The organism is Paenibacillus sp. FSL W7-1279, from assembly GCF_037969845.1.
GTDB lineage: Bacteria > Bacillota > Bacilli > Paenibacillales > Paenibacillaceae > Paenibacillus_AQ.
Map to the genome: position 1 here is coordinate 5,649,068 of NZ_CP150215.1, position 57,671 is coordinate 5,706,738.

Genomic DNA, 57,671 nt, shown 5'->3' on the forward strand with positions numbered 1-57,671 from the left:
ATGTAAGGGTAGAGGAAAATGATCGGGCCGATCGTAATGACCGTAATGGCCATCTTCACGGTCTCCGCAGGCAGTGTAATGTTGCCTGATGCCCCTGATGGAATTCGTCCGGAGCTTATCGCATTGACGTTCGACAAGATGTTGTAGAGGAAATACTGGAGCGGAAATAAATCGCGATCATTAATAAAGATCAGAGCATGCCACCAATCATTCCAATATTGAAGCGCATACATTAAACCAACCGTCAACAGTGCGGTCTTGCTTAATGGAAGAGCGATTTTTACATAGATCGTAAAATAATTGGCGCCGTCCATCTCGGCCGCTTCATATAAAGATGGAGAGATGCTTGCAAAGTACGTTCGCATCAGAAACATGTTCCAGACGCTGAATATAGACGGCAGGATCAAGGCCAGAATGCTGTTCTTCAGTCCATAATAATTGACGCTGACCATGTACCACGGAATGAGGCCAGCCGAGAAAATAATCGTAAAATTGCTAATGAAGGCGAGTACGTTACGGTATTTCAGCTTTTTGATCGATAGGGAAAAGGCAATCATGCTGGTAATCAGCAGCGCCCCCATCGTCCCCACGGTCGTTACAAGCAGGGTCACGCCATAGGATTTGAGCAATTTCATTCCACTATTAACAAAGATATATTTATAGGTATCCAAGCTGGGGCTCAGTGGGATGATCGAATACCCGTTTCTCGCAACGGCCTGCTCCGAAGAAAAGGACACGCTTAACGTTAAAACAAGGGGATACAGACACACGAGCGCGAATAAGCCAATGAAACCGTAGGCAAAGGCTATCACCAATTGATCGCCAAGCAATCTATTCTTTTGTTTCATCAAAATAGACCCTCTCCGTCATTTATTTTCTTAGCCGATTGGTTTGCAGCCGTAATCAGGATCAATCCCATCAGTGACTGAAATAACCCGATTGCCGTAGAGTAAGAAAAGCCCAGCGTACGCATCGACTGGTAAACATAAGTATCGATAACCGTGACTTCTTCAGCCAGGACCGGGTTGTTGCCGACAATACCGTAAATCATCCCAAAGTCCCCGTAGAAGATTCGTCCGACGCTCAGCAAGCTCAAAACGATGATCGTCGGCTTCAGCATAGGCACGGTCAAGTAAAAAATCCGCTGCAATTTGTTGGCGCCATCCACCTTGGCCGCTTCGTATAAGCTTCCATCAAAATTGGACATCGCCGCCATATAGATAATGGAACTGTACCCGCTCCATTTCCAGACGCTCGACAGAATGATGATCCATTTCCAATACTTCGGCTCCGAGTACCATCTGATCGGCTCTGCTCCGAAGAACTCCAGAATATGATTGGCAACGCCCACATCGGTAGAGAAGATCCCGTACAGTATCGCCCCAACGACGACCCACGAGATGAAATAGGGAAAAAACATCATGCTCTGAGCGACCTTTTTGTAGGTTTTATGCCGGATTTCGTTGATCAGAATGGCTATGCTGACAGGAATGATAATGCCTAAGATGAGACCAAAAAAGTTGATGTACAGCGTGTTATAGGTAACCTTCCATCCCATGCTGTTTTCCGAGAAAAAGTATTTGAAATTGTCCAGACCCACAAATTCACTGCCGAAGATGCCGTCAACCACATTAAAATCGGTAAATGCCATCCATATGCCGGCAAACGGGATATAAGAGAACATGATCAGCACGATCAGAGCAGGCACGCACATCAGATACAGTATTCGGTTTTTCGTTATTTCATGTAGAAACCCCTTAACCACGGAACCCATTCCATCACTACCTTTGCAATGTGATTAAACGATTATGCCAAAATGCTCTGCTGCAGCCTCTCCTTAAGCTGATCCAGATCGATCACGGTACCAGTAATTCTCGCCTCTTCCGCGGCATAGGCCATGATATGGCTTTCGACGGACATGTCGATGGAGGATCTGCTGCTGAAGTCGGCATTTCCCAAATTCTCCAAAAAGTCGTTCATCAGACCGGTATCGCCGCCGTTATGTCCGCCGCTCACCGTTGCTGGCCGAATGACGGTTTGCTGAACGGGTTCTGCCATATTGGAGTTAAAGCGGGTGACTTCGATAATGTTCAAGTTATCGTCGCCTCGAATTTCCCCATGCTCGCACATGATTTTGAGCGTACGGTACATTTTGTTGGTGAATCCGCTTAAATTAAACGTTGCCGTTACTCCGTTCTTGAACTCGATCACGGTGACTTGATGGTCGCACACATCATTGTCAAGCCGATAAACACAGCGTCCGTAAGGACTCGTTGCGAGCGCTTGGAGCAGTCCCTCTTCGCTCTGATCCGCCGAAATGACGGTAGCGGGCCACTGGCCCCTTATAGGCAAATAGGCTTTTCTCGCATCGAATCGGCAGTTCGCTGCTACCTTACAGTCGAGGCATCGTTCCGCGCTTCCTGCCGGTGCATTCTCCGCCTTAAAATAAGTCAGGCTGCCATAGGAAGAGATCCGTTTCGCTTGACTGTCCACCAGCCAGGCCAAAATATCCATGTCATGGCAGGACTTCTGCATGATAATTGGACTGGCCAGGTCGCTTCTCCTCCAGTTGCCTCGTACAAAGGAGTGTGCCATATGGAAATTGCCGATGTTCTCGTTGTGCTGTATGGTCACGATCTTGCCGAGCTCTTGGCTATCGATGATTTTCTTGATTTCCGCAAAGAAGTTCGTATATCTGAGCACATGGCATACAATCACTTTCCGGCCTGTTTCATTGGCTTTTCGTTGTATTCTCAAGCTTTCTTCCGGACTTGGCGAAATGGGCTTTTCCAGCAAAATATCATAGCCAAGATCAAGCGCTCTCATCGTTTGCGCGTAATGATCGCGATCCATGGAAGAAACAATGACGGCATCGCAAATTTTGCCGAGCCGATAAAATTCATCTACGGATTCAAATTGTTTCTCCAAAGGAATCCGAAACTCGTCCGCTGCCGCCGTTCTTCTGCTGTCATCCGGTTCAACGACCGCAACGATGTCCTCGCTTGGGTATGCATGCCTTGCGTAGATCATGCCTCTTTGTCCTGCGCCGATTAATGCTAACTTCAAATCCATAACCTCCAGCAAACTCGTATTTGTCCTAACCATCTTGTTCGAAACATCTATTCCTGTTCCGGAATCACGGGATCTTCCAAGGGGTAATATCCTTCCGGATCATAGTCATCCCAAATATTCCCAAGCGGATCCTCATCGGATATTTCGACTTGGATCATGCCTGCCTCATAATATCCATCCTGCTGCGGGTTCTGTATATGCAGGGGGATATACGACCGGTCTTCGAAAAAGAGTGCTATACTCAGCGTATATTCTCCCGGTAACATATCCTTCAAGGGGACCATCTCATTATGGACAAGGTCCCCGGTTAACCAGGAATGCGTGGCGGCGTGCAGGGGATATTCATAGGAAACCTCCCCCTGCTGTAACTGCACCCATAACTGAAAATCCCGGTATATTCTCGAGCTGCCCTCGTTGACAAACCAGAAACGCAGCGGCAAGCTTCCACGACTATATACCGTTTTCGGATACGTCAGTCTGCGTAAAGTTAGATGATATCCAAGTCCTATATTCAGATTGGAGAGGGCGGCGTGCCAGCGATATGCCTCGCGTCTGGTATGAGGACCGCAAACGTTATCGGTCACATCAAGGACCACCTGGTAACGCTTCCATACCTTCTGCAGCCTATGTATGGCAAAAGCCTCACAGCATTCGATCCAATTCTCCTCACCGCACTTCACCAGCAGGCCAAATCCGCGGCCGCGGTCTCTTACATGTTGAATCAATCTGTCATTCTGCAGTTCGGCTAGCAGCGTCTGCTTCTCAAACGATTCCACATAAGCGTTCCATTCTTCCTTACTGTCAGCTAAGGTTGATATCAGAACGGCTGTTAAGCGTCTGTCGGAGTCGATATAACTCCCGACTTTTCGGACCAAGGCCGCAAAACAATCAGGTTCATAACCCTGAACCCAGATCGGCAATTCCGGTACCAGGACAAGAATGGGATTATGGGCCGTACGCAGTGCTTCTTTGATCGCTTCAAGCCTGTATTCACCTCGAACCGGCTCAAGCGCTCTCCAGAAAAAGGAGACGTATTCGAATGGACCCTGGCTTCCATCAAACTCCCGATTCAATAAGGGCTGCGGTCGGATTTTTACGGTTTTATACTTCTCGTAATTTTCAAGCGAGTATTTCCCCATCCTCTTCTCTCCCTTGCAAATGGCTGTCAACGGTGCGATGGAATTGCTCGATGTCTGCATCGGTTATGTACGGCCGGCTGCCAATCTTGTCGATATCCTCCCGCAATACAATCATGCTTAATGTGTTAAAACGGGCTCCCGTCTCCATATACGCCGCAGCTGCTTTTTGCAGGGAGGTTGTATATTCGCCTGGGTTTCGGACCGGGTCTGCCTTCCTGTCCCCAAAGGCTTCATAACGCAGCATGCCGTCCCCTTCCATGGTCGGATAATTATAGAATTGTCGTTGAACGAGGACAATATTGCTTCTTTCATGATCCAGGATAAGCGACAACCTGGTATCATAAAGCCAGCTTGAGCTCCAGAAGCCTTTGATGGGTAACTCCGGAAAGTACTGGTCATAGAATGCGGCAGCCATCTCCATGGAATTCTTCAACCTGTCCGGCGTGTACCCGGGGCCGGATGGAATGTGGAGCGCTAACAGCGTATCCCCTGTTTGAAGTACCGGCTCCCATTCCTTCTTCAGGATCGGCGTCGTTTCTCTTTCAACGAATCCCATGGGATTTATCCGATTAGCGATGACAAACTCGGCATTCTCGTGCCATTCTGAGGTGAAGTTTCCTTGAAGATCATATACATCATTGATTCCGTTCCGTTGTCCATCGCTGCGAAATTCTTCGCCTGCGTGCCGAAGGGCAATAACCTCCTGCGTGTTCACATGACGGAACATGGTGAAAGGATCCTCAAATCGGTAGGGGATAAAATAAAACCGGTCTAACAGAAAGATGGAGCAGGTATAAAAATTCATCACCCATGGAAAATCATGAACCTTGGCATCGCCGTGCTGCACCAGTTTTTCCAATTGAAGTTTCAGGGGCTGTTGAGGGATCTGCTCGTAGTAAGCTTTAGGTATGGAACGTGCCTCCAGTTTCTTCATGGAAGGAACAACGCAGGCCAGCAGCAAAAGAAAGGAGTATAATTCTCCATATTGCGCCATGCAACCTGGCGTCATATTCGTATAATGGGTCTCATCACAGCGATTGCGCAAAGTGCACATATCCTCTACTAAAAATTGGGTAAAATGAAATAGTACGTCATCCTTTTCTATCGCCTCAACCCCCTGAACGAGCCATTGGCGGGTAGGTTCAGGAATTTGATACTGCTCAAAGATTCCGGACAAGAACTCCCGCGGGATGAGATGGGGCTTGCCATCCGGTTTATATCGATCATATTTAGCTTCCAACCCTTCTGGCAGGTAATCAAAGTTGCAGATTGCGATACACTCGTTAAACTTCAACAGACTCTCCATTTCCTTGTCTCCCCCGTTCAACTGTTAACTTGCCCATCGGGTAATAACCGTCCTTGTTCCCCTCGATGGCCAGCTGGATATTCCCGATTTCCTTAACCCCGGTTTCGATGCCAATCTCCAAATCATATTCGCCTTCGGACATATTACCAGGTAAACCGAAACCCTCTTCCCACACAATATCTTCGTCCGGCAGCCACTCCCTAATATCCTCTCTGCTGCGCAGCGTATAGGTTTGATCTTGGCCAGTAAGCCTCACAACCAGCGGATAAGGATTATAAATCGGCGCTACTCCTACATTAGCCCACAATGCACTGATTTTTAGCTGACCGCCTGCCTTCACCAACGAATCGTACGTGAGCTTTCTCAATTCAAAGCGGTATCCCATCTTGTTCAGCCAAGCCTTGACCTTCTCTTTCCACGGTTCGGGGACTACCGTTCCTTTATTGTTAAAGGATGAAATATGCCACTTCAGCGTTTCTTGAATGATATAATCCATATCCCAGCCCTGAAGATACCAATCATTCATGTGCCAGCATGCTTCAAATAGAACCGGAGCCTTCTCCCAGGCATCGCCCATCTTGAAATTCTGAATATTCTGGGGATAGAAATCCGTCATATGTGACCACTCATTTCCATGAAAGCCGCCCATATCACCCAAGCAATCGACGCGAAAGCCCACTTTGGCTTTGCGCTCCTTCATGATGCTGATCGACAAGGCATCATGCAGCAATGCTTGGAGAGGGGTTATTTTAAACCCATCCAGGTAGGCATCTGTAATGCGTTTAATGGCCTCCGGCTTTAAAAACTCCGTTCCGCCGCCTTCTCCCCAGGCCCCTACAATCGTCAAATCAACCGAGCTTATGACCGGATGTCCGTCAAACCGTGCGGCAAACGCTTTGATAAAGTCAGACCAATACAACACATAGGGTGTTGTCTCAGGATCTACTCTCCAGAACGGAAAGTCCGGCTCCTCCGGATGTTCCGCACGATACCAGGCGGGTATATCATCCTCTTCGCTTAACGCGTATGGGGAACAGCGAACCACGGCCGTACAGCCTATCGATTTGGCGTAGTCCAGCCTCTCCTCAAGAACTTCCCACCTGTACTCTCCTTGGCGAACTTCCAGGTCCCGCCAGCGCACGCTGCAGAAATACACTTTGCTGTCGGGATGATTGTACGTTCTGCTGTCTTCCGTGAACTTATATTTCTTGTGCTCTTCCCCTCGATTGTCGCAGATCCGACCCAGGTCTCCCATTAACCCTGGTGCTGCCGTAAAACCTATGCCCGGGTTGTTTAGGATGTCTTCTAACATCATGGGGTAAACCGTTACTGCTTTGTTCATGTTTTAATCCGCCCCCCGCCGCCTGCTAAACAAACTCTCTTGTTTTGTTACGTTAATATAACGTAACAAATCGACGTGATACTTGTAACGTTTCGTGATTTCATGTTATATCACCCCTGCGTATCCTTGCAATAATAATTTTGGTTTTTTTTAAAATTTGTAGTAACACAGCACGGCAGAAACATGTTATGATTGATTTTAATCATGAATATAGATACACTTGAATAACGTAACGATACTACGCAACAAATAACGCAACAAGACATTTATCAAGTCCATCATTGTTTACCATGTAACATTCCTATAAACTCTAAATGGTGACTATTCGTAACTAAAAAGGAGAATGTGTTTATTTATGAGTACCATTCGGGATGTTGCTAAATTAGCAAATGTATCTACCGCCACCGTATCCAGAGTGTTAAACAATGATACGAAATATAAAATTACGGACGAAACCCGGGAGCGGGTGTGGCAGGCTGTTACGCAGCTCAACTATAAAATCACTTCAAGTCCCAAGCGGAAAGTTGTAACCACGGAACATTCCGACAGCAAGTCGCACATCAAAATCGGGTGTGTATTAAGCGTTACAAAAGATAAATACAACGATCCTTATTTCATGTCGATTTTATCCGGCGTGGAAGAGCGATTGCTGAGCGCGGGATATAGCATTTCCTTTATTCGGACTGGAATTGAACTGAATGACAGCAAGATTTTATTCCATACATTCAGCGAACCGATTACCGGCCTGATTCTTATGGAATCCTTGAACGGCGAAACCTATGAGTATATACGCAAGCAGGTTCCTTATATCGTGGGGATTGATACCGAACGCGGGGATATCGATAATGTGGGCTATGATCATTACAATGTCGCTTCGATGGCCGTCAACCATCTCATTGACAAAGGTCACACCCGGATTGGATATATCGGGGGAAGCGGATTAACGAATAACTTGAAAGACAGCCGCCGTTATCGAGGCTACTACGCCAGCATGCATGCTGCCGGAATGTCGGTGAATCCCGATTGGGTTATTGATTGCATGTGGGATGAAGCGGTCTGCATTGAAAAAGTGAATCATTTATGCAAAACCAAAAATTGCCCGACCGCCTTCTTTGCAGGCAGCGATCTAATGGCTATGGCCGCCCTCAACGGCTTGTATAACAACGGCGTTTCCGTTCCTGATGAAGTAGCCGTCATAGGCTTATCCAATATTGAGGTATCCAAATATTCCAATCCCCCCCTATCAACGATCGACGTACCGACAAAAGAAATTGGCATGGTTGCCGTCGACAACCTGATCGACCGAATAAACGGAAATCAACTGCTGCCTAAGAAAGTGATTTTGCCTACCCGTTTGGTCGTACGAAGTTCTACTTAATGACTGCAACAAAGACGAGATGAATATGTTCTTTGCCCCATAGACCCACTGCACAAGAAGCACCCGACACGGTGCTCTTTTTTTCATGGTGGATGCGGGAACTTCAATTGGAAAGGGGGTGAACGCTTCAGATTCGGTAGAATGATTTCTACCGTTAATATAGAAGTTTGGACTTGCAGGCTTTATGACATCCATCATTTTGTGAGGAGGTTTGACATGAAAGCATGGGGTATCAAAATGAAGTTGACGCTTACTGTTTTTACGATGACGGCCATTCTTATTGCCTTATTCCCTTCTCCCCTCTTTATTTCGACCGCGGAAGCAGCCTCCATCGTTATCGATGGTAATCCGAGCGACTGGGATGGGATTCCGGTTATTTCCACGAATTCGGGAACCGCTGGCGTCCTAAAAGCTTCCCACGATGACAGCAATCTGTATCTGCTTGTTGAAGGCACCGGCCTTAGCACCACCATGGGGAGCTTCTGGCTGAATACGGACAAGAATACTTCGACCGGATATCAAGCCTTCGGATGGGGGGCGTCCGGTATTGAATGGCTCCTCGAGAATCAATCGCTATACCGCTATGCAGGAAATGGCAGCAGTTGGAATTGGGATTGGTCTTCCACCCTCCCTTCTTCTCAATACGTACGCACCTCATCTACTATTGAAGCTGCCCTCCCTCTCGCCACGCTTGGACTTGCAACAGGCAGCAGCGTGAACATTGGTTATCTGGATAACAACTCGGATATAAACCGACTGCCAGCGCAGAACCAGCCGCTTCCCGTTTATACGATTCATGAGGGAAATCCCGGAGAAGAATGGATCGAATTTTACCCGAGCGAGCTGGATGATCCACTCAACAACCCGTTTAAGGGCTGGGCTCCTTCAGCGAAATCAACCCATTACCCTCAGGATCACCGTCTCGTATATGCCGGTGTCACCTGGAAGGAGTTAGAGCCAACCAAAGGCAACTATGATTTCAATGCGATTGAAGCGTCCAACCATTTCGACTATTGGCAAAGCCGCGGAGTCAAGGTAGTCCTTCGCATTATTCTGGATAGTCCTTCCGGCGTGCCTCACCGGGACATTCCTGACTGGCTATATCATGACATGGTAAGTCTGGGACAATCTCCAGGCAAGGCCTACCAGGATGCAACCGGAGGCATGGGAGCCGGCAACAACACGGGCTTCTCCCCCAATTACAGTTCCGAGTATCTGATCGCCAGACATAAGCTTGCCATTGAGGCGATTGCGGAGCATTACGACACAGCTGACAGCCCGATTGCTTTTGTACAAATCGGTTCGCTTGGCCACTGGGCGGAATTCCACACCTGGCCTTACATCGGACCGAACGGGGAGAGCAACTATACGGGCGCATTTCCTCCGAACGAAATATCCAATCAATACATTCAGCATTATATCGATGCATTTGCCGATCAGGAGGATCATACGCAGCTATTGATCAGACGAAGCGTGGAATTGGCCAAGAATAATAACAAGGGTCTGGTTCTTGGAATGTATAATGATATGTTCGGCGATCAGCCGAGCTTCGATTCCGAATGGGGATGGTATACCGGCACGCAGAACGGTTATTGGGATGATATCGGCCAGCAGCAGCCAAACCATGCCAACTTCTGGGACACGCGCGTCTCTGGCGGTGAATTTTACGGCGGCGCGTATGGCATGAATGCTGCACTTACAACTGGCAGCGGCTTCAATGAGACGCTGCGGCAGACCGAGCTCAGCAAACCGAGCTGGCTGGGACCGAATGCTCCGGCTTCCTTGGCGCTGGGCAATCCTTTGCAGGGCAATATGGATAGGCTGAAGAAACGAATGGGCTATCACTTTGTGGTGAAGAAGGCGGCATATCCGCAAGTGAATACCGGAGACGCATTAGATGTATCCATAGCTGTGGAAAATAAGGGGGTTCAGCACTTCCCGTTCAACTGGCCTGTTGAAATCCAGCTGCGCAGCGGCGGGAACATCGTGGCGCGTCAAACGACAACCGCAGACGTAACAACCTGGAGAACCGGCTTGCATACGGTCTCAGGCTCTATCTCCACCAACACGCTGGCAAACGGAACCTATGAGCTGACAATCGCCATTCTTGATCCGTCTACAAACCAACCTGGGGTTGATTTTGCTAATACGGAACGTCTATCAGACGGAGCTTATAAGATCGGTACATGGACAAAATAACGAAATCGGCAGACTGATATCCGAAACTATGAAAACAGCTATCGGGAATATCCCGATAGCTGTTGCTCGTCTCAGATTCCAATAAAACCACCCTCTGGCTGCGTGCTCCACAGTTTAGGTAACCATGTTCTTGATATGACTTCACTTCACACTCAAGCCTTTTGATGGTAAAATCCCCCTTGTTTTCCCTATGCTTCATTCCGGCCCATGCTATAATGGACTCACTATTTAAGCATGCGGAACAGGGGCGACTATTTCATGAATTCTCCTAAAACAGTACTGATCATTGAAGATGAGCAGGATATCTCTCGCATCGTGAACGACTATTTGCGTGTTCAGGGATTCAGCACATTCATCACGGAAAATGCCGGCGACGGATTGCAGGAAGTCCGCAACCGGCAGCCGGATTTTATCATTCTCGATCTGACATTGCCTGATGCTGACGGAATTGAAGTATGCCGCAAGCTCCGCACGTTGACGGCTGCGCCCATTCTTATTTTAAGCGCCCGCAGCAGCGATACGGACAAAGTGCTTGCCCTTGGTTTCGGCGCCGATGATTATATGACCAAGCCTTTCTCGCTCAGTGAACTGGTCGCCCGCGTTCAGGCACATTTGCGCAGAATTGCAGACCCGAAATTCCCGTCAGCCCTACAGCAGCGAGTGCAATTCGGCACCCTTTCGATTGATAAAAATGCCCGCAGGGTCATGGTCGGACAGCAGGAAATTTCGTTATCCGCCAAAGAATTTGATCTGCTTTACTTCCTGGCGTCTAACCCGAATCAAGTGTTTACCAAGTCGCAGCTGCTGGATCAGGTCTGGGGGTATTCAGCTTATGTCGAGGATAATACCATCACGGTCTACATTCGGCGGCTCCGCGAGAAGCTGGAGAGGGCCGAGATCAACTCCTCCTATATCAAAACGGTTTGGGGCGTCGGTTATAAATTCAACCCCGATGAGACGGTGTAGCCCCCATGTACTGGAAATCGTGGCAAACAAGAAGGCTCTGGGCAGCCTGCCTATCTATCATGGTTATTTTGCTATCCGTCGTTTGGCTCGTTTGGCCCTCAAACCAGCCCGATTCGTCATCCATTGTCAACCCTATTCGCGTGCTGACAAATACGGTTGTCCATAACCTGGAGAATGGGCATGCCGACTTGCTGCTGACCGATGCTCCGATTCGGGGGCAATTAACCAGCTGGAGTCAAGAGACAGGGATCGGCCTCAAGGTTGTTTTTCCTGACGGAACGATGATCTATGACAGCGATGATTCATCCGTGCGCCATATTCATCCCCGCTTTGAACTCGACTACACGCTGCGTATTTCTGACAGCGAACCGTCTTATTATCATCTCGCTTTTCCGCTGCTGGACGCCGGCAGCAAAAGCTTTGTGGGCTACGCTCAGTTTGCTGTGCCTGCATCTGTCGTAGCCTCAGCCTTCCCCTCCTCAGACTTGCCGCTATATGTGCCATGGGCGCTGCTATCTCTGGCCCTATTGACGCTGCTTTATTTATTCTTCTCCATCGGACGCCGGGTGCAGCATGATTGGGTTGAGCCTGTCGCCGGGCTCAAGCCTTATGCCGAAGCCATATTGAAAGGCAACTACGAGCAGCGTGCCGAATGGACCAGCGATAACGAGGTCGGGGAGCTCTATGCCGTATTTGATCTCATGCGTGAAGAGATTCGTAATTTGCATATGCAGCAAGCCGCGCACAGCCAGTCGCACAAAGAGCTGATTTCCAATCTGTCTCATGACTTAAAAACTCCGCTGGCAACGATCAAAGCCTATATCGATGCAATTCGGGAAGGCATATGCCCGGATCTGCCGAGTGTGATGGCATACCTTGAGGTGGTGCATGCGAATACGAGCAAGATGACCGTGCTTGTAGACGATTTGCTGCTGCACGCCCTGCGTGATCTGGAGCAGATTGCCGTACATCCGATTGAGCAATACAGCGCTCCAACGCTGGAGCCGATCTTGCGGGCGATGGCCCATTATATCCGTACGATGGGCGTACGCTGCCAAGAACCCTCTGCTATTCCCAACGTGCTTGTCGTTATCGATGCCATACGGATCGAGCAAGTTCTGTCCAATCTCGTCACGAACGCACTGAAGCATACGGAGCCCGGGGATACGATTCGACTCGCTGTTGAAGAACACTCGGAAACATCCTGCCTGCAGATCATCGTCTCCGATACAGGGAGCGGAATTTCCCCGCAGGATATGCCTTTTATTTTTGATCGGTACTACCAAGGCAGCGTTTTACAACGAACAGCCAGCCAACCGACCGAGCGCCACGGGGTCGGACTTGGGTTGTCGATATGCAAGTATATTATGGAAGCGCATGGCGGCACGATCTCTTTTCACAGCCAGCAGCAGCAGGGAACGACTTTCTACTTGACTCTGCCCCTCAGCTGACCCCTGTCATAATTTATTTATAATTTAATAACAAATGTGCAAGAATCGTTCTCTATAATTTGGTGGCATGGGAAGATAAGAGAGGAGATCAAAATATGCCTTCAAGCAAAACCATCATGCTGCAAGCTGCAAATTTATGTAAAACATACACCACTGGCAAGGAGCAGTACCATGCCATTCGGAATGTCGATCTTTCGATTTACGCAGGAGATTTCACGGTCATCATGGGCGACTCGGGGTCGGGAAAGTCCACCTTGCTGTATTTGCTCAGCGGACTTGATGAAGTGACAACCGGAGAAGTCTATCTGCAGGGACAGCGCTTTGATCAATTTTCAGCCAAGGAGCTTGCACGCTTTCGGGCGAATCGGATCGGTTTTATCTATCAAAACAGCAACCTTGTACCCGATCTGTCGCTGTTCGATAACATTGCCCTCCCTGGATATATCGCAAATCAGGATAAGGAACAAGTACGGCAACGGGCAAATGACTTGATGGTCAATCTCTCCCTTGATAAACAGAGCAGCCGGCTGCCTTCCCAAGTATCCGGAGGGCAGCAGCAGCGGGCGGCAATCGCCAGGGCGCTCATCAATAACCCGGACATCATTTTTGCTGATGAACCTACCGGCAGTCTGAACTACGAACAAGGCGTTACGGTGCTTGATATATTGAGCCGGATGCATGCGGACGGTCAATCGATTGTCATGGTCACCCACGACATGAAGGCAGCCTGCCGGGGCAATCGCCTTATCTACATTAGCGACGGCAAGATCGGTGGCACGCTGGATATGGGACCCTACAGTCCGGAACAGGCCTCCGAGCGGGAAGCGATGATCTTCGCTTATGTCACCGGGAGGAGGTAGTCTGGGATGCGAGCCATATTGACACTCTGCTGGGGCAACCTACGCAAAAGAAAAATGCAAAACACGCTGATCGCATTGCTTATTGCCCTATCCGCTCTACTCGTCAGCACCGCATTCACGGTCTTGATGAATACGGAGAATGTATTCAATGATCGCCATGCGGCTGCTCATGGTGCGCACGAAGTCATAAATATGACCCGTGGGCTGCATGACGAACAGTTGGTAGCCGACTGGTGGTCCAGCCAAGAAGGCGTAAACGCGTCCAGCTTAATCCCTTACAAGCCATGGACCGGACTGGTCTTTAACGGGAAAGAATTGCCCAATCTTTATCTGTATATGATCAATACCCCGCCGATGCCGCATGGGGTCAACAATCCTCTTCCCGGTACAGGCCCTGAGCATCTGACGGTTCCGGAAGTCGGCGAAATCTGGATACCCACCTCGCTTGCCTACAAATACAACATGCATATCGGCGATGAATTGGTGTTCACCTCAGGGTCTGCACCGGCACAATTCACGATCGGTGCGATTGTCATTGACATATCCCATGGCGGTCCTTTCTCGACCACTGCCCGCATCTGGATGAACGAAGCCGACTATCGGTCAACCATGGGTAGCTTGTCCACTCAGGAGCAATACATGTTGTCGCTTCGCTATTCGTATCCTGAACAAAGCGAGGAATACTGGCAGCGCTTTGAGCAGGCGCTCGGGTCGCCGTTTTTAGAGGAACGCGTTTCGTTTGCCGAATTGTCGGCCTTTTATTTCATCATGAACAAGGTGATCGGCTTTGTGATGAGTTTCCTCGGACTGGTCATGATCCTCGTCGCCTTGCTCACGATCGGCTTTACGATCACGGACACAATCCTTGCCAATTACCGCACGATCGGCATTCTCAAATCGATTGGCATGACCTCCGAACGCATCATCGGCACCTACCTGCTGCAGTACGGTTTAATGACGATTGTCGCCTTGGTCCCGGCACTGATTGCAAGCCGCTTCCTTTCAGATGTCATCATCCGGAATTCCCTGTCTTTCCTCAAATCCGACACAGCTCCTGTTCCCGTTCAAGCGGCAGACGTTGCGATCTGGACTGGCTGCGGCCTGCTGCTCATCATCCTTCTATGCGTCCTTGTTTATGCTTCCAAGACACGCCATATCGAGCCCATTCAAGCGATCCGTTATGGCATGTCGGAGTCTTCACATAGTCGTATCCATCGGCATGGTGCCCGCAAAAGACTGCTGGATCGATGGTCCGTACCCACGGTCATCGGCTGGAAGCATGTGAGCGGCAACAAAAAAAGCGCAGCGCTAATCTTTCTGTTGATGAGCATCACGGTGGCTGTGCTCGTCTTTGGCGCCATGCTGGTAACCAGCGTCTATCGAATCAGTGAAACGTCGGCTCAGTGGGGTTATGACGATGCGGATATCGCGATTATGGTTATCCATGCGGAAGGTATAGATCGGGCGGAAATGCAATCTTATATCCAAAGCGACCCTCGGGTTCACAGTCTGAACTGGTCCGGATCATCCACCGGCGTCATCGCCATGGCCGAAGAGGATGACAATCCTCAACAGACATTCAGCCTCCCTTTGACGGTCGTGGAAGGCAGCATGAACGAGATCGGATTTGCCTCGCTTGCAGGCCGTAATCCCGTACTCCCTAATGAAATTTCCATCGGGATCAATATTGCCCGTAAATTGCAAAAAGGCATCGGCGACATAGTCACGATCTACATTGAAGGAGAACCGCATCCATTGCTGATCACCGGCACCTTTCAGTCCATTTCCAATATGTCGAACGTCGCCAGGGTCACATCGGATCTTGTCGAGCACTTGAATCCGGACGCCGGGTTTATTCAACTTAAGGACAATGCGGACAGCGATGCGTTTGTGCAGCAGTTGAACGAACGTTACAGCCCTTCCATTCAAGCGCTGAAGCAGGAAGTGCTGCTCGATTCCGTATTCAAAGAAGCTGCGGCGGTTTTGCTCATTCCGATGAGTATGCTGGCCCTTCTGTTCATGGCTGTCACTTCTCTTATTGTTTATACAACCTGCCGGCTGCATATTCGTAAGGAAACGAAAACATATGGCATTTATGCCTCGCTCGGCCTGACCGCTACCGACATTCGTCGTGCCTTGACAAGCGGCATTGCCGGACTGGCTGCGCTCGGTGCGCTGGCTGGCATCGCTTGCGGCGTCTACGCATTGCCGGCCGTGCTGCGCGGTCTGCTCTCTACCTATGGGATTGTCAAGCTGCCGCTCATCATGGAATGGCCGCTGGTCATTGGGCTGACGCTGATCGCGCTTGCTATCGCCGTCAGCGGCTGCTGGCTGGCTTCGCGAATCCTCCGCCGCACCTCCCTTCGTGTGCTGGTCATGGATTCATGAAGACGCTCCATGAACAGAAGATGACCTCCGAATGTCGGAGGTCATCTTTTTACTTCTTGCCTTAATAAATCTTCTTATTTTAATTCACATCGTATTTGCTCTTTCCACTTGATAATATTTGCGATGGCATTTGTTTCACCGCCTAAATAGATATCTTCTATGGTCATTGACCAAAATTTAGATTTGCGATTTCTTTCGTTATGCGGAAGAGGGTTTGTTATTTTAGCTACCTTGGTTACTCTCTCTCGATTTTTCTTGAGTATATAGGCGGTATCCCAATCATGATCATAAGCATTCGTAAATAAATCAACCAGCAATCGGTAACCTTCCTCTGTATAGTTGGAAGGATGCTGCAGCATATAACATGAAACAAGCCAAAAATGCAAAGCATATAACGCTGGATCACGATGTTCCCACACAAGGGGAAAACCGAATAATTCATAGCAGGAAAACCCATCGATCTCCTTAGCTCCACACTCCATACATCTTCCAGACTCCATTACGGTGTGATGATCAGCCATTTTATAATCCCCCTATCCTAAATGCTACTTTCCCCAAGATTAATAGATTGACGTTGCGTAAAGTCAACTCTTTGTATTCAATTCCCCTGCCTGAATCTTATGTCGCCAGTAAAACAGAGGGCGTGATCCTTATTCCCCCTACACTTGAAATCCAAATAGAAACACATGAGGCACAGAAGGTATCTTCTGTGCCTCATGATTCAAGTATGCTTTTTGATATATTCCTCTTGTTTTTTTAATTCCATGTAACGAATAATCAGCTTATCCAACGACTGTGAAATGGCGACAACATCTTGATGCACCAATTCGAAACTGCTGGCCACTCGCTCAAGTTCTCTTCGGAGAAGTTCGAGTTTTTTCGATACTTGTTTGAGTTCACTCTCGATAGAAATCACCTTGTTCACCCACCCCCGTCGTAACAAGTGATTGATGACAGTTGCTGTTAACGCGAATCAGCCTAACGGAGGTATCCCTCGTATTCGGCAACTGGCTGGCATCGAGGACATTAGCCCCTGTGGCTTTGTGTCGCAGTCTCATACTTATAAGTATAAAATTCGACTCAACCAAAAAAAATACCCAGAATTGGGTAATCTTTACCTAAGTACTTCAATAAATTCAGCTTCTAAAGTTGTTCCATGGATAATAAATTACTTTCTGCGTAACACGTTCCGTATTCTCGATCTCCTATTCATCGCGCAGCAGAATTCGGTAGCTCTTAGTGAACCATTATGATAACCACAACAACTAAATAGACAGCGGCTCCCCAAGTAGGTTTACTTGGGGAGCCGCCGGTTGTTAGTCTATCCTCTTCTTTTTCTTAGCAGTAGCAAACCTGCAAGCAAGAGGATACACCCCGCTAACATGTAGCTGTACATATTCGTAGCCGTATTCGGCAATTTATTTCCGTTAGGCTCGTTCGTTGCCTGATCTCCGGATTGAGCCGGATCTCGTGGAGTCGAATCCGATACGCCTAATGTTGAATCGTCATGATCTTCCGGTGTTTGTGCACCAGTATTCGAATCCCCGTCGGAGTCTCCATTCGAGTCTTCATTTGAGTTCCCGTTAGAATCTTCGTCAGAGTCTTCGTTCGAGTTTCCGTTCGGGTCTTCATTCGAATCCCCGTCGGAATCACCCGTTCCACCCGGGTTCGTCGTATTTCCACCGTTGTTCTCGTTGTCCGTCACTTCAATGACATTGGATGGTTTCTCCGGAGTTGTCACGTTATCACCTGTGACTTCACCGATGTTTACGATCGCTTTACCGGCTTGTCCCGCCTTGACGGTTGCCTTGAACTCAATCGTATGCCATTCGGTATCCGTAATCCGTCCAAAGTTACCGCTCACTTTGCCGTTAACAACCTGGCCTTTGTCGCCATCAGCGTTATCGGTGACGGAGACGCCGTCCACCTTCAGGCTGCCTGCTACATACGCAAGCCCTTCCGGCAGGAGGTCAGCAATCACAAGGTTCGATACGTAGCTGCCCGAAACGGTATTGCGTGCGGAGATCGTATACTCCAGCGTATCGCCGACCGTGATGCTGCCGCCATTGAGATCCCGCGACGTCTTCCGTGATTCGATGACTGGAGAAGACGGAGTTGGTGGTGTTACAGGCGGTGTGACCGGTGGATTTGGATCTACCGGTGGATTGACGGGTGGATCGACTGGCGGATCAACCGGTGGGTCCACCGGCGGCGTGTCGCCTTCCTCAACCACAATCTCATCCGTTGGGCGGCTCGGCTGATCGATGTTGTCCCCGGTAATTTCACCGGTGTTACGAATCGATTCTCCGGCGTTCGCTACGATCTTCGCCTGGAACTCCAGCGTATGCCATTTCGTATCCCATACATCCCCGACGTTACCGACAACCTGACCTGAAGCATAATGGCCTTTGTCGCTGTCCTGGTCATCGGTGACCGAAACACCGTCGACCTTCAAGCTGCCCGGAATATATTCCAGACCGGCCGGCAGCGTATCCGATATGACGAGGTTGGACATATACGTATCGTCCAGCACCGTTCTTGTCCGGATCGTATAGGTAACGGTATCCCCGACTTCGAATGTTTGCTTGCCCGCTTCAAGATTCATTGCGGACTTCTCGGATACGATCACTGGATCGCGCGGATAGATCTTGACTTCTTCTTCCGGCTCACTAGGCTCGTCGAAATTATCGCCGGTGACAGCGGCAATATTCCGAATATCCTTGCCGGCTTGTCCGGATTGGATGATTGCATGGAACTGAAGCTCATGCCAATCCTCATCCCAGATATCGCCGAATCCTCCGTACACGGAGCGGGTTACCACATGGCCTTCATCGTCGCCTTCATCATCGGTGACGGATTGGCCATCCACGGTCAAGGTGCCCGGCACGTATTCCAGTCCTGCCGGGAGTGTATCCGTAATTTTCAAATTCGAGATATACGCATCCTGTGTCACCGTTCTTGCCCGAATGGTGTAGACAACCGTATCCCCGACTTCGAAATGGGTTTTGCCCGCATTCAGGTTTTCTGCAATTTTCTCCGATTCCACAACCGGATGACGCGGATAAACCTGAACTTCTTCCTCGGACTCGCTCGGTGTGCTCACATTCTCGCCACCGGCTACAGCGGTATTTCGAATATTTTTGCCAGCTTGTCCAGGCTCAATAATCGCTTCGAACTCCAGCGTATGCCACTCGGTGTCCGTAATATCCCCGAACAGGCCGATAACTTGCCCATCGGTATACATACCTCTGTCTTGATCGCTTGCGTCATCCGTGACGGCAGCGCCGTCTACCTTCAGGCTGCCCGGTACATATTGCAGTCCTGCCGGCAGATCGTCCGAGATAACCAAGCTGCTGACAAAGCTCTTTTCGATCGTATTCCGTGCCTGAATCGTGTACCGCAACGTATCGCCTGGTTCAGGGTTACCAGGGTCCGTGTTTCCGGCAGCCTTCGTTTGAAGGACGGCATTTTTGCTGGACTCCAGAACAGGAGGTTTGAAACGGACCGTCGTGGTGGTTTCGTTCGATTCCTTCTCTTCCGTGTCGCCTGTTAGTAAGTTGTTATAGCTGATTTGTGCTTTGTTCTTAATTTGCTGATTGGCGGCGCTTGCTAGAACCTTGACTTTAAATTGCACGGTAACGCCGTCAGCCAATTGGCTCGTATTGGCCAAGTCGCCTAACTGAATGCTGACCTGGCTGCCGTCAAAGCGACCTTCGTCGGTGTCGTCGGCATCCGTCAGGTCTTTGGTGGTCGAGCCCAGGATCAATTTCATGGAGCCAGGGACATATTCCGTTCCTTGCGGAATCAGATCCGTCACGCTTGCATCGGCGGCGATGTCTCCGCCTTCATTCTTGATCTGAATCTCGTAGGTTACTTCATCGCCGGCACTCACTTCTTGTGGAGATGCGGTCTTGTTAGCTGTCACACAAGGCGACGTACCAAGGAAAATATCATCGATGAAGTTTCCAGCTCCAATGTTTCCACTTGCTGTACTCACCGCCTCAAAGCCGAAGCGAGTGACCGTTTGTCCTGCTGGGACCGTATACGTGCCTGTATAGGTTCCCCATGCTTTGTTACCGTCCGTCATTTGTTCTTGAACTTTGGTGTCGTACGGGTTAGCCGTTGCTGCTCCAATACGAAGCTGCATCGTGTCAACCCCTTGCCGTCCCATATGGGATAGGCGCCAATAGATGGTCTGTCCAGGGGTTGTCTTCACATCCTGGTAAAGCATCCCGTTTTCATAAGCATTTAGTTCCGCCCATTTCCCGCCGTCCGGGGGAGCTGGCCAGTTCTTTACAACCGCAGGATTATTTCGCTCCCAGTCCCATAGTTCAATGACTGGATAACCGTTAGCATCATCCGTGGTCTTCCATCCAGGTACTTCGGATTCATAATAGTAGAGTCCGGACGTATTAACAGCAGTTCCCCGGACAGCGCCTTGCTCAAAACTGCCATTGATCATTGCAACTGGCCTAGCGCAAGCATCAATGACTTCTCTTTCGAGAATACCACTCGACACTTCATTAGAATCGATCGTTTCCTCTTTGCCTGCCAGTAAGTTCTTATAATCAACAGTCGCTTGATTGGTGACCGTCTGGCCGACATGGCTGGATAATGCTTTCACTCTGAATTGAACTGTGATGCCGTCAGGCAAGTCATTGGTATTCTGCAAATTTCCGAGCCTAACGATCACCTTGCTGCCGTCAAAGTGTCCTGCATCTGTATCATCTGCATCGGTTAGATCAATGGTATTGGTCCCGCTCACCATTCTCATGGAGCCTGGAACATATTCCGTGCCCGCAGGAATGACGTCTTCAAAGACGGTATTTGCGGCAACGTCTCCGCCTTCATTTTTAACTGTGACTTCGTAAGTAAGTTCATCGCCTTCAAAAACTTCTCCAGCAGGAGAAACGGATTTCTCTGCGATAACACATGGTTCAGTTCCCAGGAAGATGTTGTCCAGGTAATTACCGAAAGCCAAGGCTCCAGTAGATGTACTAATTGCTTTAAATCCAAAACGTGTTACTGTTTGACCTGCAGGAACCGTATAACTCCCGGAATAAGTTTCCCATGCAGTCCCAGTTGAAATTCTCTTTATTTCTGGCGTGGTATTGAATGGATCGTTCGTAACCGGTCCAATATTAACACTCATCGTGTCCACGCCACTATATCCTCTGTGATCTAAGCGCCAATAGATTGTCTGCCCTGGTACAGTTGGTAAATCTTGATACAGCATACTATTTGTATCCGCATTTAATTCTGCAAATCTACTCGTAAGATTGTCCTGATTCGGAGTGTTTGAAGGTATCGTGCTTGGTCGGGCAGGGTCCATGATTTGAATGATCCCTCTTGGTGTACGGTTAGTATCCGTCGTATTCCACCCTGGAACCGTGTCTGCATAGTAGTAACCGCCTCCGGCTACCGAGTTATCAAAAGTACCAGGTCCCTCCGGCTTTTCAAATTCACCATTAATCAATGCCACTGGTGATGAACAAGCATTTGGAGGATTAAGTGGATACACGTCAATCGCATTCTTCGGCTCATCAGGCATATCTAGATTGTCGCCCGTAACAGTTGCTACATTTTCGATGCTCTTACCGGCTTGACCCGAAGTGACCTTCACTTGAAAAGTGATACGATGCCACTCAGTGTCGGTTACATCGCCAATCGTTCCGGTTACTGTAGAATCGACAAACTCGCCTTGATCATTATCTCGATCATCACTGACCGGTTGCCCCTCCACTGTCAGTGTACCCGGAACATATTCCAAGCCTTCCGGAATCGTATCCGAGATAACCATGTTTCGAATCAGACTTTCGGAGATCGTATTTCGACTCTGAATCGTGTATAGCAGCGTATCTCCCACTTCAGGCTGGTCCGCAACGGTGTTTCCATCCGCTTTTTCTTGAATCTTCGCCGATTTCTGCGATTCAAGTTGAGGAGGATTTGGATCGAAATTAGGAATGACACGCGAAGCGGCATCGTAAGTAATCTCAATATTTGTAGAGCTCAGGAATCGATAGCTAAGTGTTTCTGGATCAAGTTCGTATACGAGCGTGTTGGTGTTTCCAGCGCCCACATACATTTTCCCGTTCGGCAGGAAGCTAAGAGCCCGCGGTCCAGGATCGATGGATTGGCCGTCTGCACTTACCATAGGAACAGAACGTATTACTTCTGCCGTTGCCGGATCGATTTGATAGACCTTTACCTGGTCAACAAGATCCAAAAGCCAAATAAACCCGTTTTTGTCATAAAGAATGTCGCCACCGTTGCTACTTGTCAAGCCCGTAATAACCTTACGATCTTGCTGATTTGTTGTTATATCGTAGTATGCGAGATAATTCTCCCCATTTTCGGTGTAAATATAATAGTATTTACTATCCGGGCTAATTACGGCGTTTGCTGCTGTTCCGGTCAACGTGGCTACCTGTGTAGTAGCACCCGTTTCTGAAATCTTATACAGCCGATTGATGCCGCCACTTCCGCTAAATGCGTAGAAGGCATTTTCCGTCATGGACATCGCTAATCCATTATTAATGAGGAGTGAGTTGTTAAGTGCTAGGCTTGCCTTTGGGTCTAGCTCGCCCGGATTATTTCCGTCGATCTGGTAGATAGCATTCCCGGATATAATATAAGTATCAGTGTCATTAATCGAAAAGGATGCGGCCTGAGCCTGAGATGGCTGTAAAGGAAATATCCCGCCTAAAGCAACTAAAAATACACAAAACTGGATAAACAAACGCTTGATCAATTTTGTGCTCGTACCAGAATGAATACTGCTCAAACATCTCCCTCCAATCGTTGTTAGTCTTGGCCGTCATTGGACTGTAGTGAGCCTCAAATTTTAATACACTGCTTACCAAATCGAATCGAATCCGTACTATGACTCATGGAATGATCCCAATCAGTTCGGCCAGTATGAGCAAATAGCCGTTAGTTTCCTAGCGTCATCATGTACTCACGGGCTCCTACTATGTATTCTTTATTTGTTCAAATGGCGTTCCCTCCTTGAAGATTCATCTCATCTATAGACAAGGCTTGATGCCTGGACTATCATTATTTAAAATTTGAAATAAAACTAAAAAAAGAAAAACCCGTCCAAATAGCGAACGCTAAACAGACGGGGAATCCGTCGTATTCGGTAACTGGCTGGCAGTAGTACTTGCTTTTTCAGCAAATCCATTAGCCCCTGTAGCTTTGCGTCCCCACTTTTCAATGGGTTTGCCATTATCGTACGAGCATATTATTTAATTGGTAAATTTATCATTTCCTTAAAGTTACAATACAAATAATCCATAAGTTAGGTGCTAATGACTCAATTTTGCGGTAGTTTATCACTATTTGTCGTTTTTTGTGTTTCAGGCTTTTTTACTATAGATCAACAAATTTAGGTAGGACTTGACAAGCCAACAAACTTACTTTCAAAGCACTTAAGCCCATTAAATTATAGCTTAAGCCTATCTTGGTAAACAGGGAACGAGCCGCAATCCCATCCTTCCACAATAACAAACTTTTAATCCATCCACAGTGACCAACAAATCTGCATATAATTTGGGTTCATCTCCACCATGAACCTCTTCGACAAATACCTCGTAGATCACTTCCCTGGCGGTTGGAGCCGCTTGTCCCCGCAATTGCACCTCATACAACACCTCAGGAATAGGCTCAAAACGGTATCCATCCTTATCCAGCGTAAACCCAAGTCCAGCGAGATAGATTGCCATCGCTTGCAGACAGCCTTCAAATTGCAGCATACCCGGCATAACTGGATCGTTATGGAAATGGCACAAGAAAAACCATTCATCGGGCTGAATTTCCTTTTTGGCCTTTAAGTAACCTAACCCCCAAGGTCCCCCTTGCGGATCAAAGCATTCTACTTCATCAATCATGAGCATTTTTCCCGATTGAATACGCGGTGATCTTGTGTGCGTAAATGCCATTTCATATCCATTTCCGAAGCATTCGGCAGTACGCCCTTTGGAAAATAAGCTTACTTGTTCCTTGGTGAAAGAGCGATGTTCGCAAACCACAACAGGAGTATCCCGTCTGGCGTCTGCATTAAAGCGTGCAGCTTCAGCATCCCATTTCACACCACGGGCTCCAAGCAATTCATCTTTAGTGAAGAAACCTACCTGACCTTTTCGCACGGTCAAGCGTTTCTGTCCTGCGGCATAACAGTCAGTGTGGAAAAAGGTCAGCCACATCTCGCCATTATTGACGTGACCATCCACAGTAAGTTCGGATGTAATTGTAGAATCAGGCTTAACAAGCGATTCATGAAACATGAACTTACAGCCTATTAACCGTGTAAGGCGTTCCCCTTTATTATATGAATCGATACCCAACGAGGACATGATCAGTGTAATAGGGTTTACCAGCGATTCAAGCATGAGACCTAATGACATATAACCATCATGTAAAAACCATGAGTCTTTCGAAACATCTGTTTCAAACCATATCTTACCAAGTCCAAGAGTGCCCGGCTCACCTTCCATACCGAGAACCCGATCAGCGAATAACAGCGGGGGTTTGGGCATACGCGTTTGATGAGCATACTTGTCCTGGAATTTGAATCGCTCTCCTAATATATCTGAAATCTTTCCTGACGTTAACACCTCAAGTTCAGGTCGGGAAAATGAAGGCCCCACAGGTCGAAATGGATATGAATGGTTACTTGTTTCTGTTGATTCAACGGTTTTCTTAAAGCTCATATCTGTCCTCCCATCCTTGGCCGACTCGATCTCCAGTAATTATGATGTCAACCGCCGAGAATATGAAATCCTGAGTCAACATGTAAGATCTCTCCGGTGACGCCTCTTGATAGATCGCTAATAAAAAATAATGTTGCATCTCCGACTTCGTCCTGGTCAACACCTCGACGCAAGGGGGACTTATCCTCGATGTCATGCATTTTCTTTTCAACGCCGGAAATAACTTTAGACGAAAAGGTAGGAACAATACCAGCAGATACAGCATTAACACGTATACCGTATTTTCCGACATCATCTGCCAAATAACGCACACTTGCTTCCAAAGCCGCTTTAGCAGCTCCCATCACATTATAGTTTAGGCCAGACAGTATTCGTTCTGAACCCAGGTAAGTTTGCGTAACAATACTTCCGCCTTCAGTCATGAGCTCCTTTGCTGCTCTTGTTACAGCTACAAGCGAATAAGCGCTAATTTCCTGTGCCAGTAAAAAGCCGTCACGAGAAATGTCTGTAAATTCTCCTTCAAGGTCCTCACCCCTGGCGAAAGCAATGGAGTGAACAAGTCCGTGAATCACACCGACTTCATCCTTGATTTTAGTAAAGGCTTCCTGAATGCTATCATCGCTCGCTACATCGCAGGAAACAATTAACTTGGGGGTTATGTTATGTTCGTCCAGTAACTTAACCAATTTTTTATAGGATCGTTCCCTTTTGTTCGTAAAGATTAAATTTGCTCCTGCATTATGTAAGGATTTTGTAATCCCCCAAGCAATACTTCGCTCATTCGCGATCCCCATAACAACCACATTTTTCCCTTTTAATAAGCCCGGCATTTTCTACCTCCTGAATTTGTTAATCAACCATCAACAAATGGATTTTCGAAAAATAGGAAATGAATTGTTCAGGTCGAACATGTATGACATGACTAGCAAAATCAGGGCTGGCTGAACAAACAGAAAGCTTATAATTAGCAATCGTATCGTACTGCCTGAAATAGTAAGTTGATTCATCGAAATATATGGATGATACTAAAAAATTATCCTCGTGAACAAGATTAAACGTGTTCAAAGGTATATGAAGGCCTTACCCACTGCTTTTTATAAAGCTCTCTTTTAAAGTCCATAGGTCATAAAAGGCTTCCAACCTTTTGTGATAAGAAACTATATTTATTAATTGAAGATAAATGATTAACACATTCTTTTCGATAAAATCTCCTTAATCGCTGAAACAACCATTTAATTCAGCTTTTGCAACAACCTTATCCCCTACCATGGCCTCAGCCTCGGCGAAGATTGCATTTTCGATGACTCTTGTGAACTTGCATGTATATATAATTTGATCGCCTGGCTTGACTTTATCTAAAAATCTTGCCTTTTTAATTCCGGTAAACAGGAAGATTTTCTTCTCAGAGTCTTCTGTCTTACAAATTGATAATTTATGAAGCAAAATGAGGGATTGAGCCATACCTTCGATTAATAAAACACCCGGAAAAATTGGATTGTCAGGAAAATGCCCTGGAAAAAACCATTCATTGAAACTTACATTTTTCAAGCATGTGATATGATCATTGACTTCATAATCCAGTACCGAATCTACGAAAATAAAAGGATAATCCTGTGGCAAGAGAGATCTGACCTCATTGGAGCCTAGTCTCATAAGTAGCCAACCTCCCTCTCATCAGACACTTTCAAGCATCAGACAACTCGTTATCCCTGACAAGTCTTGTGATGTAGTCACTATGTTTTGTTTTTTAGTATCCCTTATATCATTCGATGTTAAATAAATCGGAGTTTTTTCCAGATCACGATGATTAAGCTCTGAAAGAGCTATGCTTTTTGGTAAAATGCCCTTGTTAAGCGCCATCAAACCTGCTGCTGCCTGGAACACTCCAGATGCTCCGTATGTTTCGCCAATCGTCCCTTTAAGTGAACTAATGGGAATCTCCGGATTCGCGGATCCAAATAAATTATGAATTGCGTTCATTTCCACCCTATCCTGCGGATAAAACCCACTGGCTCCTGAGATGATCCCACTTGTTTCACTGAAAACCCTATCCGCCTGCTCGAAGACTTGCCCGATCGCTCTTTCCATGGCATGAATGCGCGAATCTTCATCAACAGCGAAAGTGGTGGAATATGAAGCTATTTTTCCCAGTGGAGTTCCTCCACGCTCCAGGCAATGTGATAATTTTTCCAACAAAATAACCGAAGCACCTTCTCCCGGTATCCATCCCGTACTATCTGAAGAAAAGGGCTTGCCGGCTCTATCTGAATATTCTTTTGGCAGAACATTAGAATTTTGATAAATCCATAAAACTCTTTCGTTGATCTCTTCTACCCCGCCTACCAAAACCTGTTTAGCTTGTCCTTTATGGATGGATGAAACAGCGTAAGCTATTGCATCAAGTCCAGCACATTGTCCAGTAGCAATCGTAGTGTTGAATGCGCAGGCATTCATTCTAATAGCAAGTTGTGCAGCTGGAGCGTTGGCTATGGTATTTGGCGCCTGCATTGGGCTTACAGATTGGGGGCCCACAGTAATGGTTGTATAATCATAATCTGAAATGGCCTTGAGTCCGGAAAAGTTGCTTGCCACAACGACCCCCAAGTCCAAGGCCTCTGATTCCGATGCTGGATTGAGGTCACCCAATCCGGCATCTTGCCAGCATCGCACTGCAGCGCTCAACAGGTATTGTGTGCTGAGTGATAGATATTTTAACCCACGCTTGCCGATTAACTCTTCCGGGTTCCAATGGTCAACACAAATGGTTTCAATGACAGGCAGGTCTAGAAAGTCATTGCTTTTTGGACTTGTACTTTTTGAATCTGACTCCCCTATAAGACGCTCCCAAAATTGATTCTTATCCGTTCCAAACACGGATACAGATCCCACACCTGACACTACAACCGGATCATTATCATTCCACATTATCGATCTCTCCTAATATTATTGAACATATGTTGCCTCCAAAAGCAAAAGAGTTACTAAGAACGGTATGAACAGAACTGTCGATACTCTTATTTGGGATAACATTTGTAATACATTCCGGATCCGGGGTCGAATAATTCATGGTGGGAGGCAGCACTTGATGTTTTATAGACAAAGCGCTCGCTACTGCTTCAATTGCGCTGGCCGCCCCCATGGTATGACCCAGCATTGATTTTATGGAACTGGTTGGAATTTGATCTAATAATGATCCAAATACGGATTGCAATGCCTTGGATTCGGTTGAGTCATTGGCAGGTGTGCCTGTTCCATGAGCACTAATATAAGAGATTTGTTCTTTCTTGATTTTTGCATCCTTCAATGCGTTATTCATTGCAATTTGTGCGCCTAATCCTTCAGGATGTGGGGCAGTCGGATGGTGAGCATCACAAGAAAGACCATAACCAAGCAGTTCGGCATAAATCGGGGCGCCTCGTTTTAGGGCAGTTTCCAGATTTTCTAAAACTAACACTCCAGCCCCTTCGCTTACCATCATACCCTTGCGGTTTTTATCAAATGGTTGACAAATATCCGGCGCCATTGCCCCCAATCTGTGAAAAAGCGCAAAACAGCTTCGTGATAATCCATCCGAGCCACCAACAAAGACAATGTCCGCAGCGCCGCTTTGTATTAATTCACTGCCCTGCCCAATGGCATAATTTCCGGCAGCACATGCTGTAGGGATTGTAATAGATGGCCCTTCCGCCCCTAAATGCTTTGAGACACTGCCGGATATATATGAATCCGGGTATGCGAAGATCGACGGCGGTATAGTATTCGGGTTATTACTGATTCTAATATCGTGATCATCTTCAACGATGGATTGGTTTCCCATCGTAGTTCCTATGCACACACCAACTCTTGTTTTATCCGCAAATGACGTAATATTGGCATCATCTTTAGCCATTTGAGCTGCAGCAACTGCTAGCTGAGAAGTTCTGGCTAATTTACTTGCATGGGTATTGGCCAGGAATTGAACGGGATTAAAGTCCTTAATTTCTCCTCCGCGAGTAACCGTGAATTTATTTACATTGAAAGCTGTAATTTCTGATATTCCATTTTGTCCCTGACAAAGCTTGTCCCAAAAATCCCGAACTCCCGCACCTATAGGTGATATTACACCTAGCCCAGTTACTACAACTCTGTTAGCCATTATAAATCCCCCACAAATTATGATTTTGAATCTAATTTTTCACTAACCATCTTGATGACATCATTTAGGGTCTCCATCTCTTTGATATGCTTTGCCGGTATAACGACTTTGAGTTTCTTCTCTATTTCATACACAATTTCCAGGGCCACCATGGAATCGACACCCAGATCCTCTACAAAATTGTCATCATCTGCGAATTCATCGATTTCAATAACGTCTGCGACCAGCTTTGTCAATTCATCTCTCAGTTCTTTTGTTTCCATTTTTAATTCCCTCCAGGTATAAAATTCATTTAAAATACTTATGCATTCCAACCACCATCTACATTTAATACCGAACCTGTTATATATGAAGACTGTTCTGATAATAGAAAGCATATTGCATTTGCAACTTCTTCCGGATCTCCGAGCCTTCCCAGAGGAATAGATTTCTCTTTGGAAAGCCTCATTTTTTCACTTATGGATTGATACATATCTGTATTGATATAACCAGGTGCAACTGCATTAACCCTGATGTTGAATCTCGCTATTTCAAGTGCGAGTGACCGAACCAATGCGATTTGACCAGCCTTTGAAGCGGAATAGTTAGCTTGTCCAGGCACTCCAATCAAACCATTTACTGAACTAACACAAACGATTGAACCTGAACGTTGTCGAATAAACTTAAATGATGCTGCTTTTAAATAATTGAAAGTCCCCGTTAGATTAGTAGAAATCACTTCACTCCAGCTCTCTTCATCCATCATCACCAAATTACTGTCCCTAGTGATTCCAGCATTAACTACCAAACCATCCAGTTGAGAATTATCTTTACAGACCGTTTCTAGTACTTCGGAAGCGACTAAAGGATCGGTTGAATCCGCTTGAATACAGGTTATTTTCCCGATTCCTTTATCCACCACGTAATTACACAATTCCATTGCAGCAGCTTCATTTTCTTTATACGTAAAAGTAACATTAGCTCCCTGCTCGGCCAGTTTTATTACTGTTGCTCTTCCTATACCTCTCGAACCGCCTGTTACTAAAAAATTCTTTCCGGTTAAAATTCTAATCCCCCCATCCACTTTCAATGTTCCGCCAAATAGTCATAAATGACATCCGGCGCGGATAACCCCAAATCAGTAACAATATGCGAAGCTGATACAACCTCAAGCACGGGGAGATCTGCCAGTGGGGCCAACGCATGGGCAAACAATTGCAGCCGGGCTGGGGCCGTCCAGGCACCATGAATGGTCAGATTTTTGATCTGAGTACGCATCAGTTGGCATACCTTCTGAGTTCCATCATAGTTCGGCACAATTTTGAGCATAAATGTCGGTTGGCAAATCTCTTGGCGGGCCTGCTCCGGGTCGAGAGCCTGATGTTTATATCCCATCGTTGCGGTGGCTACACGTAAAGACCCGTAGTCCAGCGTACCGACTAATGTGTCCGAATCAATATACAGTTTTGGAGAGCCCAGTTTTTTCGGATATGCGCTGATCTCACGTCCGGCCGCGATCGCAGGAAGACTGTCCACATACATCGCGTGCTGGTATTCACCCTTCTCCCCATTAAAGCTCACCGGTATCAGCTGGCCAGATTCTGTATAGGCCCCCAAACCGGTAACATCCGGCATGTACATGAGCTCAAATTTGACTAAAGGCTCATCAATTTCAAGCGGCTCAGGGACTACACGTCTCAAGGCTTCCGTGTCGGTACGATATAGAATGTTCAGGTATTCCCGGTTACGAAAATGATAAGGTCCAACAGGATAAGCAGGAGCTCCCAATGGAGTCGACATTTGCTTGCGTACCTCATGCAGTTTCAATAGTTCCATCCCTTTCCTTTTGAAAGAATTCACTTCTCCCGCCTTCTCAATTTCCATAAAAACAACAACCTCGTATTTTTCCACAAAAATATCAATATGATGAATATCTTCTTCTGGTATAGCTTCGGTTAACTCTTGCATTTGCTCCTTGGTACGGTAAGTGATCCACCAATCCAACGCTGCCTCCATATAAGCAATAGAGGGGGTATCAGGAAGCCAATTGGCTATTAACAATCGACCTCCGGGATTGAGCAAATTAAATAATTCGTTAACTAATTTTTTGGCAACTCCGTTGGGCAGATAATCAAATACACCAACACTGTATATAAAATCAAATCCAGGAAGAGGCACTTCATTTTCAATGATGTCAACTATGGAGGCAGGAATCGTTTCGCCAAAGTCTTTTATGATTTCCGCTGCAACCGAAAGGGCCTCCTGATCTTGATCAATAGCAACAAATTTCCCAATGCGTTTATTCTTAACCGCGACACTTTCCAATACTTCTCTCAAATGGCCGCTAGGAAAAGAGAGAATATAAGGGTTCGCAACTCGTTCTGCTGTTTCGTCAATCTTGCTGGAAAATATACGTTTTCTTTCGCGAACAGCATCATTTGCATAACTTATACGATTAAGCTCGTAGTTGAGAAGCTCGGAAATTTCTGCTTGTCTGCCCTCGTAAGGTGGCGGTGCTGTTTTGTCGAAGTCATAGATGGAATCCATCATTACGGGATCACCAGCATAACCGCGCGGTTTGTCAAATGCTCGACGAGAAAACGGTTCTTGTAAGAAAAAATAGCTTACTGCATGTTGACGATATTGGGCAATAAACTGCTTCCAATCTTTTTTTGAAGAATGTCTGCGTATGCTGTCTAATCCATGATAAAGGGCATTAAATGCTTCAGAGAAAAGACCTTGATTAATCTTCGTCTCAACATCATCAAGTAAATGTTTTTTGTTAGTTTTGTCCATACTCTAGATTTTCCTCCCAAGAAGACATCCCTACAGGCATAAATATGTAGAATAGGTTGCTGACGATATTTGGTGAGATAGTTTGCCTCTAATCTTCTGAAGACTACAATTAGACATTTTTATATTTTTTCACCACCTTTAGCAATATCACTCAAAACACAAAAACCCCCCGCCATGATTAAATAGACTGGGGTCCCGTCGTATTCGGCAACTGGCTGGCATAGTGTTTATATCCACCTTAGCCCCCGTAGCTTTACGTCGCCACCTTTCGATGGGTTTGCTATTGTCGTACGAAGTATGAAATTGTCAAAATGTTCATTAATCCTTCAACGACAACTTACTTTAAAGTATAAAATTCGACTTAAACAAAAAAAATACCCAAAATTGGGTAGTTTATACTTATGTATTTTAATTTAAATTTTAAGTAAATTTCCTAAGGAATGCTCCTTTATGATTAACGCTCGTCTTTGCGTATATCTTTTTAATAAAAGTACGGACCGTGCTTTGACTAATCCCATAAATGCCCGCAATTTCAGGTACGTTTTTATTTTCCAGCCATCCATAAGCTATCTCTTTCTCACGATTTGTTAATTCATATTGGTCAAAGTGAGAATAAGTCAGCTCTTTTTGTAGAATGGGGTCCTTTTGAGGCAGTTTTTCTTCAATATTTTTAGCCAGGTGTTCAATGAGTGGTATGGCAAATGTAACCTCGTGTAAATAATGAAAACTCAGGCCAAGGTAGCCTATAATCACATTTTTTATTCGAATTGGCGTACATACACATGACAGCTCGGCAAACAATTGGTTGGTGTGCCGGGTACCAATTACGACAGAAACCGATTGATTTTCCATCGATAAAGAAATGGCATTGACCCCTGCGGTTTTCATCGCAAATGATGTGCCTTTTTTTATATTATTTCTTTCAAAATATCCTTTTAACAAATCCGTGCCGCAATAATCGATAACGGCACCATCCGTATCTGTTATAACAAATAAATAAGGTATGGACAGCAAATCGTTCATATTCCTGGTTTCCTCTTGCAGCAAATATAAAATTTCTTTCCGTTCAATCAACCTTCCTTTTATTTCAGACATACTGAGGATATTAGGAAAATGATCGTTTGCTTCCAGCAGTGTTCTACGGCCCATTATTTTCCCTTCTTCCTTTTAAGAATAAGTGATTAATAATGAAATCGATCTTCTAGTCATCTCCGCTTCTGAATTCGGTAGCTTATAAGCGAAAATAAACAATAAAAAACCACCATCCATTAAGATAACCATAGCAAAATAGGACGGAGGCTTCCGTCGTATTCGGCAACTGGCTGGCATCGCGGTCTTAGGCAGATCCGCATTAGCCCCTATAGCTTTGCGTCGCCACTTTTCAGTGGGTTTGCTATTATCGTACGAAACGATTCGATTGTGTGCCGAAAATTATATCTACGATTCACCTGCCTTTCAATATATTTAAAGTCCCTTTTCAGGTAGATAAGACTGTTAAGACTAGTACAGGTCCCCCTTTCATAAAATTTAATAAACAACACAAATAGCCTCCATCAGCTTAAAGACATAGGTGGAAAAACTAGTAAGAAGAGACGGAGGCTTCCGTCGTATTCGGCAGCTGGCTGGCATCACGGTCTTAAGCAGATCCACATTAGCCCCTGTAGCTTTGCGTCGCCGCTTTTCAGCGGGTTTGCTATTGTCGTACGAAGAGTATGAATTTGTCGAATATCCAAACATGTTATGACTTATTCAAACTATAACTTACATTGTTTTTCATTTAATATAGGTCGTACGACCCAAATTTCCATATTTTTGTTAGATTTGTCAATCACTCTTACACGTATACAGAATCACTTTTTGCGCCAAGCGGGTTGATAGACCGATTTCGGGGGAGGGAACTGGTGAATCCAGTTAATGATCCGGGTTGATATCCACTGGCATACAACAGCAAGGATAATAATTTTCCAATCGATCACATAGGCAGCGAAAGCGAATATAATTCCATTCATCCAGAACAATGAGGTGCCCGGGTTGATTCTTTTATACTTATAAATGGCTAAGGCAACATAACCGATTCCCCCATTCGATACCCTCTGCTTTATGAGGATGGCGACACCTGTTCCGAGAATAACCGAGCCGAATAGAAGATCGATCCATACGTTGCCGAACGGGGGTTCTAGGAACACCTCGAAGAAATTAACGGAAACGGACGTCACTGTTATAACAAATATGGTCCCGAAGGCACTGACTCCATCAAGATAAGGGACTGTAAAGGCAAGGAAAATAAAATTAGCCAGCCACAGTCCGAGACTCATCGGGATCTCAAACGCATGGTTCAGAAGCACCGCGATCCCTGCTCCTCCTCCCGAAGGAATGGCGTGAGGAAACAAGAACATGGCCATGGCAAAACCTTGAATGATGGAGCCGGCGGTAATGTAGAAAAGTTTCTTGGAAGCATGACGATAGAAAAAGGGGCTCTTCCGCCCGGGTAGGATCTGTAAGTTCACACGGAATCATCCTTCATCGATTAGAGTAACAAGCTAGTCCTGCTTTTTTAAGTGTATGCTTGTTCCCTGGAGGGGATACCGGGATAGATCTTTTTAACGAAAATATGTATAGGCTGACTCTGGAGATATCCATAGGCAGCCCTCTAGTATTTAACATTCTCTTGTGGTTTGGTCTATGTTTAAATTACGTAACAAAATCCATCGGTTTGTTTCTCTCTCACCCCGAGTTCAAACGTATCTTGACGAAGACCCCGGCGCATCGTTTCAAGGGAAAGCACTTCGGTGGGTTGGATATTTCCCAAATGTACATGAGATCCAAATTTGCGGAGAAGCATCGCTTGCTGCTGCTTAAGAGGTGCCTCCCAAATCAGCTTTCTTGCATCCGACACGTTGTCGATGATATTATTTATCATTTCTTCCTGGCACTCGCCATGCTTATCGTAAATACCGATGCCTAGTCCAGACTCGCGCGCTTCAACAATGATAAACTCCGCGCCTACGTCTAAATCCGCTTCCATCGTATACGCGAGCATTTCGGCGTCGATGTGGGAACCGGATTGTTTTTTACCATACTCCGTAAAAACCCGAAGTCCGCGTTGTTTACCTTCCCGAATGAGTTCCGTTCGTTTTTTTCGCGACATCTCAATCGTGCCGTCAGATACTTCTATCGCGTTAAATCCAAGACGGCAAACGGTATTAAAAAATGCGGGGACGACATCTTGCTGCACGGCTGTCTCAAGCAAGGTCCCGCCGGGCATGACCGTGATTCCATGTTGTTTGGCTAGATTGATTTTGTATAGCAGCATTTCCGTTTTATACAGCGGAGCCGTCCCAAAACCGAATTTGACACAATCGATGTAATCCGAGGCTGTTTCAATCACATCTGAGAACATGTTTCTACCCAGGCCTTTATCAATAACCATCGTCATCCCGCGTTCCATGACCCCGTAGGTGTCGTGGTCTTTTTTGCCGTGTTCGGGATTTTCGCGCAGCCCGCTCGGATCACATATCTCCATGGGCCAAACTGTTCGCAGAGAACTGTTCATTCTAGGATCTCCTCAATTCTTTTTGATTTAGTCGTTTAATCCAATGACATTGGCATAATATGCTCATACCCATTGACAGGTGCCCATCTTTTGTCATAGGGATTCGTCACGGTCATCCGATCTGCCGAGGCGGTTTAATCAAAAAGAACACCAAACCTAGAGTAACCAAAGATAGTGAAGACACGGTTATAAAAACAACCTGATCCGATTTATCCATCATCCACCCGAACAAGGGCGGCCCTGCTGCAACTCCCAAAAATCGCAAGCTATTATAAAGGGATGTAATCATCCCTCGCTCACTTTTCTCAACTGCACCGGTGATCATCGTATTCAGGCAAGGAAGAAGCATTCCGGTTCCGATACAGCTGACTGTCAGCAGCCCGATAAACACATAAATGTTCTTAAAAAAGAAAAGTGTAGCTGCCAGAGACAGGGTCATGGCAATCAGCCCGATATTCATCAGCCAACGAATCAACAGGCCATTCTTCTTGATCAAGCTTCCCGTCGTATAGGAAGTGATAACCATCCCAAGTAATGGAATGGCCAAAATCAAGCCCTTCACGACCCCGTCAATGTTATACGGCTTGTCTTCAAGAATGTTGGATAGATAAAACAGTATGCCAAACAAAATGAATAGCCCCAGCGAACCGGCAAAAAAAGCAGTGATGAGCCAGCGGCCTTTTTCTTTAAAGATGTCCCCGATTTTTCCAAGGTACTTCCTTAGTTCTTGCTTTGAATGTTGTTTTGATTCTTTGATCATAAAAATGACGGCCAACAACGATAGTGCACAGAACACGGGAAATGCAAAGAAGGAAGCATACCATACGATCAGCATAAGCAGGGAGCCGATGATCGGGCTGAGTACCTTGCCGGCGCCATTGGAGGCTTCGATTAGTCCCAGTGCCTTGCTCTCTGTCCCGCCATCGTATAAATCGCCGACGAGCGCCATGGCAATCGGTGCTGTTCCGGCGGCCGCTAGCCCCTGAATCGCCCTCGCGGTAATAATCACCCCAAAAGAGTTCCAAATAGCACCGAATCCTGCCAGAATACCGGAACCTCCATATATGATCAGGGCGGGTATAATAATAACTTTGCGTCCAAATCGATCGGACAAATAACCAATAATCGGAATAAATAAGCCAGCTGCCAAGGAGAAAATCGTGATGATCAAGCTGCTTTGGAATTTACTGATACCCAGTTCCCTTTGCATTTCAGGAAGCCCCGGAACTAGCATGGAATTGCCAAAAACGAGCACGATCGGGATCGTTGCCAGTGCGATAAATTCCCACACTTGACCCTTTGAACCGGTAGAAGTTTTTGATTTTCCGGTGGATTCGCTGTCTTGTGTCTCCTCGGAGTCGGTCTGCAGGTCGATATCGCTATGAAAGCTGATATTCAGTTTTCGCTTTTTGGTCTTCTCCATGGTATCGCTCCTCGGACTTGAAGTTCGTGTAGAACAGAACATTTTCTTTATTTCCATGCTTCCTAATTATCACCACATCCGGATTTAATATTCCATCGCTGCTGCTGAATCCATTAGAGGATTTGAGCACTCCTTGGTTTTGGGCAAATATACTGTTACTAAAATAGCCCATTATGCCGGGGAAAAGGGGATACGACATGCCGATACAGATTATTCAAGGACACCATCACACCTTGGACGCATCACACATCAATATTGTAATTGATGTTATAAGGGCTTTTACCGTAGCGCACTATGCCTTTATCCATGGGGTTCAGGGTATCATTCTGGCAGGAACTCTGGACGATGCCTTGCGTCTAAAGAAAATCTATCCTGACTTTTTATTGGCGGGAGAGATACAGGGTCTGCCGATTCCGGGGTTTGAGCTGGATAATTCGCCTGCGCGTTTACATGGCTTCGATCTTCGGGAGAAATTTCTGATCCAAAAGACTACCAATGGAGTTACAGCCACCCTAAACGCATTGAGCACCGAGCATCTATTCGTTACCGGGTTCACAAATGCAAGAACAACCGCAGAGTTTATAAAGAGGAACTTATTAAAAGACGATGACATGACGATTAATGTAATTGCTTCGCATCCGTCAGGGGATGATGATCTGGCCTGCGCACAATATATATCGGAAATTCTCCAAGACACTAATCGTATATCTGCCGAACAAACCATTGAGCGAATTCGAAAGTCAGAAGCGGCCGGGAAGTTTTACGATATTGAAAGACCGGAATTTTTACAGGAGGATATTTCGTTTTGCATCCAAGAGATCCCTTCCGATTTTGTAATGAAAGTGAATCTGAACAAAAACCATCCGTTGATTGAAAGGCTCCAGGTGGGGGTCTTTAATCACTGATTATGCCAGGTACCGCTTGTGAGTTTCTGATTCCTCTTCATAAGGGTATAATTTACATTGATAAAAGAACGAATGTTCGCATATAATACAAACAAACGTTCCCGTCGATGAGGTGGTTAATGATGTTGAGTATTGGGTTGAAACCAGATGAAACCCAACTGGTGAAGGATTATATTTTATTACCCCTTTTACTTGATGTGTTAGAGCATGACCGTTCGATCCTATGTAGAGCAGATTTAAAGACCCCGGAGCTAACGAATGCGATGATCGACCATTTGCAGGCAGCTGCATTATCCGATTTAGCTCTGGCTCGCAGGAAAATGCGTGAATACGCCATTAAGGTTTACGAGGATCGAAAAACAAAGCTTGGCATTGAGGTTGAATTCATCTGCAGGGGGTATCATCACAAGCTGTCTATACTGTGGGGGCTAATTGAGGCAGAGATCGAGCAGAGATCGTACACCTACCTGGGGCTGAAAATCGCAGATAAGGGGAGTTCGCTGTGAAATCATCTAACCGAGTGATCATGTTAGGGGATTGCCAGTCCTTTTATGCATCTGTTGAGAAAGCAGACCATCCCGAGTATAAAAACCGCCCTTTGGTCGTTGCAGGGGATCCGGAAAGACGTTCAGGCATCGTGTTGGCTGCTTGTCCGCTCGCTAAAGCAAAAGGAATAACGACGGCAGAGCGATTAGGAGAGGCACTATCCAAGTGTCCCGACCTTGTCGTCATCAAACCCAGGATGCAGAAGTATATTGACGTCTCGATGCAAATCACGGAGATATACAAGAGTTATACCGATTTAGTTGAGCCTTACAGTATCGACGAGCAATTTTTAGACGTTACCGGTTCGCTGCATCTGTTCGGCACACCGGATGAGTTAGCCAGAACCATTCAGCGTCATGTCATGGATGCCACGGGTGTGTACGCTCGCTTCGGCATCGGCGAAACCAAAATCCTGGCTAAAACCGCCTGTGATAACTACGCCAAGAAAAATCCGTCCGGCATCTACACGTTGTCCAAGGACTCGCTTCCGGATACCCTCTGGAAACTGCCCGTCAGCTGCATGTTTATGGCCGGCAGCAAGATGACCCGCCACTTTAACGTCATGGGGCTGCCCACGATCGGCAGCGTGGCTCAGACGCCTCTTGCTAAATTGAAGCAGATGATGCGCCGTAAATTCGGTAAAAATTCCGATATTTCAGCCGAGATGTACTGGCGAATTGCCAACGGAATCGATGATAGCCCGGTAAGGCCAGGCACGCACCAGGTTGACCCTAAATCGGTTGGACACATGATGACCCTCCCTCGCGATTATACCAAGCTGGAAGAAATCAAGGTCGTACTGCTGGAGCTGACGGAGTTGGTTTGCCAGCGATGCCGCGGTCTTGGTTTTATGGGGCATGTGGTGTCGGTCGGTTGTATGGGGGCAGACTTTGACCGCCCTACGGGATTTAGCCGACAAATGAAGATGGAGGATCCATCGAATATTACGAATCAGGTTTACCGCTGGGCATGCCGGCTGCTTGAAACGTATTGGGACGGCCTGCCGATTCGGCGGGTCGGTATTAGCTTGTCACAGTTTTCCCCGGACACGGAATACCAATTGTCATTGTTTGATACCGGACGGGAGCGGTCGATGGCACTTGAACGGGTGACCGATGCCCTGAAAAATAAATACGGGAATTCGATTGTGATCCGAGCCGTATCCAAAACGGACGCAGGCCAAGCGCTGGATCGATCAGCCAAGATAGGAGGACACTATAAATGACAACACGAAAAAAGCTTGAGGGCAATGGGCTGTGGGAATCCAGTCGGATGATGCTGCCGGAACACAAAGAAACCATCATTCGCAGGCAGCTGGAAGATGGCCGGAAAGGCCGGCCGACGCTGGATCCGCAAGAAATGGAATTAATCGAGGGGGCCCTCGCCGAGTCATTTCATGAACACCGTATGATTACCGTAAGGCTATTCGATGAATATGAGGACACGGAATTGACAGGAATTGTCGTGCTGATCCATACATTTAGACGGGAGATCAAACTATCCATGGCCGAAGAGGAATCGCGTTGGATTAAAATTGACGAGATCATTTCAGCAGGATCATGATGTATAAAGCTAAACCCAGCGTGAGATGAACGCACATTAAATACCTCTGATCTCGATCAGAGGTATTTTGGTATCTATGTTACTGCACATTGGTTTAACGCGATGCTTGCTCTCCTAAATAAAAATCAGATCGAGAAAAGAATCGAGAAGATGGGTTGGATGATCCAGTCCCTTTTCCGGTTCCGTATGCTGGGCTGAATTCAATTCAACCAAGCCATGAATGAACGCATACATGATGGCGGTTGATTCGGTTGGGGGTTTCCGAATGTTCTCTGCCTTTTCCAAACACGTTTCTACAAGCTTAAATATCTCAAAAGCAGAATGATAAAGATCAGGATACAACTCCTTATCCCATTGCTTTCGGAACATCAAGCGGTAATGCTCCTGATGGTTGATACCAAATTCAAAATACGTACACAAAATAGCATATATAAGTTTTCGCGAATCGTTTGTGCTTTCCATTGTTTTTCGAATCGTGCTGGTCAGCATCTCAAAATTTTCAACCGCAACAGCCGCCAGCAAGTCTTCCTTATTTTTGAAATGTCTGTACATGGCACTGCGGGACAAGTTCATTTCTTTACCAAGCTCGCGCATGCTGACAGCATCAATGCCTTGTCGATCAATCATTTGTCTGGTGATATGAATCAGCTTTTGTTTGGTATCGTTCATAATATCCTCTTAAGATATGGATTGTAATTTCATGTCTTAAATTTTACACCAACACTGTTGACAGTGTCAACTTTGCAGGTATATAATCACCGTATGTTGACACTGTCAACGTATGAAATACCAAAATAGGAGCGTGGTTAGGAATGAGTCCACAGAAACAAACGGTGATCGTAACAGGCGGGAACTCTGGTTTAGGATATGAATGCGCTAAGATATTAGCTAGGCATGACAAAAGTTATCATGTGGTGATCGCCTGCCGCGACGCTGCTAAAGCCAATCAAGCAGTAGATGCGTTAATTCAAGAAACCAATAATAAAAACATAACCTTTTTGGAGCTCGATCTTTCATCTATGGCATCCATAAGAGGTTTTATAAGCAAGTTTACACAAATGGATTACCCGCCTTTATATGCACTTGTATGCAATGCAGGCGTACAGTTTATCGATAAAACGCATTATACGAAAGATGGGTTTGAAGCTACCTTTGGCGTAAATCATCTTGGACATTTCCTCCTGGCTAATATGCTGCTTGGACAAATAACGCAGTCCGGCAGAATCGTGTTAGTCAGCAGCGGAACCCATGATCCATTGAAAAAGACAGGAATGCCTGCACCTGATTTTGTAGATCCCCAATTATTAGCCTATCCTGACCAGGCGAGCTCGAGCGAAGCTATATCTCTCATTGGCAGACGGCGCTACACGACTTCAAAGTTATGTAATTTATATTTCACCTACGAGTTGGCCAATCGAATAAAGCAGCAAACCCAAAAGAATATTACCGTAAATGCTTTCGATCCGGGAATGATGCCAGGCACGGGCCTTGCTCAAAGCTATACGCCGATTATGAGATTTGTTTGGAACTATCTTATGCCTGTTTTAACGCTATTTTACCCTAACGTGAATACGGTGCGTCAGTCCGGGAAAGCATTGGCTGCTCTAGTAACCGATAGCAAGTTTAACCAAACGACAGGGAAATATTTTGAAGGTACGAAACAAATAAAATCATCCGAAATTTCTTATAACAATGAAAATAGGAAACAGTTATGGGAGGTTAGTGTAGCGTTGACCAGTTTGAATCAAACGGAGACAATTTTAGAAACAGGGGTATAACTCGCCCCATGATCTGATCTCCGAACAAGCCTAATGGACGGGATTGAATCCCCAACATGGAAAACGGCTCCCCTTGCCCAGATCATTGGACAAGAAGAGCCGAAGTATAGCGTGAGACGTTATGGTTTCATTTTTATCCGTTTGCGACCTAACCATACACCGAAAGCGATCAACCCGAGGCCAGCCAAATAGAATGGATAAGGGCTCGCTTCACCGGTTTTTGGAAGCATCGGAACCGTCGTTTGCGGTGTCGAGGTCTTCTCTGATGGAGCTGGTGCTTCCGGCTTCTGAGGCTCAGGCTCGACGCCTCCTCGCGGAATATCCTCTTCGCTAATATCAACGGTTGGTGTTTCCGGCTCTGTCGGAGGCGTTTGAGGCGTTTGCGGCGTTGTTGGTTCGCCTCTTGGAACATCCTCGTCTGGCACCTCTACTTCACCGGTCGGATTGCCCGGATCGGTTGGGTTCCCCGGGTTACCCGGATCCGTTGGATTGCCCGGATCGGTTGGGTTCCCTGGGTTACCAGGATCCGTTGGATTGCCCGGATCGGTCGGGTTCCCTGGGTTACCCGGATCCGTTGGATTGCCCGGATCGGTCGGGTTCCCTGGGTTACCCGGATCCGTCGGATTGCCCGGGTCTGTTGGGTTCCCTGGGTTACCCGGGTCTGTCGGATCCGTAGGCTCGTCAGGTGTAACCGGCTCTTCCTTGCGGTTCGTTACGATCATTTTCTTCACATTGCCTTGATCCTTGATGCTGGAATCAATCGTTACGTCCCACGTCGTTTGCTCGATTTTATATCCTTCTGGAGCGGCCAGCTCCTCCAAAATATACTCGTCGTAGAGCAGCTTCGTAAAGAGGATCTTGCCTTCCTCATCGGTGGTTTTTACGATCGGTGTTCGTTTGCCTGCCTTGTCGTAAAGCGCAAACTTTGCTCCCGCCAGCGGCTTCGTCTGATCATCCTGATCCACCTTCGTTACTTCCAGACTGCCCGTTACGCCGCCTCCCGAACCTGAGCCGGAGGAAGTACGGACAATAACCTCTTCCGTCGTTTCCCGAATCTCCGTCTTCAGCTGATCTCCTTCAAGAGCCACCTTATTTTGAACAGCCTCTTTATCTTCAGCGATAATGAACGACTGATATTCCAAAATATAAGCCGTTGAGATATCACCCGTGAACTTTAATTCGAAGGTCTCTTGATCTCCCTCAAGCCTATTAATGGTTAAGGTGTAATCCTTCCCTTTTGTCAGCTCTTGAGCTTTTTCCGCTTTTCCATTTGCGTCGATCTTGGTTGTATACAAGTGGAAGGAATCCTCGATCAAGATTTGGTTCGCACTTGGATAGTCGATTATTTTAGCATTGGAAATATGCGACTGACCTTCATTGATTCGAATCACCCAGTCGATTTTGTTTCCATTTTGGGCGCCGCTTTTCTTCACATATTCGCCGCCGTGTGGAATCGTTACGCTGGCGTTCCAGGTCGCTTTTTTAGCGCTGCCATCCAGCAGTACGGCGGTATTGTCGATTTTGTTGACAATCAATGTGTCTTCCAGCGATGTTTTGAATTCAATCCAGTATGCTGATGAGATCGGGCTGGTAAACCGAACGGACAACTGGTTTCCGTTAGCTTCTGATGGTTCAGTCACTGCATATTGTTCAGCTGGAACTAGCGAGCCCTTCTGAGCGCCATTCCGTCCCCCGGTCAACTCCATCTCGTATACCTTGACCGAATTCGGCACAAGCTTCTGCTGGTGCTTCAGGGCATCGGTTACGATCGCTTCGTTAAGCGAATCGAGATTATAATTCATCTTGATATTCCACGTCACTTCTTTGTCGACAGGATTGTAGCTGCCGTCTTTACCGCCGTTATTTTTCGTATAATCGTCAGCGGAGAAGCTTGCATCCCGCTCAATCGGCCCTCTGCTCTTGCCTTCTTCGACCCATGTCATCGAGGCTCTGTTCAAAAAGTCCCGTTTGCGATCCTTCAGCCAGCCGATGTTAAACTTCGTTTCATATTCAATCGTATAAGTGGCGTCAATCTTGGAGAATTCGATGACAAACCCGTTGCGTACATCATCGATCACGATTTTATAATCGCCCTCTGGAACGACTTTCCCGTCCGCTTTTACAGTCACTGAATCCGGAACGAATTCGAGTCCGCCTTGCGGGAACGTATCCGTGATGACTACCTTCTCCATGCTGTATTTGGTGCCGTCCGGCTTTTTATCGCCATTGACCGTGATCTTCCACTTTGCCTTTTTGTTGGCGAAATCGATGTTAGTATTTCCTTTCACCAGAGCACGGCTTCCATAACCCGGGGCTGTTACTTCCTTGAATGCATCACCCGATACAACTTTGTTCTTGACCTCCTGACCTTCGGAGCTCAAGCGGTCAACCGGCATCGTCTGATAAACGATCGTATAAGGCGAATCGATATCCTGCTTGAATTGAAGCTCGAATCCGTTCGTGCCTTTCGCTACAGCGTTATAATCCTCTTCTGAAACCAGGTCTTTGGCATTCGTCGAATTCCCGTTATACACCTTCAGCGAATCGGCATCCCAGGTATGATTCTCACTAAATTCATCCGTAATTACGGCTTGAGCGCTCGGAATCTTCTTCTCGTTGAAATTGTATTTCACCGTCCAAGTAATGACTCCGGTATCCTTATCCTGGCGATACGACTTATTCAAGAATTGGCCGCGATCTACCGTTACGGTCGCCGTCGATTGGGCATTTTCCATCCCTTCGCCTGACAGGACAGCGGTATTCTCAAACCGTGACTGTTGACCGATAAGCTTCGTCGAAAAGCGAATTTCGTAGGCTTTGCTGATCATCTCATCCTGGAATGCAAGCTCCAGTTTGCCGCCGTCGCCCGTTTGGACGGTGTACTTGCCAGCGTCCAGCTTATCACCAAGAAGCGCTGAGCCGTCACCGTTAACCTGCAGGTTATAAACCTCTACGGAATCCGCGATGAGTTCCAAGCCTTCAGGCATTTCATCTGTGAGAACCGCGTGCTTGATTTTATCCAATGATTTGTTGATCTGGACCGTCCAATCGATCTGATCTTTGCCGATCGCTTTCCCTTGCTTCTCGATCAGCTTTCCGCCTTGCGGCTTTAGGTTCACAATGATGGTCTGAACCCCGCCCTTTATCGGAAATGCAATAATGATTTCAGTGCTTCCTTTAACAACTTCCTTCTTAAACTCTGTGCGAATTTCCAGCTTGCCGCTGATGTTGGAATGATTCTCCACGTAATCGTTGAAGGTCATCACAACTTTCCCGTTCCGATCAACCGTAAATCGGCCAACTTCGCCTTGACCGGCAAGGAGCGGTGCGTCAATGTCCGTAAAAATCTCAAACTGCGTCGGCAGCTCGAAAGTGAATATATCCCCATTCTTGTAGCCGTGTCCGTTCGGAAGCTCCCATTCGTAGCTGAGATTAACGGCTGCACCGATGTCCAGGCTGCTGTCCGGATTATACACCGCATCAACCACGGTACCGTTCACATCGGTTAATACGACTTTGGTTAGTATTCCTTCCATGTCGACTGCTGGTGCTGGCGTGTTATATACGTCATCCGTGACTGTCTTTGGCTCGCTAACTTCTAATTCCTGCACGCCAGTCTCTGATCCCTGCACAGTAGCGGCTGATGGCTGCTCGCTACCCGCCGCATTCGCCGTCCAAGCAAATGTGCCCAATAGGGTTTGAAACAGAAGCAGCAGCGCCACAACAATTCCACTTACTTTTTTCTTCATAATCTCTCCCTCAATCTTATCATTACCCTCGTAATATTCGGTTCCGATCTTACTTTTTCGTGCGCTGATTCGTCCCATGCTTCTATCAAAATGCATGCCAATAATGGACTTCACGAGCCATCATCTTCAAGACCTGTTACGGGCGCACGATTCATTGGTGTCTGTATTTTCCTTCAGAACCCAGCGGGCTTCCTGCATTATATCGGCCAAAACTATACAATTTCTATACAAGCGAAATAAGCCTTGGACATAATCGTCCAAAGCTTAATTTTATTGTTACGCATTAATTAGTAGTATTTGGATGCTGAATAGCTGGAGGCATCTTTAATCATTTTGTATCCGGCTCCTTTGCTTTTCCAGCTTGCATCGACGGTTGTGTCAATGGTTACCCACTGCCCGTTCAAATATACTTCATTCCAGGCGTGGTAGACATCGACGTATTCCGAGGTTCCCATGACAAGCTTTGCCGGAATATCGAGGCTTCGGAGCATGGAAGCGAACAGGGAGGCGTAATCGTAGCACATTCCCTTTTGTCCAGCGATCGTGCGGTTGCTATCGGGAAGGTAATCCGTCAGCTTGCTGGATGCCAGAGCGTTGTCGTACCGAACCGTCCCGACGATATATTCGTAGACAGCCTGTACTTTTTCCTTGTCGGAGTGAGCAGTGCGGGTTAGCTTTTTCGCAAGCTGAGCAGCCTTGCCCTCTTCGCTCCAATCGACATTTTGTACAGAGTTCAAAAACACTTGGCTGCTGTTCGTCAGTTGAAGTTTAACTGCCGCTTCCTGTACGATCTTGTATTTGCTGCCGCTGACTTGTTCCAGCACGGAAATCTTGTAGTTCCCGTTGCCCATCTGCAGTGGAAAAACTTCCTGCTGCTTGGCCCTCGAAAGCCCATATGTATATTGATCCTGACCTTTTCCGATCATGAGTTTCGTTTTGGTGCCTGCTTTCACGTCATATCGAATGACGATTGCCCCACGATCCAGTTCCTCCAAGCCCAGCCAATCTTCAGATGGTGCAGCTTGTACAACCGGAGCCCATATCAGTAACGCAAAAAGTCCAATTATCGCGAACATTGCGTTGCGCATGCTGTAACTCCCCTTCGGTGGCCAGGCTGCCATTTGACATTTCGTCAAGAAGGCCCTGTAGCTTTGCGTCCTAGTCTTTCGACAAGTTTGCCATTATCGTATTAGAGTTTCACAGGATTCAGTGGATGTTTGTCCAAAAAAACAAAAAAAGCGTCTTCGTTCGGTAGCTGGCTGTCATTGACGTTTCGTCAAGAAGACCCTGTAGCTTTGCGTCCTTGCCTTTCGACAAGTTTGCCGTTATCGTGAGTAGCTTTTGTGAATACATCATATCAAATATATCCATTTCTATCAATAAAAAAATTAAAATTTGGAATATTGTCTTAGGTCCCACAGAGCGTCTAACCTTGAAAGTTTGGCTCTTGTTAATTAACCGAACAATAGAGCAATAAATCTTTCGAATCTAACGTTTGTTGACTATAGTATCAAGTTTGTTATCTGGAAGCATCGAATCTTCCTCTTATACAATAAAACTAACAAGTGCACGACAAGCGAGATAACACCGTAAGGAGTGACAGACATGAGCTCACAAGCCGAACCCAAAAAACGAAAGCGCTTACGAATACGCTGGCACAAGCAGGATACGGAGCTAACCCTCTTGGCGCTGCCGACCACGATTTGGTACATCCTGTTTAGTTTCTTGCCGATGTTCGGGATCATTATCGCCTTTAAAAATTTCAGGATTAGCGGCGGATTTTTGAGCAATGTGTTTAACAGTCCTTGGATCGGCCTCAAAAACTTCGAGTTCCTATTCAAGTCGAATGACGCCTGGATCATCATTCGAAACACGATCGGATACAACATTGTGTTTATTGTGCTGGGGATCGTTCTGCCCGTCCTATTCGCGATCATGATCGGCCTCCTCCACAGCCGCAAAGCCAGCAAAGTCTATCAGACGATGATGTTCCTCCCCTATTTCCTATCCTGGGTGGTCGTATCTGCGGTAGGCTGGGCATTCTTAAGCTTCGACAAAGGAATTGTCAATCAAATGCTCGTCAGTATGGGCAGCGATCCTATTAACTGGTATATGGAGCCGCAATATTGGCCATTCTTCTTGATTCTCTTAAATGTCTGGAAGGGCCTGGGCTATGGTATGGTCATTTATTTGGCAACCATCACAAGCATCGACAGCACCTATTATGAAGCAGCTGTTATTGATGGCGCTTCGATTTGGCAGCAGACGAGATTCATAACATTGCCCATGCTCAAGCTGGTGATCGTCATGATGTTCATCCTGGCCGTAGGGCGCATATTTTACACCGATTTCGGTTTGTTCTATCAGGTCACGCGAGACTCCAATTCACTGTTCAACGTGGCGACCACCATCGATGTCATGGTGTATAAACAACTGAAAACCGCCACCGTAGGGATGGCATCCGCAGCCGCATTCGTACAGTCTGTTCTGGGATGCGCTACGATTCTGGTCGCTAACTGGATTGTTCGTCGAATCGATCCCGATAGCGCGATGATGTAAGGAGGCAAGACGATGACACCAAAAACCAATTACGAGACGGGCCTTGAGAAGTTTAACCGTACAAACAAAGCCGTCAACCTGTTCTTCAACCTGGTATTTATTATGCTGGCCCTGCTCTGCGTCATACCTGTAATCGTTGTTCTGTCCATCTCCTTCTCCAGTGAGGAGTCCATCCGTGAGACCGGATATCATCTGCTGCCGGTTGCTTTGTCAGCCGAGGCTTACGTTTACATCATCAGGCAGGGAACGATGATTCTGCGGGCCCTCGGTGTATCCGCCCTCGTTACCGTGGTCGGTACCGTGCTCGGCGTATTGCTGACCGCTTCCATGGGTTACGTTCTCTCTCGCCCCAACTACAAGCTAAGGGGTTTTCTCACCTGGGTGGTATTCATCCCGATGGTATTCAACGGCGGCTTGGTATCCAGCTACTTCATTAACACGAATTTACTGGGACTGAAAGACAGCATTTGGGCGCTTATTCTCCCGCTCGCCGTTTCATCGTTCAACGTCATCATATGTAAAACCTTTTTTAAAAGCACGATTCCCGACGGGCTGATCGAATCAGCCGAAATCGACGGCGCGAGCCAGCTGCGAATTTTCTTCTCGATCATTATGCCGATCTCGCTGCCCGTCATCGCCACCATCGGATTGTTTCTCTGCTTTGCTTACTGGAACGACTGGTTTCAATCGATGCTGTATATCGACAACCAGAACCTGTATTCCCTGCAAGCGCTGCTCAACAGCTTAATGAGCAATGTCGATGCACTCGCCAAGAATGCAGCGAGTATGGGCGTTAGCTACGCCATGCTCGTCGCAACGATGCCGAAGGAATCCGCCCGCATGGCGGTCGCCATTCTCATCGTGCTGCCTGTAGCATTCGCCTACCCTTTCTTCCAGAAGTATTTTATTTCCGGATTGACGGTCGGCGCCGTGAAGGGCTAATGACGAAATAAACCAAGACAAGCTTGGTTTATGATAAATATCCGCTATACAACACTCAGTTAATTTAACTTCAAAAAGGGGGAAATGAAATGAAAAGAGCATTAAAGTTCATCTCTACGCTGTGCGTGCTGACACTAATGTTGACCGCTTTGGCAGCCTGCGGCGGCTCGAAGCCTGCTTCCACAACAGACGGATCCCAAGCGACGCCGGACACATCCAAAGACTCCGAAACGACAAGCAAGGATATTCCGACGTTAACCTGGTGGACCATCGGCGGCCAAGTGCCGAACAATTTCAGCAAAGCGGTGGATGCCATGAATGCCTATACGGCCGAGAAGATTGGCGTGAAGGTCGACATCAAGGTAGCCAGCTGGGGCGAATGGGACACCAAAATGAACACCATCGTGAATACCGGCGAGCCCTTCGACATCATGTTCACGAACAGCGGTAAATACAGCAAGCAAGTGACAATGGGCGCGTTTGCCGATATTACGGATCTGGTTCAGAGCGAAACGCCGGACTTGTACAAATTGATTCCCGAAAAGGTATGGGAAGGCACCAAGATCGGCGGCAAATATTATTCCGTTCCGACGTACAAGGATTCCGCGCTGACGCAGTACTGGGTATTCGATGACAAGTATGTGCAAAAGTACAATATCGACATCAACAATATCAAAACATTGCAGGATCTGGATAAGCCGCTTCGTGACATGAAGGCCGGTGAAGGCAAAAGCTTCTATCCGCTGCCAATGACGCAAGGCGAAGGCTTGAACGGCTTCTTTAACGACTATGACGATTTAACGCTGGGCTTCCCTCCCATCGGCGTAAAAGCGGACGATGCAGCACGCACGGTGGTCTCTGTTCTCGAGCAGCCGGATGTCATGGCCAATCTGAAGCTCCTGCATCAGTGGTATCAGGATGGCATCATCAACCCGGATGCTCCGACAAAGACGGAGAACGACAAAGGCAGACCGTTCTTTGCAGCCCAGGCATTCCCGGGAGCCGAGGTCAGCTGGCAAATCAATGACGCCATTGAAAAATATAATATGGTTCAGCATTATGGACCGATCTATACCACCAGTACGATCCAAGGCTCGCTAAACGCGATTTCAGCGAATTCCAAGTATAAGAAGGAAGCATTGAAATACCTTGAATTAGTGAATACCGATCCTAAACTTCGCAATATGCTGGCATTCGGCGAGTTAGGCGTCGACTACAACAACGTCGATGGCGAAAAGGTGATTGAGCGTACATCCGATACTTGGCCGCTGGCTGCCTACACGCAAGGCACATTCTTCAATTTGGCGGTGACCAAGGGCGCCCCTGAAGATCAGTGGGAGCAGGTTAAAAAGCTGAACGATGCAGCGACCTCTTCCACCGTCCTGGGCTTTGCGCTGGACATCACCGATCTTCAGACCGAAGTAGCGAACTGCCAAGCCGTATGGGATAAATACAAATATGAGCTGATCACGGGCGCATCCGATCCGGAAACCATGGTGCCGAAGATTACGGCTGAATTAAAGTCAGCCGGCATGGACACGATTATGCAAGCTGCCCAAGAGCAAATCAACAATTACTTCAAGTAAGATTACAGATTACAATCAGGCGCATCCCTTAATGAGGCTCTCGTAAGGGATGCTTTTTCCATACGATCTATGAAGCTTTGCGTAAATCGTGTTAAATTGAGATATAGCAACATCTGTTTCAACGACCTGCTGCAATCGAGGTGTCGTATGGGCTCTTTTTTGCAAATCAAAATTTATCGTCACAAGTTTATTGCCTATGTCATCTTCGTCGTGGCCATCGGACTTACGCTTGGTACGCTGACCTGTGCCATGCTGCTGAATCAATGGGTTGGCAATGCCCGCATCGAGGCGGCTAATGCCTTCTCGCGTGTAGAGAATGAGCTGCAGTATGATGCCGACCGCATCGAGGCTTACATGCAGCGAATGTATTCCAATCCCGCTCTGATGGATGATGCTCGCAGCTTTTTAAGCAGCAGCGCTGAGGGATACTTAACCCGCAGGCTGCAGAACAGCCAATTCTCGCAGCCGCTGGTTTCTTTTCCGGAGGATGTGAAGACCTATCTGTACAGCTGGGCGCAGGGCGAAATCACGCAGATAAGCACGCATACCGATAAGCATGGCAATGTCGTCCGTTTTAATGATAACGGAATTGCAAGCTTTACCTTCGGGCTTCCGAATACAGATGAAACTTTTCGCGATACCCTGATGAAGGGGTTCGTATATCGCAAGAAACTGTCGGATCCAACGTCAGGTTCCCAGGAATTCGGTGAGCTGCGCTTCTTGGTCAGCAGTGAACAGATCTTTAAATCCGTTCAAAGCTTCCGATTGGGTAATGCTGCTGCAGTCAGCCCTTCCGGTGAAATATATCTGATCGGGAACGAACAGGACCGGGATCTGGAGGAGTTATCCCGACTAGCCGCGGCGAAAGGACGCAGTCACGGCATTATTTCTAAAGGAGTTTTGAAGCATATCTTTTTTGTCTCCTTTCCATCCACCAAGTTTAATTTCAAATTCGTCAGCATCATCGATTTATCCATGCTCATCCGTCAGCATGCCGGGATGCTGATCACCATCTTTATGATCATATTGACGGCCATGGTCAGCGTGCTTCTGCTCATTGCATACAATATGCGGGATGATGCCCTCTTCCTGCGCCGCATCATTCAATCGATTGGACGTGTGAAGATGGCCAACTTCACGCCTAACCGCCCTGCCCGTTACCGTCGAAATGAATACGGCATGATCGCCCGGGAATTGGACGATATGATTCAGCAGCTGGATAAGCATATCCGCAATGAATATCTGCTAAAGATCAAACAGCAGGAAACTGAAATGAAAGCGCTTCAACATCAAATCAACCCTCATTTTTTATACAATACATTGGAGGTGATCCGCTCCACTGCTCTTGTCAATCAGGACAGGGACACCGCTGACGCCATTGCAACGCTGGGGACGCTCTATCGTGAAATCGTCAAAAAGGAAAATATCATTTCGATTGCGAGCGAACTGGAATTGCTGCAGAAGTACTTGGAGATTATGGAGTTTAAGTATCCCGCGCGTTTTTATTATCAAGTGAATGTAGAGCCGGCGCTGCTGCACATCCCTACCGTGAAATTTTGGATGCAGCCTTTGGCTGAGAATTTTTTCATCCATGGCTTTAACGCGAATCATGAGTTTAATTTGTATGTCGTTAACGGCTATGAAGCCGAAGATGGTTACGTACTGGAATTTGTGGACAATGGGCGCGGTATTTCTCCGGAGCGTTTACGTAACGTCCGAAGCACAATGTCTAATCTTGATGAACCTTCTTCCCATAGTATCGGGCTGCGCAACGTATATACGCGCCTTCACTTTTTCTACGGGAGCGGCTTTTCGATCGAGATTGCGAATAATGAGGAAGCTGGAGTCAGCATATCCGTGCGGATTTCAAAAGAGGTGATTGAACATGTACAAACTGATGATTGTGGATGACGAACCTCAGATTTTGGAGGGAATGAAGCGAATCCTGGATTGGAAGCAATACGGATTTGGCCGGATCGAAACCTGCGAATCCACGGAGGAAGCCATGTCCAAGGTGGTCGACCTGCTGCCGGATGTCGCCATATTCGATGTTTGCATTGGCAAGGAGCTTGGATATGAAGCAATCCGCAGGCTGAACGAATTTCAAATTCCTACGAAATATATCATTATGAGCGGCTATAGTGAATTTACATATGCCCAGGAAGCCATTCGGTGTGGCGTCAAAGACTATCTGCTCAAGCCTGTGGAACGCACCAAGCTGCAGCAAGTGATTGAGAAGATCATCGTCGAGGATCTGGGCGGTTCGATAGGTAACAGGAACGGCGAAAGCTTGAACCAGGATCCGGTGCTTGGTGTAAGCTACGACAGCTTATCCAAGCTGGTCAACCGCATCCTGCTGATGATCAGAACAGAGTATGCTCAGAATATCACGTTGAAATCCGTAGCGGAGCGTTTCCAGATGAACAGCACCTACCTTGGACAATTGTTTCTTAAGGAAACCAACATGAAGTTTTCCGAATACCTCATGGCTTACCGAATGCTTCTTGCACAAGAACGAATTCAATCAACAGATGAGAAGATTTCCTACATCGCCTTTTCCGTCGGCTACAACAATCTCAACTATTTCTATACGCATTTTCACAGCTTTTTCCGAAAATCTCCTTCTGAACTGCGGGGAAAAGGGTAACAGCGAACGCGGGAAAAGAGGAGGATATCGATGATGTTAAAGCATCCAAGGCCCAAACGCATCTTCATGATCATCAGTCTCATAATGCTGCTGACATCCTATACAACCGGCTGCTTCCGGCAGCCCGGATACAACAGCGAAACCTATGATGGGGACACGGTAAATCTGATTTATTATACGATCGGAGAGCCCGACAAGGATCTGCAGCTCGTCAATGATAAAATCAATGAAATCATGGCTCGTAAAATCGGTGTGACGATCACCTATGTCAAGGTAAGCTGGCAGGAGTATGAGGATCGGCTGAACACACTCATATCCGCCGGCAGCCCGTTTGATATTGCCTTTGCACCTGAGTATGCAACTACCGCTATGCGCGGCGCCTGGCTGAAGCTGGATGACTACCTTGCCGGCCTGGGCAAGGAAATGTACGATGCCATTGACCCAACGTTTTGGCAGGGGGTACGGATGAACGATGGCAGCATTTACGGTGTGCCGACCAATAAAGAGTTAGCCGTGCTTGATCACTGGATGTACCCCGCTTCCATCGTGAATAAATATAATATCGACATTCCCAAATACAATACGCTGGAATCGCTTGAGCCGCTGCTTCGGATGATTCATCGGGAAGAGCCGGCCTACATCCCCATGGAATTGGATCGGGATTCCCACAATTTCTTCACACTCCATGGATACGAATATATTATGAACCATAAATTGCCCTTGATGATCAAATCACTGGACCCGGGCGCTCAGGTGGTGAATATCTTCGAAACCAGGGAAGCGCGGCAGGTGCTGGATACGCTGCGGCGTTACTACAAGGAGGGCTTCATTAATGAGGATGCCGCGCTGCGAGAGCCCGGAGGACTTAAACGCGGGGCCAAAGTGTTCTGGAAGTCTTCAGGCGGCGGTCCGCTCTCGGAGACGACTTGGAGTAAGGATCGCGGCTACAAGATTGTAGCCCATCCCGTAACCCCAAGCACCGTCACGACGGAATCCGTTCGGGGAGGCATCATGGCCGTGAATGCCAACACCAAGCATCCCGTAGAGTGTATTAAATTTTTGAATTTACTCAATACGGACCCCGAAATACGAAACTTATTCAACTATGGAATTGAAGGCGTGCACTACACGCTGGATGAACAGGGGCAAGTCGTTCCAAATACGGACAAGGACAGCCATGGCAACCCGCTCCCGGATGCGCCTGCAAGCCGCTATTCAGGTGTACAATACACGCAGGGGAATTGGTTTATCCTGAAAACCATGGGCGGTGATAACCCGGATCCCCTCGACAAGTGGGATCAATTCCGCAAGTACAACGCTGGCGTCGTCAAGTCCACCGTGCTCGGCTTTACGCCCGATCTATCCAAGATGACCGCCCAAACCGATAACATCGAGATGGTCTGGCATAAATATTATCCGAGCCTCATGACAGGCTCCGTCGATGTGGATACAATCCTCCCCAAGTTTAACGAGGAGCTGAAGCAGGCAGGCATAGACGACGTACGGCAGGAAGTGCAGAAGCAGCTGGATGCTTGGCGGGAAATGAGATGAGTGCTGGCAGCAGCCATTGTTATTCTGGACTACGGATTTGGAGGTGTGGGCACAGCGGGTTCTCCCTCGCGGCCAAGCCGCCGGCTTGCCGTTTCCCTGCGCCCCGTCGCGGGGACGTGGGCTCCGGCTTTGGCCAAACCGAACCTCGGCATGTTGTTGTACAGGCATTCATGCTGCCCTTCCTGGACAAGATAGGTTTCGTGGAAAATCCCTACGTCCCCTCCCGTTCCAACTTTGCGGTTGAAATCCCGCCATGCCTTCAGGTGATTGGCTCCGTGACGGGCATAATGCTCCAGATGTTCAAAGCTCCTCCAATATTGAATGAGTGTAAGTCCCCGCCCTGAAAAATGATAGGTACCGTCCATGAACCCGAGCTCCTCCTTGTTCCGGTACAGCTCCTGAAGCATCGGGGACATGGCGTTCATGACAGGCAGCCACTTATGCACCGCCCACCATTTGTTAATCCGAAACCCGATCACGAATACAACAAAGGAACCGTCCATGTGTGCGGTATATCGACCTGGAATCACTTTACCCATGCTTGCTCACTCCCCTTCCTTTACTTCAAGCAGACCCAGATGCGTTTCATAAAAGCGGCTAATATCCGTTGAATTGTACAATTGAGCCGTCAGAAACGCGCCATAAAAAATGGTGAAACAGATCTGCACGGCTTGCTCCAAGGTAAGCGCTTTGTTCAGTCTTCCGACTTGCTCTTCTTCCTTCATGAACTGCTGGAACAACGCATACATGTTAGGCGATTGGCTTCCCGCTTCCTCGTGACGGGGAAAAAGCAGCGAGACTTCCGCAGGGCTAAGCTCCGGCATGCAGGGCTGCATGTTCTGCTCCGCAAGAAAGGAGATCAGGCTCGGCATCATGCCTGGTCTTACGTGATGCTCCTGAGCTACTTGGGACAACAGATGCCGAAAAGCCTGAAACCCTTTCTTCCCTTCTGCGTCGATCTCGATAATTCGCTGGCTCAGCCATACCCGCATAAAATAAATCAGCAGATCCTCTTTACGTTGATAGAATTTAAAAAAAGTAACCTTGGATATTTCTGCGCGCTTGCAGATGTCCTCCACCATGACCTGGCTGAACATCCGATCCCTCATCAGGGATATTCCCGCTTCATACAATGCGATTTTGTTCTTGGCTTTCTTTAACTCCCTTAATGAGATATCCGGGTCCATCGTGATTGCCTCCTCCATCAAATTAACTCATGTAAATAAATTTACTTGAGTTAATTTAATTTGTCAATACCGCCAAACAGACAAACAAAACACCCCTAACATCAGCGACACTGATGCAGGGGTACGGCATACTTTCAAGGCCCGGATAAAAATAACTGAAGAAACAATATCCCAAAGAGACCCTGAAGCTGATAGCTTAGAGTCTCTTCGCCGTTTTTTTCGAGTAATCTCTTAAATTGTCACGGGGAGCACATTTGAGGTAATTAGCTACTCCCATTTATCGTAGGCTGCGTGCAAATTGACTTCGGACAGGAGGCCTTTTTGCAGCTGTGGATTCGGAACCATTCGGTTGTACTTTATAATCTTTTGATTAATGGCCTCTAACTCTGTCTCTGGAATCGCAGTCGACTCCGGACGCTCCAAGAGCCGCTTGATGTCGGCAGCGATTTCTTTTCTCAGCTCGACCCATGCTGGCTGGTAATTCGCGTTCTTCATAATCCCGGTTAGAACATCCCCGTCTTCGATCTTAATCGGCTTTCCCTTCAACGGCGAATCGTCAAAGCCGCCTTCTCTGGCAAATTTGTCAATGGCCGATTCCAGAAGCCCGCTGCTGGTCGACATAGGGCGTCGTTCCTTTTCTTCGCTATGATCTTCTTCAGAAGCAAGAGCTGAATTTTTTGGATCATCATTCCGTTCCATTTTGGTCACCTCCGTCTTACATATCAGGGAAATACATTCTGTCCTTCGATGGAATGCCGAAGATCTATCCCCTTAAATTATCCAAAATATAACATACCATTTCTAAAATTAACAGTTCGTTTCAGCGTATACCGCAGATCATTTTGGATGGGTCAGGGATTAAATACTACAACGTATGATTGAGAATTTTTCATTGACAAGCCACCAACGCCAATATATGATAATGATTATCATTTTCATGTACTGTTTTGTACCAATTGTTTGTTACCCAAGCACAATACATAAACCTCTTTGCCTGCTGCCAATCCCCCAAGCTCAAAATAAGTTCATTTCCTTGAGGCAGTTCCAACATTCAAGAAATTCCCCAAAAAATATTTTATTAGAAGGAAGGATAAACCCATGGTTAAAAAGCGAGAAATTTCATTAAGAGCATTATTTATTTCGGCAGTGATGTTGGTTTTGCTAGTCGGCTGTTCAACCCAGCAATCAAGCTCGACGTCTGAACCGGCTGCGACTGAAAAGGCTTCGACCAGCACGGAAACGCCTAAAACGGAAACACCTGCTTCCCAAGAGACCGATGCTGCATATCCGATCGTAATCAAGCACGCTTTTGGCGAAACCGTCATTAAAAGCAAGCCTGAACGTGTAGCTACGATTCAATGGGCCAATCATGATGTGGCTCTTGCTCTTGGGGTTGTTCCAGTAGGCTTTTCTGCGGCGAATTACGGCGTTCAGGACGACAGCGGATTATTGCCTTGGACGGCTGAGAAGCTCAAGGAGCTTGGCGTAAGTGAGCCTAATGTTTTTCAGGATACGGACGGCCTTGACTTCGAGGCTATTTCCGATGCCGACCCGGATGTCATTCTGGCAGCCTACTCCGGAATCACGCAGGAAGATTACGATATTCTAACCAAGATCGCTCCGGTTGTAGCGTACCCGACGACTCCTTGGCTCACCACTTGGCGGGAACAAGTCATGTTAAATGCAACCGGCATGGGCATGAAAGCGGAAGGCGAACAGCTCATTAAGGATACGGAGAACCTGGTCAAGGAAAAAGCAAGCGAGCATCCTGAGATGCGTGGCAAGAGAGTGGTTTGGGTCAATTTCTCGGCTAAAGACATGTCCAAATTGCACATCTACACCCCTGCTGATCCTCGCGGTTCTTTTCTGATGGAGCTCGGGATGGAATATCCTGAAAGTGTTACGAATCAGATTACCGACACTACCAGCTACTCGCTGAATATAAGCGCGGAGAACGCTG

The 57,671-nt window shown here is 47.0% G+C and carries 45 protein-coding genes, 1 pseudogene and 6 riboswitches (2 of these 52 running past the window's edge); of the genes and pseudogenes, 18 read left to right on the forward strand and 28 right to left on the reverse strand.

What is annotated here, in order from left to right; genetic code table 11:
• The 6 genes in view from MKY82_RS25470 to MKY82_RS25495 are tightly spaced (at most 47 nt apart) and all read right to left on the reverse strand, a layout consistent with a single transcriptional unit that may run on beyond the window.
• A protein-coding gene (locus MKY82_RS25470) for a carbohydrate ABC transporter permease (RefSeq protein WP_071223322.1) crosses the window boundary here: on the reverse strand, positions 1–848 show its 5' portion. Its footprint begins 49 nt before the window's first position; the window shows 848 of its 897 coding nt (coding positions 1–848); it begins with the start codon at positions 846–848; its stop codon lies beyond the left edge, outside the window.
• Complete coding sequence (locus tag MKY82_RS25475; protein ID WP_339294653.1) at positions 848–1,774, reverse strand: ABC transporter permease subunit; 927 nt, start codon at positions 1,772–1,774, stop codon at positions 848–850. The genes MKY82_RS25470 and MKY82_RS25475 overlap by 1 nt, the downstream gene beginning before the upstream one ends.
• Before the next feature lie 32 nt (positions 1,775–1,806).
• The gene (locus tag MKY82_RS25480; RefSeq protein WP_339294654.1) at positions 1,807–3,072 is read right to left on the reverse strand and encodes a Gfo/Idh/MocA family oxidoreductase; all 1,266 of its coding nucleotides are present in this window, start codon (positions 3,070–3,072) and stop codon (positions 1,807–1,809) included.
• A gap of 47 nt (positions 3,073–3,119) precedes the next feature.
• Entirely contained in the window at positions 3,120–4,211 is a 1,092-nt protein-coding gene (locus MKY82_RS25485) for a DUF4832 domain-containing protein (RefSeq protein WP_339294655.1), read from the reverse strand.
• The gene (locus MKY82_RS25490) at positions 4,192–5,517 is read right to left on the reverse strand and encodes an acyltransferase domain-containing protein (protein ID WP_339294656.1); all 1,326 of its coding nucleotides are present in this window, start codon (positions 5,515–5,517) and stop codon (positions 4,192–4,194) included. Before MKY82_RS25490 ends, MKY82_RS25485 begins: the two co-directional genes overlap by 20 nt.
• Positions 5,495–6,859 carry a DUF4832 domain-containing protein gene (locus MKY82_RS25495; protein WP_339219120.1) on the reverse strand — a complete coding sequence of 455 codons (1,365 nt, stop codon included), beginning with the start codon at positions 6,857–6,859 and terminating at the stop codon, positions 5,495–5,497. Before MKY82_RS25495 ends, MKY82_RS25490 begins: the two co-directional genes overlap by 23 nt.
• A 355-nt stretch (positions 6,860–7,214) precedes the next feature.
• On the opposite strand from MKY82_RS25495, the gene MKY82_RS25500 reads away from it, so the two are divergent.
• From MKY82_RS25500 to MKY82_RS25525, 6 genes are all read left to right on the forward strand, one after another.
• The gene (locus tag MKY82_RS25500) at positions 7,215–8,237 is read left to right on the forward strand and encodes a LacI family DNA-binding transcriptional regulator (RefSeq protein WP_194544074.1); all 1,023 of its coding nucleotides are present in this window, start codon (positions 7,215–7,217) and stop codon (positions 8,235–8,237) included.
• Positions 8,238–8,453: 216 nt separating this feature from the next.
• On the forward strand, positions 8,454–10,436 hold the full coding sequence (locus MKY82_RS25505) for a DUF4832 domain-containing protein (RefSeq protein ID WP_339294657.1): 1,983 nt from the start codon (positions 8,454–8,456) through the stop codon (positions 10,434–10,436).
• Between the two features lie 258 nt (positions 10,437–10,694).
• Positions 10,695–11,402 carry a response regulator transcription factor gene (locus MKY82_RS25510; RefSeq protein ID WP_194544076.1) on the forward strand — a complete coding sequence of 236 codons (708 nt, stop codon included), beginning with the start codon at positions 10,695–10,697 and terminating at the stop codon, positions 11,400–11,402.
• A 5-nt stretch (positions 11,403–11,407) separates the two neighbouring features.
• Complete coding sequence (locus tag MKY82_RS25515) at positions 11,408–12,853, forward strand: HAMP domain-containing sensor histidine kinase (RefSeq protein WP_339294658.1); 1,446 nt, start codon at positions 11,408–11,410, stop codon at positions 12,851–12,853.
• A 95-nt stretch (positions 12,854–12,948) separates the two neighbouring features.
• Entirely contained in the window at positions 12,949–13,713 is a 765-nt protein-coding gene (locus MKY82_RS25520; protein WP_339294659.1) for an ABC transporter ATP-binding protein, read from the forward strand.
• Between the two features lie 6 nt (positions 13,714–13,719).
• Positions 13,720–16,101: an FtsX-like permease family protein gene (locus MKY82_RS25525; protein WP_194544079.1), complete on the forward strand. Its 2,382-nt coding sequence runs from the start codon at positions 13,720–13,722 to the stop codon at positions 16,099–16,101.
• 74 nt (positions 16,102–16,175) lie between these two features.
• On the opposite strand, the gene MKY82_RS25530 is transcribed toward MKY82_RS25525, so the two are convergent.
• The 16 genes and pseudogenes from MKY82_RS25530 to MKY82_RS25605 form a co-directional block, all read right to left on the reverse strand.
• The gene (locus MKY82_RS25530; RefSeq protein ID WP_194544080.1) at positions 16,176–16,622 is read right to left on the reverse strand and encodes a DUF5946 family protein; all 447 of its coding nucleotides are present in this window, start codon (positions 16,620–16,622) and stop codon (positions 16,176–16,178) included.
• 200 nt (positions 16,623–16,822) lie between these two features.
• Positions 16,823–17,017, reverse strand: coding sequence for a Spo0E family sporulation regulatory protein-aspartic acid phosphatase (locus MKY82_RS25535; RefSeq protein ID WP_339294660.1), 195 nt, complete (start codon positions 17,015–17,017; stop codon positions 16,823–16,825).
• 405 nt (positions 17,018–17,422) lie between these two features.
• Entirely contained in the window at positions 17,423–22,615 is a 5,193-nt protein-coding gene (locus MKY82_RS25540; protein ID WP_339294661.1) for an isopeptide-forming domain-containing fimbrial protein, read from the reverse strand.
• 623 nt (positions 22,616–23,238) lie between these two features.
• Positions 23,239–23,337: riboswitch (cyclic di-GMP riboswitch) on the reverse strand.
• A gap of 221 nt (positions 23,338–23,558) precedes the next feature.
• Positions 23,559–24,812 carry a hypothetical protein gene (locus tag MKY82_RS25545; protein ID WP_194544083.1) on the reverse strand — a complete coding sequence of 418 codons (1,254 nt, stop codon included), beginning with the start codon at positions 24,810–24,812 and terminating at the stop codon, positions 23,559–23,561.
• 47 nt (positions 24,813–24,859) lie between these two features.
• The gene (gene fabI, locus MKY82_RS25550) at positions 24,860–25,642 is read right to left on the reverse strand and encodes an enoyl-ACP reductase FabI (protein ID WP_194544084.1); all 783 of its coding nucleotides are present in this window, start codon (positions 25,640–25,642) and stop codon (positions 24,860–24,862) included.
• A gap of 382 nt (positions 25,643–26,024) precedes the next feature.
• The gene (gene fabZ / locus MKY82_RS25555; protein ID WP_194544085.1) at positions 26,025–26,465 is read right to left on the reverse strand and encodes a 3-hydroxyacyl-ACP dehydratase FabZ; all 441 of its coding nucleotides are present in this window, start codon (positions 26,463–26,465) and stop codon (positions 26,025–26,027) included.
• A gap of 21 nt (positions 26,466–26,486) precedes the next feature.
• The gene (locus MKY82_RS25560; RefSeq protein ID WP_339294662.1) at positions 26,487–27,737 is read right to left on the reverse strand and encodes a beta-ketoacyl synthase N-terminal-like domain-containing protein; all 1,251 of its coding nucleotides are present in this window, start codon (positions 27,735–27,737) and stop codon (positions 26,487–26,489) included.
• A complete protein-coding gene (locus MKY82_RS25565; RefSeq protein WP_194544087.1) occupies positions 27,727–28,947 on the reverse strand; it encodes a beta-ketoacyl-[acyl-carrier-protein] synthase family protein in 1,221 nt (406 codons plus the stop codon). Before MKY82_RS25565 ends, MKY82_RS25560 begins: the two co-directional genes overlap by 11 nt.
• Before the next feature lie 17 nt (positions 28,948–28,964).
• A complete protein-coding gene (locus tag MKY82_RS25570) occupies positions 28,965–29,210 on the reverse strand; it encodes an acyl carrier protein (RefSeq protein ID WP_194544088.1) in 246 nt (81 codons plus the stop codon).
• A 38-nt stretch (positions 29,211–29,248) separates the two neighbouring features.
• Positions 29,249–30,010, reverse strand: a complete 762-nt coding sequence (gene fabG, locus MKY82_RS25575) for a 3-oxoacyl-ACP reductase FabG (protein ID WP_233355050.1) — start codon at positions 30,008–30,010, stop codon at positions 29,249–29,251.
• A gap of 2 nt (positions 30,011–30,012) precedes the next feature.
• A complete protein-coding gene (locus MKY82_RS25580) occupies positions 30,013–30,762 on the reverse strand; it encodes an acetoacetate decarboxylase (RefSeq protein WP_194544916.1) in 750 nt (249 codons plus the stop codon).
• A 276-nt stretch (positions 30,763–31,038) separates the two neighbouring features.
• A pseudogene (locus MKY82_RS25585) lies at positions 31,039–31,722 on the reverse strand (class I SAM-dependent methyltransferase); the annotation flags it as partial.
• 203 nt (positions 31,723–31,925) lie between these two features.
• Positions 31,926–32,014, reverse strand: a riboswitch (cyclic di-GMP riboswitch).
• A 128-nt stretch (positions 32,015–32,142) separates the two neighbouring features.
• The gene (locus MKY82_RS25590; RefSeq protein WP_194544089.1) at positions 32,143–32,871 is read right to left on the reverse strand and encodes a LuxR C-terminal-related transcriptional regulator; all 729 of its coding nucleotides are present in this window, start codon (positions 32,869–32,871) and stop codon (positions 32,143–32,145) included.
• Between the two features lie 161 nt (positions 32,872–33,032).
• A riboswitch (cyclic di-GMP riboswitch) is annotated at positions 33,033–33,127 on the reverse strand.
• Between the two features lie 205 nt (positions 33,128–33,332).
• Positions 33,333–33,427: riboswitch (cyclic di-GMP riboswitch) on the reverse strand.
• Positions 33,428–33,572: 145 nt separating this feature from the next.
• Complete coding sequence (locus tag MKY82_RS25595) at positions 33,573–34,157, reverse strand: YitT family protein (RefSeq protein WP_233355133.1); 585 nt, start codon at positions 34,155–34,157, stop codon at positions 33,573–33,575.
• A gap of 251 nt (positions 34,158–34,408) precedes the next feature.
• Positions 34,409–35,275, reverse strand: coding sequence for a phosphosulfolactate synthase (locus tag MKY82_RS25600; protein WP_194544090.1), 867 nt, complete (start codon positions 35,273–35,275; stop codon positions 34,409–34,411).
• Between the two features lie 112 nt (positions 35,276–35,387).
• Positions 35,388–36,698 carry an MFS transporter gene (locus MKY82_RS25605; RefSeq protein WP_339294663.1) on the reverse strand — a complete coding sequence of 437 codons (1,311 nt, stop codon included), beginning with the start codon at positions 36,696–36,698 and terminating at the stop codon, positions 35,388–35,390.
• 197 nt (positions 36,699–36,895) lie between these two features.
• Between MKY82_RS25605 and MKY82_RS25610 the strand changes: the two genes are divergently transcribed.
• From MKY82_RS25610 to MKY82_RS25625, 4 genes are all read left to right on the forward strand, one after another.
• A complete protein-coding gene (locus MKY82_RS25610) occupies positions 36,896–37,603 on the forward strand; it encodes a 2-phosphosulfolactate phosphatase (RefSeq protein ID WP_194544091.1) in 708 nt (235 codons plus the stop codon).
• Between the two features lie 119 nt (positions 37,604–37,722).
• Complete coding sequence (locus MKY82_RS25615; RefSeq protein ID WP_339219142.1) at positions 37,723–38,109, forward strand: hypothetical protein; 387 nt, start codon at positions 37,723–37,725, stop codon at positions 38,107–38,109.
• A 20-nt stretch (positions 38,110–38,129) separates the two neighbouring features.
• Complete coding sequence (locus MKY82_RS25620) at positions 38,130–39,374, forward strand: DNA polymerase IV (protein WP_194544917.1); 1,245 nt, start codon at positions 38,130–38,132, stop codon at positions 39,372–39,374.
• The gene (locus tag MKY82_RS25625; RefSeq protein ID WP_339294664.1) at positions 39,371–39,712 is read left to right on the forward strand and encodes a YolD-like family protein; all 342 of its coding nucleotides are present in this window, start codon (positions 39,371–39,373) and stop codon (positions 39,710–39,712) included. The genes MKY82_RS25620 and MKY82_RS25625 overlap by 4 nt, the downstream gene beginning before the upstream one ends.
• 114 nt (positions 39,713–39,826) lie before the next feature.
• On the opposite strand, the gene MKY82_RS25630 is transcribed toward MKY82_RS25625, so the two are convergent.
• Positions 39,827–40,381, reverse strand: a complete 555-nt coding sequence (locus tag MKY82_RS25630; RefSeq protein ID WP_194544093.1) for a TetR/AcrR family transcriptional regulator — start codon at positions 40,379–40,381, stop codon at positions 39,827–39,829.
• Positions 40,382–40,524: 143 nt separating this feature from the next.
• Here MKY82_RS25630 and MKY82_RS25635 point away from each other — a divergent pair, with 143 nt between their 5' ends.
• Positions 40,525–41,490 carry an SDR family NAD(P)-dependent oxidoreductase gene (locus tag MKY82_RS25635; RefSeq protein ID WP_339294665.1) on the forward strand — a complete coding sequence of 322 codons (966 nt, stop codon included), beginning with the start codon at positions 40,525–40,527 and terminating at the stop codon, positions 41,488–41,490.
• A 119-nt stretch (positions 41,491–41,609) separates the two neighbouring features.
• On the opposite strand, the gene MKY82_RS25640 is transcribed toward MKY82_RS25635, so the two are convergent.
• Positions 41,610–45,353, reverse strand: coding sequence for a collagen binding domain-containing protein (locus MKY82_RS25640; protein WP_339294666.1), 3,744 nt, complete (start codon positions 45,351–45,353; stop codon positions 41,610–41,612).
• Positions 45,354–45,526: 173 nt separating this feature from the next.
• Positions 45,527–46,327, reverse strand: a complete 801-nt coding sequence (locus tag MKY82_RS25645) for a transglutaminase-like domain-containing protein (protein ID WP_194544096.1) — start codon at positions 46,325–46,327, stop codon at positions 45,527–45,529.
• A gap of 13 nt (positions 46,328–46,340) precedes the next feature.
• Positions 46,341–46,429: riboswitch (cyclic di-GMP riboswitch) on the reverse strand.
• Between the two features lie 57 nt (positions 46,430–46,486).
• Positions 46,487–46,573, reverse strand: a riboswitch (cyclic di-GMP riboswitch).
• Between the two features lie 271 nt (positions 46,574–46,844).
• On the opposite strand from MKY82_RS25645, the gene MKY82_RS25650 reads away from it, so the two are divergent.
• From MKY82_RS25650 to MKY82_RS25675, 6 genes are all read left to right on the forward strand, one after another.
• Complete coding sequence (locus tag MKY82_RS25650; protein ID WP_194544097.1) at positions 46,845–47,798, forward strand: ABC transporter permease subunit; 954 nt, start codon at positions 46,845–46,847, stop codon at positions 47,796–47,798.
• Positions 47,799–47,810: 12 nt separating this feature from the next.
• Positions 47,811–48,740: a carbohydrate ABC transporter permease gene (locus tag MKY82_RS25655; RefSeq protein ID WP_339294667.1), complete on the forward strand. Its 930-nt coding sequence runs from the start codon at positions 47,811–47,813 to the stop codon at positions 48,738–48,740.
• Between the two features lie 89 nt (positions 48,741–48,829).
• A complete protein-coding gene (locus MKY82_RS25660; RefSeq protein WP_194544099.1) occupies positions 48,830–50,326 on the forward strand; it encodes an ABC transporter substrate-binding protein in 1,497 nt (498 codons plus the stop codon).
• Positions 50,327–50,473: 147 nt separating this feature from the next.
• Positions 50,474–52,237 (forward strand): histidine kinase, encoded by a 1,764-nt coding sequence (locus tag MKY82_RS25665; protein ID WP_339294668.1) that lies wholly within the window; start codon positions 50,474–50,476, stop codon positions 52,235–52,237.
• The gene (locus MKY82_RS25670; protein ID WP_194544101.1) at positions 52,212–52,973 is read left to right on the forward strand and encodes a response regulator; all 762 of its coding nucleotides are present in this window, start codon (positions 52,212–52,214) and stop codon (positions 52,971–52,973) included. Before MKY82_RS25665 ends, MKY82_RS25670 begins: the two co-directional genes overlap by 26 nt.
• 30 nt (positions 52,974–53,003) lie before the next feature.
• Positions 53,004–54,524: an ABC transporter substrate-binding protein gene (locus MKY82_RS25675; protein WP_339294669.1), complete on the forward strand. Its 1,521-nt coding sequence runs from the start codon at positions 53,004–53,006 to the stop codon at positions 54,522–54,524.
• 29 nt (positions 54,525–54,553) lie between these two features.
• On the opposite strand, the gene MKY82_RS25680 is transcribed toward MKY82_RS25675, so the two are convergent.
• From MKY82_RS25680 to MKY82_RS25690, 3 genes are all read right to left on the reverse strand, one after another.
• Positions 54,554–55,063: a DUF4188 domain-containing protein gene (locus MKY82_RS25680; protein WP_220684187.1), complete on the reverse strand. Its 510-nt coding sequence runs from the start codon at positions 55,061–55,063 to the stop codon at positions 54,554–54,556.
• 6 nt (positions 55,064–55,069) lie between these two features.
• Positions 55,070–55,711 (reverse strand): TetR/AcrR family transcriptional regulator, encoded by a 642-nt coding sequence (locus MKY82_RS25685; protein ID WP_339294670.1) that lies wholly within the window; start codon positions 55,709–55,711, stop codon positions 55,070–55,072.
• 267 nt (positions 55,712–55,978) lie between these two features.
• On the reverse strand, positions 55,979–56,410 hold the full coding sequence (locus tag MKY82_RS25690; protein ID WP_071223352.1) for a DnaJ family domain-containing protein: 432 nt from the start codon (positions 56,408–56,410) through the stop codon (positions 55,979–55,981).
• A 399-nt stretch (positions 56,411–56,809) separates the two neighbouring features.
• Here MKY82_RS25690 and MKY82_RS25695 point away from each other — a divergent pair, with 399 nt between their 5' ends.
• Positions 56,810–57,671 carry the 5' portion of an iron-siderophore ABC transporter substrate-binding protein gene (locus MKY82_RS25695; RefSeq protein ID WP_339294671.1) on the forward strand. The gene runs 233 nt beyond the window's last position, so 862 of the gene's 1,095 nt are visible here — the first part of the coding sequence; its start codon is at positions 56,810–56,812; its stop codon lies beyond the right edge, outside the window.

What these genes read in the sequence shown, in the direction of transcription:
- MKY82_RS25475 (WP_339294653.1), bottom strand. Translation starts at nt 1,774, where the DNA reads ATGGGTTCCGTGGTTAAGGGGTTTCTACATGAAATAACGAAAAACCGA.
- MKY82_RS25480 (WP_339294654.1), bottom strand. Translation starts at nt 3,072, where the DNA reads ATGGATTTGAAGTTAGCATTAATCGGCGCAGGACAAAGAGGCATGATC.
- MKY82_RS25485 (WP_339294655.1), bottom strand. Translation starts at nt 4,211, where the DNA reads ATGGGGAAATACTCGCTTGAAAATTACGAGAAGTATAAAACCGTAAAA.
- MKY82_RS25490 (WP_339294656.1), bottom strand. Translation starts at nt 5,517, where the DNA reads ATGGAGAGTCTGTTGAAGTTTAACGAGTGTATCGCAATCTGCAACTTT.
- MKY82_RS25495 (WP_339219120.1), bottom strand. Translation starts at nt 6,859, where the DNA reads ATGAACAAAGCAGTAACGGTTTACCCCATGATGTTAGAAGACATCCTA.
- MKY82_RS25500 (WP_194544074.1), top strand. Translation starts at nt 7,215, where the DNA reads ATGAGTACCATTCGGGATGTTGCTAAATTAGCAAATGTATCTACCGCC.
- MKY82_RS25505 (WP_339294657.1), top strand. Translation starts at nt 8,454, where the DNA reads ATGAAAGCATGGGGTATCAAAATGAAGTTGACGCTTACTGTTTTTACG.
- MKY82_RS25510 (WP_194544076.1), top strand. Translation starts at nt 10,695, where the DNA reads ATGAATTCTCCTAAAACAGTACTGATCATTGAAGATGAGCAGGATATC.
- MKY82_RS25515 (WP_339294658.1), top strand. Translation starts at nt 11,408, where the DNA reads ATGTACTGGAAATCGTGGCAAACAAGAAGGCTCTGGGCAGCCTGCCTA.
- MKY82_RS25520 (WP_339294659.1), top strand. Translation starts at nt 12,949, where the DNA reads ATGCCTTCAAGCAAAACCATCATGCTGCAAGCTGCAAATTTATGTAAA.
- MKY82_RS25525 (WP_194544079.1), top strand. Translation starts at nt 13,720, where the DNA reads ATGCGAGCCATATTGACACTCTGCTGGGGCAACCTACGCAAAAGAAAA.
- MKY82_RS25530 (WP_194544080.1), bottom strand. Translation starts at nt 16,622, where the DNA reads ATGGCTGATCATCACACCGTAATGGAGTCTGGAAGATGTATGGAGTGT.
- MKY82_RS25540 (WP_339294661.1), bottom strand. Translation starts at nt 22,615, where the DNA reads ATGACGGAAAATGCCTTCTACGCATTTAGCGGAAGTGGCGGCATCAAT.
- MKY82_RS25545 (WP_194544083.1), bottom strand. Translation starts at nt 24,812, where the DNA reads ATGAGCTTTAAGAAAACCGTTGAATCAACAGAAACAAGTAACCATTCA.
- fabI (WP_194544084.1), bottom strand. Translation starts at nt 25,642, where the DNA reads ATGCCGGGCTTATTAAAAGGGAAAAATGTGGTTGTTATGGGGATCGCG.
- fabZ (WP_194544085.1), bottom strand. Translation starts at nt 26,465, where the DNA reads ATGAGACTAGGCTCCAATGAGGTCAGATCTCTCTTGCCACAGGATTAT.
- MKY82_RS25560 (WP_339294662.1), bottom strand. Translation starts at nt 27,737, where the DNA reads ATGTGGAATGATAATGATCCGGTTGTAGTGTCAGGTGTGGGATCTGTA.
- MKY82_RS25565 (WP_194544087.1), bottom strand. Translation starts at nt 28,947, where the DNA reads ATGGCTAACAGAGTTGTAGTAACTGGGCTAGGTGTAATATCACCTATA.
- MKY82_RS25570 (WP_194544088.1), bottom strand. Translation starts at nt 29,210, where the DNA reads ATGGAAACAAAAGAACTGAGAGATGAATTGACAAAGCTGGTCGCAGAC.
- MKY82_RS25580 (WP_194544916.1), bottom strand. Translation starts at nt 30,762, where the DNA reads ATGGAACTATTGAAACTGCATGAGGTACGCAAGCAAATGTCGACTCCA.
- MKY82_RS25590 (WP_194544089.1), bottom strand. Translation starts at nt 32,871, where the DNA reads ATGGGCCGTAGAACACTGCTGGAAGCAAACGATCATTTTCCTAATATC.
- MKY82_RS25600 (WP_194544090.1), bottom strand. Translation starts at nt 35,275, where the DNA reads ATGAACAGTTCTCTGCGAACAGTTTGGCCCATGGAGATATGTGATCCG.
- MKY82_RS25605 (WP_339294663.1), bottom strand. Translation starts at nt 36,698, where the DNA reads ATGGAGAAGACCAAAAAGCGAAAACTGAATATCAGCTTTCATAGCGAT.
- MKY82_RS25610 (WP_194544091.1), top strand. Translation starts at nt 36,896, where the DNA reads ATGCCGATACAGATTATTCAAGGACACCATCACACCTTGGACGCATCA.
- MKY82_RS25615 (WP_339219142.1), top strand. Translation starts at nt 37,723, where the DNA reads ATGATGTTGAGTATTGGGTTGAAACCAGATGAAACCCAACTGGTGAAG.
- MKY82_RS25620 (WP_194544917.1), top strand. Translation starts at nt 38,130, where the DNA reads ATGTTAGGGGATTGCCAGTCCTTTTATGCATCTGTTGAGAAAGCAGAC.
- MKY82_RS25625 (WP_339294664.1), top strand. Translation starts at nt 39,371, where the DNA reads ATGACAACACGAAAAAAGCTTGAGGGCAATGGGCTGTGGGAATCCAGT.
- MKY82_RS25630 (WP_194544093.1), bottom strand. Translation starts at nt 40,381, where the DNA reads ATGAACGATACCAAACAAAAGCTGATTCATATCACCAGACAAATGATT.
- MKY82_RS25635 (WP_339294665.1), top strand. Translation starts at nt 40,525, where the DNA reads ATGAGTCCACAGAAACAAACGGTGATCGTAACAGGCGGGAACTCTGGT.
- MKY82_RS25645 (WP_194544096.1), bottom strand. Translation starts at nt 46,327, where the DNA reads ATGCGCAACGCAATGTTCGCGATAATTGGACTTTTTGCGTTACTGATA.
- MKY82_RS25650 (WP_194544097.1), top strand. Translation starts at nt 46,845, where the DNA reads ATGAGCTCACAAGCCGAACCCAAAAAACGAAAGCGCTTACGAATACGC.
- MKY82_RS25655 (WP_339294667.1), top strand. Translation starts at nt 47,811, where the DNA reads ATGACACCAAAAACCAATTACGAGACGGGCCTTGAGAAGTTTAACCGT.
- MKY82_RS25660 (WP_194544099.1), top strand. Translation starts at nt 48,830, where the DNA reads ATGAAAAGAGCATTAAAGTTCATCTCTACGCTGTGCGTGCTGACACTA.
- MKY82_RS25665 (WP_339294668.1), top strand. Translation starts at nt 50,474, where the DNA reads ATGGGCTCTTTTTTGCAAATCAAAATTTATCGTCACAAGTTTATTGCC.
- MKY82_RS25670 (WP_194544101.1), top strand. Translation starts at nt 52,212, where the DNA reads ATGTACAAACTGATGATTGTGGATGACGAACCTCAGATTTTGGAGGGA.
- MKY82_RS25675 (WP_339294669.1), top strand. Translation starts at nt 53,004, where the DNA reads ATGATGTTAAAGCATCCAAGGCCCAAACGCATCTTCATGATCATCAGT.
- MKY82_RS25680 (WP_220684187.1), bottom strand. Translation starts at nt 55,063, where the DNA reads ATGGGTAAAGTGATTCCAGGTCGATATACCGCACACATGGACGGTTCC.
- MKY82_RS25685 (WP_339294670.1), bottom strand. Translation starts at nt 55,711, where the DNA reads ATGGACCCGGATATCTCATTAAGGGAGTTAAAGAAAGCCAAGAACAAA.
- MKY82_RS25690 (WP_071223352.1), bottom strand. Translation starts at nt 56,410, where the DNA reads ATGGAACGGAATGATGATCCAAAAAATTCAGCTCTTGCTTCTGAAGAA.